Below are 42,839 nucleotides of genomic sequence, written 5' to 3'. Positions count from 1 at the left end.
GCCGCGGGGGCGGCAGCCGGGGCGGACGGGGTCTGCGCCGCAGGTGCGGCGGGGGCCGCCTCGGCAGCCGGCTTGGCAGCAGGGGCTGCCGGTGCCGGGGCCGCCTTGGCGGGCGAGGGCTTGGCGCCCGCGGAACGCTTCTCCGCGGGGAACGTCTCGGTCGCCTTGCGGACGACCGGTGCCTCGATGGTCGAGCTGGCGGTCTTGACGTACTCGCCGATGCTGTTGAGGTGGGCGATCAGCGTCTTGCTGTCGGTGCCGAGCTCTTTGGCGAGCGCGCTTACACGGACCTTGGCCACGTTTCTCCTGTTCCTGGTCCGTGCCAGGACAGGCGCGGACCGTCGTTACTGCTGGGGGGAGCTCATTGCTGAGTTCTCATCGGGTGCTCATCAGCGTCAAACCCGCTTTCGGTTCCCATAGCGATGGACGGTTGGTTCGCGGTGCTCATCCTGCGGTGGTGCCGGCCGGGCCGCCGTGCGGCGACTCGGTGTGGGCCTCGACGTAGGCCACGACGGCTGCCGGGTCAGGCCCGGAGCCGACACGCAGCGCCCGGCCGAACGCCCGGCGGCGCAGGGCCTGCTCGAGACACTCCCCCGTCGGGTGCAGCCATGCGCCACGCCCCGGCAGGAGGCGACGCGGGTCAGGCGCCAGCCGGGTCACCCCGGCATCGTCCGTCTCCGCGACCACTCGCAGGAGGGCCGACCAGCTATCCGTCCCGCGGCACCCCACACACGTCCGGGTGGGTACCCGGGTCGTGGAGCGGGGGGTGGTGGTGCGTGCTGCGGTCCGGAGTCCAGTCCGGTCGGTCCCCACCAGTCTATCCCCTACTGGCGCCCGGGTGCGTCACCCGTGCTGCTGCGACGCCCTGCGGACCCCTCGGAGGCCCCCGTACGCGGCGCACCGCGCCCCGCGCTCGAGGCGCCGGCGGGGTCGGCCTGGGTGTCCGGGCGGATGTCGATGCGCCAGCCGGTGAGCTTGGCGGCGAGGCGGGCGTTCTGGCCCTCCTTGCCGATGGCCAGGGACAGCTGGTAGTCGGGCACGACGACCCGGGCGGAGCGCAGCTGCGGGTCGACGATCTCGACCGACTCCACCCGCGAGGGCGACAGGGCCGCGGCCACGAACGTCCGCGGGTCCTCGGAGTAGTCGACGATGTCGATCTTCTCGCCGTGCAGCTCGGTCATCACCGCACGGACGCGGGCGCCCATCGGGCCGATGCAGGCGCCCTTGGCGTTGAGTCCAGCGACCTTGGAGTGCACGGCGATCTTCGTGCGGTGACCGGCCTCACGGGCCAGGGCCGCGATCTCGACGGAGCCGTCGGCGATCTCGGGCACCTCGAGGGCGAAGAGCTTGCGCACGAGGTTGGGGTGGGTGCGCGACAGGCCGATCTGCGGTCCCTTCGGCCCGCGGCGCACGGACACCACGAAGCAGCGCAGGCGCTCGCCGTGCACGTACTTCTCCCCCGGCACCTGCTCGGCGAGGGGCAGGATCCCCTCGACGGTGCCGAAGTCGACCGTGACGTGGCGTGGGTCGGGGCTCTGCTGGATGACGCCGGCGACGACGTCACCCTCACGGCCCTTGAAGTCGCCCATGATCGCCTCGTCCTCGAGGTCGCGCAGGCGCTGCACGATGACCTGCCGCGCGGTCGCGGCGGCGATGCGGCCGAAGCCGGTCGGGGTGTCGTCGAACTCGGGCCCGAACTCGCGGGGCGGACGCTCCTCGCCCTCGGCGGGCTCGGGCGTCTCGAGCTCTTCGCGCGCCCACACGATGACGTGCCCGGTCTTGCGGTCGAGCTCGACGCGTGCGTGGCGGTAGGAGTCGTCGGTGCGGTGGTAGGCGACGAGGAGGGCCTGCTCGATGGCAGGGATGAGGATGTCGAGGGAGATGTCCCGCTCGCGCTCCAGGGCCCGCAGGGCGGTCAGGTCGATGTCCATGTCAGCTCTCCTCGGTGTCGTCGTCGGTCTCGTCGACGTCGTCGTGCAGGTCGGTGTCGTCGTGCTCGTCACCGTCGTTGGCGGGGCCCGGCGCTGCGCCGGGGCGGGAGAACTCGACCTCCACGGCGGCCCGCGACAGGGCGGAGTACGGGTGCTGCTCGGTGCGTGCCGGCGTCTTCTTCGTGGCCGGCACCTCGACGGTGACGCCCTCGTCGTCGGCGCTCACCAGCCGCCCGGTGACCGGGGCCCCCTCGAGCGGGGTGAGGGTGACGAGGCGGGTGATGTTGCGACGGTAGTGACGCGGCTCGGTCAGCGGCCGGTCGACGCCGGGCGAGGTCACCTCGAGGGTGTAGGGCTGCTCCCCCATGGCGTCGGCCTCGTCGAGGGCGTCCCCGATCGTGCGGGTGGCGTCGGCCACCTCGTCGAGGCTGAGGGGGTCGGTGGCCGTCGTGGTGGGACCGTCGGTCGCCTCGAGGACGCGGTCGATCCAGATGCGGACGAGCCGGCGCTTGCCGGCGGGCGTCACGGCCACGTCCTCGACGAGCAGCCCGAGGGCCGCGAGGGGGCCTTCCACCGCGGGACGAATCTGGTCCTTGACGCTCAACTGACTCGTCCTCTCTGAAGTTCTGGTGGTGGTGCGCGCCCACTCTATCCACGGCGCAGGCGCGATGCATGCCAGCACATCCCTGCCACAGCCCTGCACGGACGGGCCGCACCCGCGTGCCATGATCGGCGCATGCCCGAGCACCGACCCGGTACGCCGTCGTGCCCGACGCGGCGGGACGTGCTCGCCGCGGGCGCCCGGTTCGGGACCGTGGCCCTGGTGTCGGCGCTGGTGTCGGCCCCGCTGGCTGCGTGCGGGATCCGGCTCGAGGGCGACGCACCTCGGGGTGGCGGGGCGCCGGAGCGGCGGCCGCTACGGGGCGAGCCCTTCCTGCTCGCGCTGAGGCGCCACAGCCTGGACCTCGCGGCGGAGGCGAAGGCCCTGGGCGGCCCGGCCAAGGCCCTGCCGGCGCGGCTCGCCGTCCTGCACACGCGCCAGGCGGAGGTGCTGCGCACCGAGCTGCTGCGCCTCGGCGTACCGGTCTCGGTGGTCGACGGCGCCGAGGAGCCGGACGGCACCGCCACCACGACCTCACCCTCGGCCGGCCCTTCGTCCGGCCCTTCGTCCACCCAGTCCTCTGGTGCCTCGTCCGGGGCGACCGCGGGGGCGGTCACCGGGCCCCAGGCCCTGGCCGCCTCTGAGGCCGGCGACCTCGGTCCCGCGGCGATCACCGACCTCGCCGGGGTTCCCGCCGAGGTCCTCCCCCTGGCGGGGGCCCTGCTCGCGCAGCGTGCGGCTGCCGCGGCCCTGCTCGGGACGCCGACGACCTGGCCGGAGCCGAAGTGGTCCGAGCCGTCGCTGGCGGCGTCGTACCTCCAGAGCACCCGCGCTGCCGTGTACGGCTTCCAGGTCGTCGCGGCACAGTCCCCCACCGGCGCGCAGCGGACTCTCGCCCGCACGACCCTCGCGGTCCTCGAGGCCCGCCAAGGACGCCAGGAGGCGCTGGCCGGGCCGGCCGCAGCGCCACCCCCCCTCGCCTACCCGCTGCCGTACCCCGTCGCGACGCCGGCTGCGGCCCGCAAGCTCGCGGCCCACCTGCTCACCGAGCTGCTGGCCACGGGGGCCCGCGACCTCGGCTCGACCGGCGGTGAGGCCGGGCCGCTCGGCGCCGTGGTGCAGTGGCTCGCCGACACCGAGGTCCTGGCCTCACGGTGGGGCGTCGCCCTGACCCCCTTCCCCGGGCTCGTGGCACCCGCGTGACCCGCGTGCAGGACGCGGCGGCGCTGCTGCCACCGGCCTTCCTGGCGTTCGTCCAGCGCTTCACCGCCGAGGAGGGCGCGGTCGGTGGACCGTCCGGGAGCGCGTGGGCGGCCGGGCTGCCGAAGCTGCTGGCCGACCTGCTCGACGACTGGGACCTCACCGTGACCGGCCCCGCACGCACCGGCCGGACCTCGGTCGTGCTCCCCGTCCTGCGCGAGGGGGCACCCCTTGCCCTCAAGGTCGGCTGGCCGCACGTCGAGGCGCGCGACGAGGCCCTGGCGCTGCGGCTGTGGGACGGCCACGGCGCCGTGCGGCTCGTGGCCGCGGACCCGCACCGCAGCGCGCTGCTGCTGGAGCCGCTCGACAGCAGCCACGACCTCCGGGACCTCGACGTCGACGCGGCCTGTGAGGTGACCGGCGAGCTGCTGGCCCGGCTGCACGTCCCGGCCCCACCCCAGGTCGGCAGGCTCTCGGCCCACGTCCGTCGGCACGCCGCCCCGCTGCTAGGGGAGGGCTCGGTCCTGCCCCGGCGCATGGCCGAACGCACGGCGGGACTGCTCGACGACCTGCTCTCCGACCCCGCCTGCGACGCGACGCTGCTGCACGGCGACCTTCACAACGAGAACGTCCTGCACAGCCTCCCCGGCTCCGACCGCCCGGCGTGGGTGGCGATCGACCCGAACGCCGTTGCCGGCCACCCGGGGTTCGAGGTCCAGCCGCTGCTGCGCAACCGCCGCGACGAGCTCGGGACCGGCTCGGCGTTCCGCTACCTGGTCCGGCGACGGGTCGAGGTCACCTGCGACGCGGCCGGCATCGACGAGGACGAGGCGCTCGAGTGGTCCTACGTCCACACCGCCATCAACGCCGGCTGGGCCGCCAAGGACGGCGACGCCGACGAGGTGACCTTCTGCATCGCACTGCTCAAGGCGCTCGACGGCTGAGGCCTCGCCGCGGCCACCGCGGCAGCTGCACGACGCCCGGTCCCCGACGCGCCGAGGGCGGGAAAGGGGCGCAGACTTCGACCATGCGCTTCGGATTCCACTTCCTCGACTTCACCATCCCGCAGGGCCCGGCGTCGTACGCCCCCGCCCTGCGCTCCACTGCGGCAGCGGCAGAGGCCGCCGGCGCCTCGTGGCTGACCGTGATGGACCACTACTTCCAGATGGAGTTCTTCCGCACCGCCCACGACCCCATGCTGGAGGCCTACACGACGCTCGGGTTCCTGGCCGGGGCGACCGAACGGGTCAAGCTCGGGACCGTCGTCACGGGCGTGACGTACCGGCACCCCGGGCTGCTCGCCAAGATCGCCACCACCCTCGACGTCGTGAGCGGCGGTCGGGCGTTCCTGGGCATCGGCGCCGCCTGGTACGAGCGCGAGCACCTCGCGCTGGGCGTGCCCTACCCGCCGGTCGCCGAGCGGTTCGAGCGCCTCGAGGAGACCCTGCAGATCGTCCAGCAGATGTGGAGCGACGACGAGGGGCCGTTCGAGGGGAAGCACTACCAGCTGGCCGAGACGATCAACGTGCCGCAGCCGCTCACCCGGCCGCACCCGCCGATCGTGGTCGGCGGCAGCGGGGAGAAGAAGACGCTGCGGCTGGTCGCGCAGTACGCCGACGCGACCAACCTGATCGTCTCCGGCGCGGACGAGCTCGCCCACAAGCTGGAGGTGCTGCGGCGCCACTGCGACGACGTGGGACGCGACTACGCGACGATCGAGAAGACCGTCATGGGGCCGCAGGGTGACCCGCTCGGCGACGTCGACGGCTTCCTGCGCACCGCACAGGCCTATGCGGACCTCGGGGTCGAGCACATCCACCTCCGGGCGATGGCTCCCGACCCTGCGGCCACGGTGACGGCGTTCGGCGAGCGGGTGGCGCCCCGCCTGGCCGAGATCGGCTAGGCCCCTGGCCCTGGCCCTGTCACCCGGCCCAGCGGTACTCGACCTCGGGGCGCCCCTGCCCCGCGTACCGGGAGCTGCGCACCACCACCCGCGCGTCGCACAGGTACTCCGCGTAGCGGCGGGCCGTCACCCGGCTGACCCCGACGGCCTCGCCCAGCTCGCTCGCGGACAGGCCGCTGTCCCTCGTGCCGTCACGCAGGGCCCGCGTCACCCGGCTGAGGAGGTCCTCGCTCATGCCCTTGGGCACCGACGCGCGCGGCGACGGGCGAGCCCCGGCGAGCACCTCGTCGACCTCGGCCTGGGTGTCGACCCGCGCCGAGGACGGCAGCTGGCGGCGGTAGGCGAGGTGGGCTTCGAGCCGGTCGCGGAGGGTGGCGAACACGAACGGCTTGAGCAGGTACTGGACGACGCCGAGCGACACCGCGCCGCGGACGACCTCGAGGTCGCGGGCCGAGGTGACGGCGATGACGTCGGCCCGGTGGCCGGCGGCGCGCATCCGGCGGATCACGTCGAGCCCGTGGCCGTCCGGCAGGTTCATGTCGAGCAGCACCACGTCGACCCGCGTCGCGGCCAGGGCCTGGAGGGCCGCAGCGGCCGTGCCGACCGTGCGCGCGACCGCGAACCCGTCGACCCGCGCCACGTAGGCGGCGTGCGCCTGGGCGGCGACCGGCTCGTCCTCGACGACCAGGACCTGCAGGGGCGTGTCAGCCACCGGTCACCACCCCGCGCCTGCGGGACCGGCCACCGGCAGGCGCACGGTGAACACCGCGCCGGGGCCTCCGTCCACCGACAGCGACCCGCCGAGGCGGCTGACGCTCTGGGACACCAGCGCCAGCCCGATGCCGCGCCGACCCTCCTGCCCCTCGTCCTTGGACGACACCCCGCGCTCGAACGCCTTCGCCACGGCGCCCGGGGGCAGGCCGGGGCCGGTGTCGGCGACGGTGAGCACGACGTCACCACCGTCACGGACCGCGTCGACCCGCACCTGCCGCTCCCCCGGCTCACCTGCGACGGCGTCGAAGGCGTTGTCGATGAGGTTGCCCACGATGGTGACGACGTCGCGCGCCGGTAGGGCGTCCACGGGCCAGACGGCGCCCTCGCCGATGCGCAGGTCGATGCCGCGCTCGCCCGCCTCGGCCGCCTTGCCGAGCAGGAGCGCGGACAGTGCCGGCTCCTCGATGCCGGCGACGACCCGGTCGGTGAGCAGCTGCGAGAGCTCGAGCTCCTCGGTCGCGAACTCCAGCGCCCGGTCGGGGTGACCGAGCTCGATGAGCGAGACGATGGTGTGCAGGCGGTTGGCCGACTCGTGGGCCTGCGAGCGCAGCGCCTCGGTCAGCCCGCGAGCCGAGTCGAGCTCGCCGGTGAGGTGCTCGAGGTCGGTGCGGTCGCGCAGCGTGGCGACGTGGCCCAGGGCGCGACCGTCCCAGCGGGCCGGCGCGGTGTTGAGCACGAGCACCCGGGCCGCGGTGACGTGCAGCTCGTCCTCGCGCGGCGTCTCGTCGGTGAGCGCGTCAGTGAGCGGGCCCGAGAGCCCGAGGTCCGCGACGGGCTGCCCCACCGCGCCCTCGCCGAGCCCGAGGAGCCGGACGGCCTCGTCGTTGGCGAGCCGGAGCCTGCCCTCGAGGTCGATGAGCAGCAGCCCCTCGGTCACGGCGTGCAGGACGGCGTCGTAGTACTCGACCATCTCGCGCAGCTGCCGCTCCCCGAGGCCGTGGGTCTGGCGCCGTACGCGGCGGGCGACCAGCGCCGTCGCGATCCCGGTGAGCACCGCTGCGGCGAGGCCCGCGCCGAGCAGCGCGACCAGCTGGCCCTCCAGCCGGCGGCTCACCGCCGCCTTGCGTATGCCCACCGCGACCAGGCCGACCACCGGGCCGTCGTCGCCGGCGCCCGCCCTGACCGGCACCACCGCGCGGCGGGACGGACCCAGGGTGCCGGTGTAGTCCTCGACGACCGTGCCGCCGCGCTGCGCCTGCTCGATGTGGCCGATGAACTGCTTGCCGATGAGCGAGGTGTCCGGGTGGGTGAACCGGGTGCCGGTGGGGCTCATGATGACCACGAAGTCGGTCCGGGTGTGGCGTCGCACGTCCTCGGCGAAGGCCTGCAACCGCCCGGCACGGTCGGCGGTCTGCACCGCGGCCACCACCTCGGGGGCGCTGGCCACAGTCCGCGCCACTGCGAGCGCCCGCGCCGTCGCCTCCTGGGTGCCCGCGCGCTGCGCCTGCGCGTACGCCGCGCCGGTGCCGATGCCGACCACGAGCAGGGCGACGAGGACCTGCAGGGCGAAGGTCTGGGCGGCGACGCTCCACCGCCCGGGTGAGGGGGCCCAGCGGCCCGGGCTCAGCGCCATACCGCCGCACCGGGGACCCCGGCGGGGCCGTGGGCCCACCGGAACTCAAAGAACACAAGGGTGACCCTAGCCACTGCGGCGCCCATACTCGTCCGGAGTTCACCCCTCCCGGCCTGCCCGGGACCGAGTCCACTGGAGAACACGTGAGCACCGCAGCCGACAACGCCGTCGACCGCCCGGCACCCCGCCGTGACCGGACGCACTACCTCTACCTCGCGGTCATCGTCGCGATGGTCCTGGGCATCATCGTCGGGTTCGCCTTCCCCGACTTCGGGATCAAGCTGAAGTGGCTTGGCACCGGCTTCGTCAACCTGATCAAGATGATGATCACGCCGATCATCTTCTGCACCATCGTCCTCGGCATCGGCTCGGTCCGCCGGGCCGCGCAGGTCGGCAAGGTCGGCGGCCTGGCCCTCGGCTACTTCCTGACCATGTCGACCTTCGCGCTCGCGATCGGCCTGGTGGTGGGCAACATCGTCAAGCCCGGCGCCGGGCTGCACCTCACCGACGCCCTCGCCAAGACCGGCCAGGCCCAGGTCGGCGAGAAGAGCGAGAGCACGGTCGACTTCGTCCTCGGCCTCATCCCCGACACGCTCGTCTCCGCCCTGACGGCCGGCTCGGTGCTCCAGGCGCTGCTGGTGGCCCTGCTGGTCGGCTTCGCGCTGCAGAAGATGGGCCGCGCCGGTGAGCCGATCCTCGTCGGCATCAAGCACTTCGAGCGGCTCGTCTTCCGCCTCATGGCGATGATCATGTACGCCGCGCCGATCGGTGCGTTCGGCGCGATGGCAGCCGTCGTCGGCGCCACCGGGCTCGACGCGCTCAAGAGCCTGGCCCAGGTGATGATCGCGTTCTACATCACGTGTGCGCTGTTCGTGTTCGTCGTCCTCGGCCTGGTGCTCAAGGCCTTCACCGGTGTCAACGTGTTCTCGCTGCTGAGGTACCTGGGTCGCGAGTTCCTGCTCATCCTGTCGACCTCGTCGTCGGAGTCGGCCCTGCCCCGCCTCATCGCGAAGATGGAGCACGCCGGGGTCTCCCGTCCCGTCGTCGGCATCACCGTCCCGACCGGCTACTCGTTCAACCTCGACGGCACCGCGATCTACCTGACGATGGCGTCGCTGTTCATCGCCGACGCCATGGACAAGCCGTTCAGCCTCAGCCAGCAGATCTCGTTGCTGCTGTTCATGATCATCGCCTCCAAGGGCGCCGCCGGCGTCACCGGCGCTGGCCTGGCGACCCTGGCCGGTGGCCTGCAGTCGCACCGCCCCGACCTCGTCGACGGTGTCGGGTTCATCGTCGGCATCGACCGCATGATGAGCGAGGCGCGGGCGCTGACCAACTTCGCCGGCAACTCGATCGCGACGGTGCTCATCGGCCACTGGGTGGGCGAGCTCGACCGGCCCCGGCTCGACGCGGTGCTCGCCGGCCACCTGCCCTTCGACGAGTCCACGATGGTCGACGACGACCACGGGTCCGCCCGGGTGGACGGGACCGACCAGGTCGACGAGTCACCGGAAGGCGACCGTGCGGAGAGGGTGCCTGCCGGGCGCTGACCCGCACCACCGTGACCACCCGGCCACGACAGCTGGCGACCTGCCGGCTGTCGTGGCCGGTTCGGTGTCCGGGCCACCCCTGCTGCCCGGGCGCCGGACGTGGTGGCCGGTACGGCGCGGTCAGAGGCGCTGGGGGAACCCGAAGGTGGTGCGCACCCCGGTCGAGAACAGCACGCTCGCGGGCGGGGTCGTCCGGGCGAACGTGCCCAGCCCTGCAGCGACGACCAGCTCGTCGTCGAGCTCCAGCACCTCGGCGGACCGCAGCGGCCAGGGCCCGTGGGTGTTGGGCACCCACAGGGACTGTCCCGCCACCTGCGTGTGCAGGCCGAACCGCGCGGTGAGGAAGAGCTCGAGCGGCGATGGCTCGCCCAGCCGCTCCCCCACGCGCACGGTGATGCGCGACCGTGGCGGGCGGCCACCGGCAGCGCGCGAGCGGGTGAACCGGCGGGTGGTGTAGGTCAGCACCCGGCCGTCGCCCTCGTCACCACCGGGAGCGGCGTGGTCGCGGACCTGCATCGACGCCCACTCGTAGGGGACGTTGAACCCGAGCCGGGCTCCCAGCACGACGAGCAGCCGCTGGGCCTCGAGCGACAGGAAGGTGACGCCGTGCCGGCCCCGGTCGTCGACGGAGTACACGCGCACGTTGGTCTCGGCGAACGTGCCGAGCCACGGCACCGGTGGTCCCGTGCCGATGCCGGCGTCGACCATCCGGAACGGGATCAGGCCGACCCAGGCCGACCCGTCGAAGATGTCCGGGCGGACGCCGCGGGGCAGCAGCGGGGCGAGCAGGGCGGGCTCGACCGGCCAGTGCAGGAACGAGATGTCGCGCCACCACTGGCTCATGATCTGGTGGGTGGGCAGCGGTGGCCCCTGGGGGTCGAGGGGCTTCACCGCGGGCCGCCTTCCACCACCACGCCGAGGTGGGCGCAGACCGCATGCGCCGCGCGTCGCCCGGACACCATGGCGCCCTGGATGGAGGAGGTGTCGCGGTGGTCGCCCGCGACGAACCGCCCCTCCCCCAGGGCCACCGGCCGGCGGACGACCAGCGGCGGCGGGACGAACGGCAGGGCGTGGGCGACGTCGTGGCGCACCAACAGGTCCCATCCCGCGGCCGAGGTCGACCAGACCCGGCCGACCTCGCGGCGCACCAGCTGCTCGTCGTCCGGGGCCGTGGCCAGCGTCGTCGCCTGCACGAGGCGCCGTCCCGGAGGGGCGTAGGAGGGCGCGGCGTCGGAGACGACGGCAGTGTTGACGACCGGCCCCCGGGCGCCGTCGACCCGCAGCCACCGGCTCGTCGGCACCGGGTCGCTCGTCGAGAACCACCAGGTGCGCAGACCCTGCGTGGGCACCGGGGCAGCGATCCCGAGCTCGGCCGCACCCGCCACGTCGGTGGCGACGACCACCGCCCGCGCAGGTACCTCCCCTCCGTCGGTGCGCACGGTCGTCCTGGACCCGAGCGTGGCCCGGGTGCCGAGCCGTACGGGGCGGCGCAGCCTGGCCGCGAGCTGGGCCGGCACGGCACGCATCCCGCCGCTTGGGAGACCGGGCGTCCCGAGCAGGAAGGACCGCAGCAGGAGGAGCACGAAGGCCGCCGACGTGCGGCCCCTGCCGTCGGCGAGGACCCCCGCCAGGAACGGCTCGAGCACCTCGCGCCTCAGCGGGCCGTCGACGCCCGCACGGTCGAGCGACTCGGCCAGCGAGCAGTCCGGGCCCGACTCCAGCCGCGCCACGGAGCCCAGGCTGGGTGCTGCCCAGCGGGCGAGCCGGGCGACCTCGCCGGGGGTGACCAGCCCGCTCGCCAGGGTGCGGAGCAGCGCGCCGGGCTCGCGCCGCGGGTCGGCGAGCAGGGCGGTGACGCCGTCTCGCCGCACCTCGACACCGGCCCCGAACTGTTGCAGCGCAAGGGCTTCCACGTCCAGGTGTCGGCGCACCGCAGGGTACGAGGGGTTGAGCAGCTGGAACCCGACGTCGCACAGGTGCCCGTCGACGACCTCGGTGCGCACGCGGCCGCCGACGACGTCGCCCGCCTCCACCACGAGCACGTCGAGGCCCTGCTCCTCCAGGACCACCGCACACACCAGCCCTGCCAGGCCCGCTCCGACCACCACGACGTCATGCATGGACTCACGGTGCCACGCGCGGTCGCAAGGTGCCCACGCGGGCGGTGCGTGCGCCGTACGGTGTCCCCGTGACCGAGCAGCTGACCACCGAGCCCACCGAGTATCCGGACGACGCCGAGCCCGCCGACACCGTCGTGACCGAGCTGCGCACGGAGCGGCTGCTCCTGCGCCAGTGGCGCCCCGAGGACCGTGAGCCGTTCGCAGCGCTGAACGACGACCCGCTGGTCATGGAGCACTTCCCGGGGCACCTCGACCGCGCGGCGAGCGACGCGATGGCCGACCGCATCGAGACCGCGATCGCCCGCAACGGCTGGGGGCTGTGGGCGGCCGAGGTCCTCGACACCGGGGAATTCATCGGGTTCGTCGGGCTGGCGGTGCCACGGTTCGAGGAGCACTTCACCCCCTGCGTCGAGATCGGGTGGCGGCTGGCGAGCTCGGCCTGGGGTCGCGGCTACGCGCCCGAGGGTGCGCGGGCCTCGCTGGCGCACGCGTTCGGCCCGCTGGGTCTCGACGAGGTGGTGGCCATGACGATCCCCGCCAACGACCGGTCGCAGTCGGTCATGCGCAAGATCGGGATGACGCGCGACGAGTCAGCCGACTTCGACCACCCGCTCATCGCCGAGGGCGACCCCACCCGGCGGCACGTGCTCTACCGGATCACCCGGCAGGAGTGGGCCGTGCTCCGTCCTTGCTGAGCAGAGCGGCGAGGGACCTCGCTTCCTCGTGGCAGGCTGCACAGCCCTGCAGGTGGCGGGACAAGGCCGGGTCGGGGGGGTCGTTGCGCAGCAGCGCCTCGACGTGGCCGTCCATGCGCTCGAAGCACTCCTCGCAGGACAGGTACGGCGTGGTGTCCAGCAGGAGCGCGTCGACGGCATCCGGCTGGAGGGGCCCGGGGCGGGCGGCTGGCTGGGGGTTCATGGCATGCCTGCTCGGGTCGTGGGAACGTGTCTCGGGCCGTGCGCTGGGTCCGGCGGCAGGTAGCCTCTGCCGGTGAGGTCGGCACGCAGCCGGGTGCGGACGTCGTGGACGGTCTTGTACAGCGCTCCGCGGGTCGTCCCGAGGCGGTCGGCCAGGACGTCGATGGGGACGCCGTCGACCAGCAGCGCGATGGCGACCCTGCGCTGGTGCGGCGTCAGGACGGTGCGCATCGACGTCGAGACGGCCGCGGCGAGGTCTGCTCCCTCGACGTGCCGCTCGGGCCCGTCGTGGTCGGGTGCCGGACGCCCGGCCAGGTCGAGGTCGTGCAGCTCGACCTCCCGGTGCTGCCACTGCACGCGGCGGACGTCCGTGGCCGCCTGGAGGATGGCGAACTTGTAGGCCCACGTGGTGAACCGGCTGCGGCCCTCGAACGTGTGGAGCTTGGCCAGCAGTGCGGTCATCGCCTCGTCCGCGGCCTGGTTGACGATGACGTCCACGGTCGCCCGCGAGTCGTCGGGTAGGGCGGAGCGCATGCGCGAGACCTGGTGGCCGGCAGCCCGCAGCATCAGGTCGTGCAGGCGTCGGGTGGCGGCGAGCTGCTGCGCCCCGCCACCCGAGAGGGCCGCGACCCAGTCCTCGGGGTCGGCGTCCGGGCCGTGCCCAGCCGTGGTGATCGGGCCCGGGCTGTGCGCGGTCACCGGGACCGCGGGGTGGTGTCGAGGGGCGACAGGATGCGCGCGGCGAGGCGGGGAGGGCAGCCGGCGTCGACCAGCTGAAGGAGCGCGTGCAGGTCGGTGCGCTGGGCGGCGACCTCGTCGGCGAGGTCCGGCGGGAACCCTGCCTCCCGCAACCGGCAGGCGCGCCAGGCGACGACGTCGACCGGCGGGCCGGGGGCCCGGCAGGCGCCGGTGGTGTGGTGTGGACGGGTGGTCATGCCCTGTTTGCTGCCGGGACGGGACGAGGTCTTACCGACGGCTCACAGCTTGGGTGCGGGTTGGTAAGACACCCGGGGTGCGGTGCGGCTAACACCGAGTCAGCCTCCCACCGCGCCGGACCCGGCGCCACACCTTCGGGCGCCCCGTCGGCCGTCGGGAGGACACCACACCAGAGGAGCCGCTCATGGCCACCACCGATGCCCGCGACCGCCACCACGACCAGGTCCGCACCCTGGCTCCGCACGCGCGGACCCGAAGGCTGCACCGCGACCCGTCCTACCAGGCCTACGCCGTGCTGAGGGGCGCGTTCGTGGTTGCGCCCGTCGTCTTCGGACTCGACAAGTTCACCAACCTGCTGGTCCGCTGGGACCAGTACCTGGCGCCCGTCCTCTCCCGCCCCCTGCCCGTGAGCCCGCACCAGGCGATGTACGCCGTCGGGGTGGTGGAGGTGCTCGCCGGCCTGCTCGTGCTGCTGCACCCGCGCCTCGGCTCGGTCGTCGTCGCCGCCTGGCTCGGTGGCATCGTCGTCAACCTGCTGCTCGTCCCAGGCTGGTACGACGTCGCCCTCCGCGACTTCGGCCTCCTGCTGGCCGCCGTTGCGCTGCAACGGCTCTCGACGAAGTTCGACGCCCGGCCAGCCCTGTGGCCGCTGCGCACCGGAGTTGAACGACGCCCGCCCCGCGACGAGACCGCGGGTCGAGACCGCACCGTCACCTCCACCACCGGGACGACTGCGTGAGCGCTCGCACGGCCTGGTCCGGGCCGTCCCCCGTGGCCGACCCGGACCTGGCAGGCGCCGCCGCTGGAGCCCGGGCCCTGCTCGACTCGCTCGGCGTGGACCTCGCGTCCGAGTCGTTGGCGCGGACACCGGCCCGCATGGCCGCTGCCCTGGCGGAGCTCCTCACCCCGCGGCCGTTCGAGATGACGACGTTCCCCAACGACGGCGGCTACGACGAGCTGATCGTCGCCCGCGGGGTCCCCGTCCGGTCGCTGTGCGAGCACCACATGCTGCCGTTCGTCGGCACCGCGCACGTCGGCTACCTCCCCGGTGACCGCATCGTCGGCCTGTCCAAGCTCGCACGGGTCGTGGAGCACTTCTCGAGGCGTCCGCAGGTGCAGGAGCGCCTGACCACCCAGGTGTCCACGTGGCTGCGCGACCGGCTGGGGGCTGCGGGGGTGGGGGTCGTCGTCGAGGCCGAGCACCTCTGCATGACGCTGCGGGGTGTCCAGGCACCGGGGACGACGACCGTGACGTCGAGCCTGCTCGGGGTGCTGCGGGACGACCCGCGCACGCGGGCCGAGTTCCTCGCCCTCACACGGCCCCAGCGCTGACGTCGCCGGCGCCTCCTCCGACCACTCCCGGCGACAAGCGTCCCGAGGACTGGCGTCCACCTGGGGTGGTGGCGACGACCGGTCGCGACGAGGATGCAGGGTCAGGACGAGGACGAGGAGAGAGCCATGGGCACCGAGACCACGGGCGGACACCCCGCCGACGACGCAGCGGTGGACCTCGCGGAGGAGGGTGCGTCGCTGCTGGCGCAGGCGCGTGAGGGCGGCAACGGGCACGCGTCCCGCCTGCTGCTGGGCGGGGAGCGCCAACGAGCGGTGCTGATGGCGCTGCGGAGCGGCGCGACGCTGTCCGAGCACGAGTCGCCGCCGGCAGCCACGCTCCACGTCCTGCAGGGCACCGCGCGCCTGTATGCAGTGGACGGCCCCGAGTGGGTCGTGCCGGCCGGCCGGCTCGTCGCCATACCGTCCGCCCGGCACGGGGTGGAGGCCCTCGAGGACACCGTCATCCTGCTCACGGTCGCCCTCGCCCCCTAGCCGGCACGGTACGTCTCCTCCCGTCCCCGCCCGCCGGCCCATACGGCCCGGCACCGAGCCCTTCTCCGTGGGCGGCGGGCGCGGCGCCTACGGTGGGGTATGCCCAACCGCCTCGCACGGTCGACCTCGCCGTACCTGCTGCAGCACCAGGACAACCCCGTCGACTGGCAGGAGTGGGGGCCGGAGGCCTTCGCCGAGGCGCGTCGCCGCGACGTGCCGGTCCTGCTGAGCGTCGGGTATGCCGCGTGCCACTGGTGCCACGTCATGGCCCACGAGTCGTTCGAGGACGAGGACGTGGCCAGGGCGGTCAACGCCGACTTCGTCGCCGTCAAGGTCGACCGCGAGGAGCGGCCCGACATCGACGCCGTCTACATGGCCGCCACCACCGCGCTGACCGGCCACGGCGGGTGGCCGATGACGTGCTTCCTCACGCCTGACGGCGACCCGTTCTTCGCCGGCACCTACTTCCCCCGACCGCAGTTCCTGCAGCTCCTGGAGGGGGTGACGAGCGCCTGGGCCGACCAGCGCGAGCAGGTGCTGGGTAGCGGCGCCCACATCGCCGAGCGGCTCCGCGAGCTGTCCGCCCCGGTCACCGGGCACGCGCTCGACGCCGAGGTGCTCGAGACCGCGGTCACGCGGCTGCGCGGCCAGTTCGACCACGCCGCAGCAGGTTTCGGCGGCGCACCGAAGTTCCCGCCGTCGATGGTGCTGGAGTTCCTGCTGCGCCACCACGCGCGCACCGGGTCCGCGGACGCGCTCTCGATGGCCGCGGCCACCTGCGCGGCGATGGCCCGTGGCGGGATGTACGACCAGCTCGCCGGCGGGTTCGCGCGCTACTCGGTCGACGCCCGGTGGGTGGTGCCCCACTTCGAGAAGATGCTCTACGACAACGCCCAGCTCCTGCGCGTGTACACCCACCTGTGGCGCATCACCGGCGACGCGCTCGCCCGGCGGGTGGCGGTGGAGACGGCGGAGTTCCTGCTGCGTGAACTGCGCACCGCCGAGGGCGGTTTCGCCTCTGCCCTCGACGCCGACACCGACGGCGTCGAGGGGCTCACGTATGCCTGGTCGCCGGCCCAGCTCGTGGAGGTGCTGGGCGAGGACGACGGGGGGCGGGCCGCGACGCTGCTGTCCGTGACGCCGGCAGGCACGTTCGAGCACGGCCTGTCCACCCTGCAGCTGCTCGAGGACCCCGACGACACCGGCTGGTGGGCGGCCACCCGGTCGGCGCTGCTGGCAGCGCGGCAGGACCGTCCGCAGCCGGCGCGCGACGACAAGGTGGTGACGTCGTGGAACGGCCTGGCCATCGCCGCGCTGGCGGAGGCCGGCACCATCCTCCACGAGCCGGCGCTGGTTGCCGCAGCCCAGGCGTGCGCGGCCTTCGTCGTGTCCACGCATCTGGTCGACGGACGACTGCGCAGGGCGTCGCGCGACGGAGCCGTCGGGTCGGCAGCCGGTGTCGCCGACGACTACGGCAACCTCGCGGAGGGGCTGCTCGCACTCCACCAGGCGACGGGTGAGGTCCGGTGGCTGGAGGTGGCGCGCGAGCTGCTCGCCACCGCGGTGGCGCGGTTCGCCGCACCGGACGGGGGTTTCCACGACACGAGCGACGACGCCGAGGAGCTGTTCACCCGCCCCCGCAGCGCCGCCGACAACGCCGAGCCGTCCGGCCAGAGCGCCCTGGCCGGTGCACTGCTCACGTGTGCGGCGCTCACGGGCGACACCGCGATGCGGGAGCGCGCCGAGGCGGCCCTGTCCGCCTCGGGGGCGGTCGCCGCCCGTGACCCGCGTTTCGGCGGGTGGGCCCTCGCCGCGGCCGAGGCCGCTGTCGCAGGGCCGCTGCAGGTGGCCGTGGTGGGCGCCGGGCCCGAGGCCGACGCGCTGCTCGAGGTGGTGCGCCGCTCACCCTCCCCCGGTCTCGTGCACGTCCACGGCGACCCCGACACCACCGGCATCCCCCTGCTCGAGCAGCGACCCCTGGTCGGCGGCCGTGCTGCTGCCTACGTGTGCCGCGGGTTCGTCTGCGACGCCCCCGTGACCGACGTTTCAGCCCTCAGGGCAGCGCTGCGGTGACCACCGGCCGGAGTGCCTCGACGTCCCAGCCGGGTCCCGCTCCGGGACGGTCGGCGAGGTAGGCAGCGATCTCCTCGGCACCGAGCTCGTGCGTCTCGTGCAGGCCGCGGGCGACCACCTCGAGGTAGGGCTGCGCAGGCGAGTTGCGTTGCAGCACTTCTGGATCCGGTGCGGTGAAGGTGAGCACCGGCTGGCCGTCCAGCTCACCCACGAGGTGCAGCGACTCGTACCGTCCCGGTCCCAGGTCGTGGCGTGAGCTGCTCAGCACGGTGCTGAGGTCGAGGTCCTCGCCGGGCGGACGGTGCATCTCCTGCGCGGCGACGTCCGCGAACTGCTGCTCGGTCACCAGGTAGGCCCGCGCCAGTGTGGCGCCCGCAGCGCCGGAGTCGTAGAAGGCGATGCCGCCGCCCCACGTCGGCGACTCCCAGGCGAAGAACATCTCCCCCGGCAGCGTCATCGCCCGGTCGGCCGTCGGGGGGCTGGTGTTGCGAGCGCCGGGGTACGTCCGCGTCGCCCCCGCAGGGCGGCCACCCTCGAGGTAGCAGAGGAAACGGTCGCGAGCGAGGTTGCTGCCGTAGCTCGCGTACCAGACCTGCACGCCTCCCACTCTGCCAGAGGTGTCGGCCGCGGGGGCGGGAGCGGGTACGGCTCAGAGGACGAACGAGCGGTAGGCGGGGTCGTGGGCGGCGAGCGCCTCGCGCCCGGCGACGGGGTCGACGAACAGCGCCGTCGCCCACACGTCGGCCCACAGCAGGCCCGGCCCCCACACCGTGACGGACCCGGCACGGTCGACCGCGCCCCCGGTGCGGGGGTCGCCGATGTGCAGGCCACGGGCGGCGGTCCCCGAGGTGGCCAGGCCGCCGATGGCGAGGTCGAGCGACGCGGCCACGGTGCCGGGACTGCGTGGGTCCTCGATGCCGACGCGCCACGAGGTCGGGCGTGCGCCTGGTCCCGCGCCGGCCACGATGTCGCCACCGGCGTTGACGCACCAGGAGATGCCGGGGACGTTGGCCAGGTGGGCGGCGGCCTTCTCGACGGCCCAGCCCTTGACCAGGCCGGTGGGGTCGTAGCCACCCGAGCCGGGGTAGGCCGCGGTGAACAGGCCGCCGGTGCGCTGCTGCGCCTGCGCGCACAGCTGCGCGACCTCCTCGTGCCACGGGTGGGCGTCCGCGCCGTCGAGCTCGCCCCTGCGCAGCCGCATGAGCTCGCTGTCGGGACGCCAGGTGCTGAAGAGTTCGTCGACCTTGTGCAGGAACGACCACACCTGCCCGACCGCCTCCTCGACCTCGGTTGCCTGCACGGCCGGCAGCTCGCCGCGGACGTGGACCGAGACCGGCAGGCCCATGACCTGCTCGACGAAGGCGCGGCGCGGGGTCGCGGGCGCCGACGACCCGTCGTGGGACGAGGCGGTGGCGGGACGCGGCGCGGTCACGGCACTCACAGGTGGGCCTGGTCGATCGCGGACTGCAGCGACTGGATGTAGCCGTCGGAGGTGTACGTGGCCCCCGAGACCATGTCGATGGTGGCGCTCTGGGCCTGCACGACCTCGCTGTTGAGGACGGGCACCGCGTAGGAGTTGATCTCCTGGTCGCGGTGGTCATTCCACGGGACCTGCAGGACCTGGGCCGCGGTGATCTTGCCGCCAGCGACCGTGATCTGTACCTGCACGTTGCCGAACCGGGTGCTCACCGCGTTGCCGTCGTACGTCCTGGCGGCCGATGCCGTCGAGGAGGAGGACGAGGAGGAGGACGAGGAGCTCGGCGTCGAGGAGGAGCTGCCTGAGCCTGAGCCGGAGCCGGTCGACCCTGAGCCGGAGGACCCGGACGACCCCGACGTCGTGGGGCTGCCGGACGGCGTGGTCGCCTCCGGCGTGGAGGATGCGCTGGGCGCTGCGGCCTGGGCGAGGACGGGGGGCGCCGTCGCGGCGGCGCTGCGGCTGGAGGTGGACGTGTGGTAGCTGAACAGCAGCACCAGGGTGGTCAGGGTGGACAGCGCCCACAGGGTGATTCGTCGCATGGTGGGCTCCTAGTACTCGAACCGCTCGAGGTGGATGTGGTTGGAGGGGACACCGCTGTCGAGGGCGGCCTGGCGGGCCGCGTCCATCCACTTCGGTGCGCCGCAGAGGAACACGTCGCGCTCGGCGACGTCGGGGACGAGCTGGGTGAGGGCGGCCGCGTCGCTGAGGTGGGCCGCCGTGGCGGGCAGCCACGTGTCGCGCCCCGGGACACGGGACCCCTCCACCGTGACGTAGCGGGCGCCCTTCCGTCGGGCGAGCTCGAAGATCTCGGCGGCGAAGACGAGCTGGTCGCGGCTGTGGGCGCGGTGGACGACGACGACGTCGCCGGGGTCCTGGTCGAGCTCCTCGAGCAGCGCGCGCATCGGGGTGATGCCGATGCCGGCGCCCATGAGCAGCACCTTGCGGCGGCTGCGCACCCCGGCGTGCATCCGGCCGTAGGGACCCTCGACGAGGACTCGGGTGCCGGGCGTGAGGGAGGCGAGCTGCTCGGTGCCGTCGCCGACGTGCGCGGCCGTGATGCGCAGGGTGCGCCCGTCGGGGGCGGCGGACACGGAGTACGGGTGCGCCCGGCTCCAGCCGGGTCCGTCGAGGAAGCGCCACTGCAGGAACTGGCCGGCGGCGACGTCGAGCTTCTCGACGCCGCGGCCGGCGACGACCACCGAGGTGACCCCCGGGCCCTCGGCCACGACGTCGGTGACGCGCAGCGGGGCTCGCAGCGAGCGCCACAGCGGCACGGCGACGCGGTAGCCGAGCACGGCGGCCGCGCACACGGCGTACAGGGTCCACCAGAAGACGGTCGAGGCGGTCGAGGCGAGGAACTCCTGGCCGGTCCACAGCTGGTGCGGGAGGGCCAGCCCCGCGCCGAGGTAGCCGTAGAGGTGGATCAGGTGCCAGGACTCGTAGCGCAGCCGGCGGCGTGCCCTGCGGACCGAGGTCACGACGACGAGGCACAGGGCCACGGTGCCGGCGGTCGCGAGCAGCATGCCCGGGTAGTGCAGGACGAGGTCGACCAGCGTGCCCCAGATGCCGGTGGGCGTGCCGGCGGCGTAGCCGAGCGTGATGAGCACGATGTGGGCCCACAGCAGGTTGAAGGACGTGAACCCCACCAGGCGGTGGGTGCGTGCCAGCTCGTCCTGGCCCCAGGCCTGCTCGAACCACGGCACCCGCGCCATGAGGAACACCTGCACGAGCAGCAGCGCCGAGGCCACCAGGCCCGTCAGGCGCCCGGTGCTGGTCAGCGCCCCGGCCACCGAGGCCAGGTCCTGCACCCCACCGCGCGCGACCCAGAGCGCGGTGACCCAGATGAGGACGACCCAGAAGGCGCTCACCGACGCGTCGCGCCACCAGCGGGGGACGGTGTGGACGCGGCGCGTCGGCTGGGGGGCCCGCCCGGACGGGGCGGTGTGGGCAGCCGCTCGCGGCGCCGTCGGGGGCAGGTCGATCGTGGTCACGTCGAGAACTCTGCAGCCCGTTCCTAGGAGTTTGCTGTGGACACCCCATGGTCCAGATCTGTGTCGGAAGATCCCGGTGGATCAGGCCCCGGCCGTCGCGATCCTGCCGTCGACGAGGACGAGGTCCGCCTCGTCGCGGTCCGTCACGACCAGGCGCGCGTTCGCCTCGTCGGAGCGGTCCACCCAGGCCTCGGCGTCGTCGGGCTCGCGCCCGGCTGCGACGTGGCGCTGGACCAGGCGCAGCCGTCGCTGCTCGTCACGGAGGTCGCAGAACCACACCTCGTCGAGCTGGGCGCGCACGTCCGGCCAGCCGCCGTCCGGCAGCAGCAGGTAGTTGCCCTCGGTGACCACGAGGTCCGCGCCCTCGCCGACCTCGATGCTGTCGGGCTCGGGCTCCCCCACGCCGTGGTCGAAGCTCGGGGCCAGCAGGCGCGCCCGCGGGAGGCTGCGTGCGGTCGCGAGGGTGGCGGCGTACGCGGCGACATCGAAGGTGTCGGGCGCGCCCTTGCGGTCCCGCCGACCGAGGCGGTCGAGCTCGGCGTTCGGCAGGTGGTAGCCGTCCATCGGCACGTGCGCGACCCGTCCCGCCAGCCGGGGGTCGGCGGCCACCGCCGCCAGCAGGGCCAGCACGAGGGTCGTCTTGCCGGCACCCGGGGCGCCGCTGATGCCCAGCACCCGCCGGCGCCCGTCGGCGGCGGCGTCCGCGAGGGCCGCGCACCGGTCGAGCAGCCGCGCGTCGAGCGGCGTACCGGGCCCGCTCACGACCACACCCCCAGCACCGAGCCGCCGATGCGCACGATGAAGGCCACGAGCACGACGACGAACACGACCCGGACGAAGCGGCTGCCCCGGGCCACGGCGGTGCGGGCGCCGGTGTAGCCGCCGAGGATGTTGGCGACGGCCATGATCAACCCGATCCCCCACATCACGTGGCCGCCCGGGACGAAGACCGTCAGCGCCCCGAGGTTGGTGGCGAAGTTGGCGATCTTGGCCTTGGCGCTCGCCTCCAGGAACGCGTAGCCCATCAGCCCGACGAGCGCGAAGACCAGGAACGACCCCGTGCCCGGGCCGAGCGCGCCGTCGTAGACGCCGATGACGAACCCGGTGAGCATGGCCACCACTGTGTGCCGGTGGCCGTCGAACCGCAACGCAGTCTCGTGCCCCATCGACGGCCGCGCCACGGTGTAGGCCCCGACGACGACGAGCATGACGAGGATGACCGGGTTGAAGGCCGACTTCGGGATGTGCAGCCCGATCAGCGCGCCGCCGACCGCGCCGAAGTACGCGACCGCCGCCATCGGCAGCGCCGTCCTCAGGTCGGGACGGACCCGGCGCCAGTAGGTCACCGAGCTCGTGGTGGTGCCGAAGATCGAGGCGACCTTGTTGGTGGCGAGCAGCTGCGCCGGGCTCGCGCCGGGGAACCCCAGCAGCAGCGCCGGCAGCTGCACGAGGCCGCCGCCGCCGACCACCGCGTCGACCCAGCCCGCGCCGAACCCGGCGAGGGCCATGAGCAGGACCGTGGTCAGGTCGACGTCAGGCACCTACCGCCCCAGCCAGCGGTCGACGACGCGCAGGACGTCGAGCAGCTCGTGGGCGTGGGCGTCCGGCGTGACGTCGACCGCGACCTGCTGGCTGGCCGGGATGTCGCTGTGGGGCACCCAGATCGCGCGCATCCCGACCTGCTGCGGGCCGTGGACGTCCTCGAAGAGCCGGTCGCCGACGTAGACCGCGGCCTCGGGCTCCACGTCCACTGCCGCGCAGGCCGCGAGGAACGCCTCGCGGTGCGGCTTCACGACGTGGATCTCCGAGGAGTAGACGTCGCCGTCGAGCAGGTCGAGGACGCCGTCGCGCTGGAAGACCTCACGGTGGTAGGCGCGGGTCCAGATGGTGTTGGAGAGCACCCCGACCTTGAGCCCGCGGTCGTGCAGCCCCTCCCAGAGCGGGCGCACCTGCGGGTCGGTGTGGGTGTGCGGCTCCCAGAACCGGCGGTATGCCGCGAGCGCCAGGTGGTGCCGGTCGTGCTCGGGGTCGACGCCGGCCTCGGCGAGGATCGCCTCGATCGAGGCGCTCTCGTGCGTCTCGCGCCCACGCGCCCAGGCCTTCTCCTCGGCCTGGTGGATGCGCATCGCGAGCGAGTCGGCCTCGGCGATGTCCTCGGCGGGCATGGCGGGGTCCTCGACCGGCAGGCCGTGCACCTCTCGCGCGAACACCCGCCACTGGCGCGGCAGGTCGACGTCGTGCCACGGGGTGAGGGTGCCGCCCCAGTCGAAGATGACCGCCTGCGGCGGGGTCTCCACCGCCATCAGCCGTCGACGCCGGCCGGCGCAACCGCGCCGGTCGCCGCGTTCGCGCCGGTCGCGCCCGTCACGAGGCGGCGCACGGTCTCGACCACGTCACCGACCGCCACCTCGGTGCGCTCGCCCGTGGCGCGGTCCTTGACCTCGACGACGCCGTTCTCCAGGGACTTGCCCACCACGACGATGGTCGGGATGCCGATGAGCTCGGAGTCCTTGAACTTCACCCCCGGGCTCACCTTGTGGCGGTCGTCGAAGAGCACCGAGACGCCGGCCGCCTCGAGCTCGCGGGTGAGCTCCTCGGCCTTGATGAAGACCTCGGGGTCACGGTTCATGTCCTTGCCGGCGGCGACGAGGTGCACGTCGACCGGGCTGATCTCCCGGGGCCAGCGCAGCCCGAGCTCGTCGTGGTTGCCCTCGGCGACGCAGGCCACGGCGCGCGAGACCCCGACGCCGTAGGAGCCCATGATGACCGTCTGGAGCTTGCCGTTCTGGTCGAGCACCTTGAGGTCGAGCGCCTCGGCGTACTTGGTGCCGAGCTGGAAGATGTGGCCCATCTCGATGCCCCGGGCCGACTCCAGCGCGTGCCCGCAGCTCGGGCAGAGGTCGCCGGGGCGGACGTCGGCGGCCTCGATCGTGCCGTCGGCCGTGAAGTCACGGCCGGCCACGAGGTCGATGACGTGCTTGCCGCTCACGTCGGCGCCGGTCACCCAGCGGGTGCCCTCGACCACGCGCGGGTCGAGGAGGTAGCGGATGCCCGAGGCCGACTCCGAGCCCAGCGCACCGGGGCCGATGTAGCCCTTGGCCAGCGCCGGGTTGGCGGCGAAGTCCTTCTCCTCGAAGGCCGCCACCTCGGCGGGCTCGACCTGGGCGCCGAGGCGCTTCTCGTCGATCTCGCGGTCACCGGGCACGCCGATGGCCAGCGGCTCACGCGTGCCGTCGGGGTGCACGAGCACGACGATCACGTTCTTCAAGGTGTCGCTGGCAGCCCAGGCGCGGTCCTCGCGGGGGTACGCCGCGTTGAGGTGGTCCACCAGGGTCTCGATGGTCGGGGTGTCGGGGGTGTCCTCGGCGTGTGCCGCGGGGGCGTCGTCCCAGGGCAGCGCGTCGGGGACGGGCACGCGCACGGCCTCGACGTTCGCGGCATACCCGCAGCTGGGGCAGTGGACGTAGGTGTCCTCGCCGTTCTCGGCGGTGGCGAGGAACTCCTCGCTCTTCGACCCACCCATGGCGCCGGCCATGGCCTGGACGATGACGTAGTGGAAGCCGAGGCGGTCGAAGATGCGGATGTAGGCGTCGCGGTGCAGCTGGTAGCTCTTGTCGAGCCCGGCCCCGTCGATGTCGAAGGAGTAGGAGTCCTTCATGACGAACTCGCGCCCGCGAAGGATGCCCGCGCGCGGACGCGCCTCGTCGCGGTACTTCGTCTGGATCTGGTAGATCGACAGCGGCAGGTCCTTGTAGGACGAGAAGAGGTCCTTCACCGCGAGGGTGAACATCTCCTCGTGGGTGGGGCCGAGCAGGTAGTCGGCGTCCTTGCGGTCCTTGAGCCGGAAGATGTTGTCGCCGTACTCGGTCCAGCGCCCGGAGGCCTCGAAGGGCTCCTTGGGCAGCAGCGCGGGGAACAGCAGCTCCTGCGCGCCGATCTGGTCCATCTCCTCGCGGACGATGTTCTCGACCTTGCGCAGCACCTTGAGCCCGAGCGGCAGCCAGGTGTAGATGCCGGGGCTGACGCGGCGGATGTAGCCGGCGCGGACGAGGAGCCTGTGGCTCGGCACCTCGGCATCGGCCGGGTCCTCGCGAAGGGTTCGCAGGAACAGGGTCGACATGCGCAGTGCCACTGGGGACTCCTCGGGTGGTGGGCGAACCCACAGAGGATATCGGGGCGTACGGCGCGGGCTCACCCCAGTTGCGCCGTGCGCACCGCCCGCGCGTGGTCGGGCCGCTGGCACACTGGCGCCATGACCGACGAGGGCCACCGCATCGAGTCCGTCGAGCAGCTGCGCGCGCTGGTCGGCGAGCCGCTCCCCCGGGTGCGCGACAAGGTGCGGACGTCCCTGCACGAGCTCGACCGCCAGTGGATCGCGGCCTCGCCGTTCTGCGTGGTGTCGACGGCCGGTGCCGACGGCCGCTGCGACAGCTCACCCAAGGGCGACCCCGCCGGCTTCGTGAAGGTCCTCGACGACACGACGCTGGCGCTGCCCGAGCGCAAGGGCAACAAGCGCGTCGACGGCTACCTCAACGTCCTGGAGAACCCTCACGTCGGGCTGCTGTTCGTCGTCCCCGGCCGTGGCGACACCCTGCGGGTCAACGGCAGGGCGCACCTGGTCTCGGACGCGCCGTGGTTCGACGAGATGGAGGTCGAGGGCCACCGGCCGGTCCTGGCCCTGGTCGTGGAGGTCGAGGAGGTCTTCTTCCACTGCGCCAAGGCGTTCATGCGCAGCAGGCTCTGGCACCCGGCCTCCTGGGACCCCATGGCCGTGGGCTCGCGACCGCAGATCGCCAAGGCGCTCGAGCGGCCCGAGGACTCCGTCGAGGAGCTCGAGCGCTACTACGGCAAGCAGTACTCCACCGGCCTCTACTGACTGCGCGGACGGGCGCGGGCCTCAGCGGGAGCGGAGGTGGCGCAGCCGCGCCCGCACGGCCAGGGCGGAGGTCCCCCCGCCGAGGACGACGAGGACCACCCCGACCCACAGCCAGGTGCGCCCGGCCGGCTGGCTCCCCGGCACGACGACGAGGAACAGCCCGAACACGAGCAACGATCCCGTGAACCACACCAGGACGTTGCCGACGGGCTCGCCGGGCGTGGGGCCGGCGTCCTCGGGCGAGCGGTCGGGGTCCTCGGGCATCAGAGCAGGACGGTCGAGAACGTGCCGACGTCCTCGAAACCCACGTGCCGGTAGGTCGCCCGGGCGCTGGCGTTGAAGTCGTTGACGTACAACGTCACCCACCGCGCCCGCGTGGCCATGACCTGCTCGACCACCGACGCCATGAGCGGCGCGGCGAGGCCTTGCCCTCGCAGGTGCGGCGCGAGCCACACGCCCTGGATCTGGGCGCAGCCGAGGGCCACCGAGCCGACGTCGGCCTTGAAGACCACGGCGCCCTCCTCGACGGCCACGAACGTGTGCCCCCGCTCGATGAGGGCCAGCAGGGCGGTGCGGTAGGCAGCACCGGAACCGGTGTAGGGCGGGTAGCCGATCTCGCCCTCGAACATGTGCGCCGCCGCGGGCATGACGAGGTCCACCTCGCCGACCGTGGCCGGCCGGACACGGGGGTCGAGCTCGACGCCGAGGCTGGAGGGGAGCTCCATCGCGCTCATGAGCGGCTGGTTGGACCGCACGGCCCGCGCCGGCCCCCACGACGGCGCCAGGTGGCGCCACAGCTCGGCCACCTGGTCGGCCGGGCCGAGGATGGAGGCGCAGTGGCGGCGCCAGCGACGCACCCGGTCGGCGAAGAAGGCGAGCTCGGTCTCGTCGGCCTCGACCGGCACGAGGTTGGCGCTCGACCAGCACAGCGCCTCGAGGCGGCCGTCGACCTTGTGCCCGAGCACCGTCCCCGGCTGGGTGGTCAGCACGCCCTCGAGCAGGCGTGCGGCGACGAAGACGTTGGCCGGCAGGTTGCGCGCACACAGCTCGAGGGCAGCATCACGCTCCGACGCAGTCAGGGCGTGGACCGGGTTGCGGGTGCGCAGCACGGAGCCAGCCTAGGGCGTGCGTGCCCTTGGTGCGGCGCCAACGACCAATGGGGTGCGGGGACGCTTCACCGCTGCCTGAGGCACCCCTCCCGGACTCAGCCGACGGTGACGCTGGGGGCGCCGGCGCTCTCCTCGTCGACGGGCTCGCCCATCTCCTCGGCGATCCGCATGGCCTCCTCGATGAGGGTCTCGACGATCTGCGCCTCGGGGACGGTCTTGATGACCTCGCCCTTGACGAAGATCTGGCCCTTGCCGTTGCCGGAGGCGACACCGAGGTCGGCCTCGCGGGCCTCCCCCGGACCGTTGACGACGCAGCCCATGACGGCCACGCGCAGCGGGACGGTCATGCCCTCGAGGCCCGCGGTCACCTGGTCGGCGAGCGTGTAGACGTCGACCTGTGCACGGCCGCACGACGGGCAGGAGACGATCTCGAGCTTGCGCGGCTTGAGGTTCAGCGACTGGAGGATCTGGTTGCCGACCTTGACCTCCTCGACCGGCGGGGCCGAGAGGGAGACGCGGATGGTGTCGCCGATGCCCTTGGACAGCAGTGCCCCGAACGCGGTGGCCGACTTGATGGTGCCCTGGAAGGCGGGGCCCGCCTCGGTCACGCCGAGGTGCAGGGGCCAGTCGCCCCGCTCCGAGAGCAGCTCGTAGGCCTTGACCATGACGACGGGGTCGTTGTGCTTCACCGAGATCTTGAAGTCGTGGAAGTCGTGTTCCTCGAAGAGGCTCGCCTCCCAGACGGCTGACTCGACCAGCGCCTCGGCGGTCGGCTTGCCGTACTTCTCGAGGAGCCGCTTGTCGAGCGACCCGGCGTTGACGCCGATGCGGATCGAGACGCCCGCGTCCTTGGCGGCCTGGGCGATCTGCTTGACCTGGTCGTCGAACTGGCGGATGTTGCCGGGGTTGACCCGGACGGCCGCGCAGCCGGCGTCGATCGCGGCGTACACGTACTTGGGCTGGAAGTGGATGTCTGCGATGACCGGGATCTGGCTCTTGCGCGCGATGGCGGGCAGCGCGTCGGCGTCGTCCTGGCTCGGGCACGCCACCCGGACGATGTCGCACCCCGACGCAGTCAGCTCGGCGATCTGCTGCAACGTCGCGTTGATGTCGGTCGTGGGCGTCGTGCACATCGACTGCACCGAGATGGGGGCGTCGCCGCCGACCTCGACCTTGCCGACCTTGATCTTGCGCGTCTTGCGACGGGGCGCGAGGACGGGCGGGGGCAGGGCCGGCATACCGAGACCAACAGTCATGGATGCAGTATCTCCCAGCGGGTGGCGGGGGGTGTGTCCGGCCCCGCGACCTCAGCCGCCCAGGCTGATCGGCTTGACGACGTCGGCGTAGATCAGCAGCACCGACATGACGATGAGGACGCTGGACACGGCGTAGGCGACGGGCAGCGCCTTGGCGACGTCGACGTGACCCGGGTCGGGCCGGCCGCGCAGCTGCGCGAGGCGACGCTTGGCGCCCTCCCACAGCGCCCCGGCGACGTGGCCGCCGTCGAGCGGCAGCAGCGGCACGAGGTTGAAGACGAACAGCGCCAGGTTGAGCGAGGCCATGAGGCTGAGCAGGAAGACGAACGGGCTCATGCCCGTCTCGCCGCCGATCCACGGGATCTTGCCGGCCGTCGCGTCACCCGCCATGCGCCCGACGCCGACGACGGAGACCGGGCCGTTGGGGTCACGCTGGCCCGAGCCGAACGCGGCCTGCACGACGCCGACCATCTTCTGCGGGATCTTGAGGATGACACCGGCCGTGTTGACCAGCTGCTCCCCCACGAACCCGGGGACCGCCGTGATCGACTGCCGTTCGTAGCCCACGACCGGGCCGGACGAGACGCCCAGGAAGCCTGCGTCGATGACGACCGGCTGACCGCTGGCGTCGACGAGCGGCTCGCCGTCGGGACCGACCTGTTGGACGGTGTTCTTGATCGGGGTGGCGGTCAGGGTCTTCTCGACGCCGTGGCGCAGGACGACGAGCTGCACGGTCTGGCCGACCCGGGGCCGGATGAGGCGGCCGACGTCGGCGGTGCGCCTGATCTTCTCGCCGGCCACCGAGACGATCTGGTCGCCCGGCTGGACGCCGGCGGTGTATGCGGGTGTCTTGGGGTCCGAGGCGGCGCAGGTGGTCTTGGTGGCGGCGTCCTTGGCGCTGACGACGCACTCGGACACGGTCGCCACGCGCGCGCCGTCCTCGACGGTGGCGACGCCGTACATCGTGAGGATCCCTGTCAGGAGCACCACGGCGATGACGAGGTTCATCATCGGCCCGCCCAGCATGACGACGACCTTCTTCGGCACCGACAGCTGGTAGAAGACGCGGTTTTCGTCGCCGGGCTTGATCTCCTCGAGGCTGAGCTGGCGCGCCTCGTCGGCGAGCTGCGAGAACCGGCCGGTGCTCGAGACCCGCAGCGTGCCCGGCTTGTCGCCCGGCCGCGGCGGGAACATGCCGATCATCCGGATGTAGCCGCCGAGCGGGATGGCCTTGATGCCGTACTCGGTCTCGCCCCTGCGCCGCGACCACACCGTCGGCCCGAAGCCGACCATGTACTGGGTGACCTTGACCCCGAACTTCTTGGCGGGGACGAGGTGGCCGATCTCGTGCAGGCCGATGGACAGCCCCACGCCGAGCGCGACGAAGAGCACCCCCAGGACGAACAGCAGCACGGTCATCAGCGAAGCGCCCCCTCGGCGTCGGTCAGTCGTCCGGTCTCCAGGCCCAGCACCTGTCGCGCCCGGGCGCGGGCCCAGGAGTCGGCCCGCATCACGTCCTCAACGGTCAGGGACCCCGGATTGATCCCCGATGTGCTGGAGCCGGTCGACGAGCCGCCCTCGTCGGCGTGGTCGTGCACCACCCGCTCGACCGTGTCGACGATGTCGACGAACGAGATCCGGCCCTCGTGGAACGCGTCGACCGCGACCTCGTTGGCCGCGTTGTAGACGGCCGGGTGGGTGCCGCCGGCCGTGCCGACCTCACGGGCGAGCCGGACGGCGGGGAACGCCTCGTCGTCCAGCGGCTCGAACTCCCACGTCTGCGCCCGGGTCCAGTCGACCGGGACGTCGACGTCGGCGAGCCGCTCCGGCCACGACAGGCCCAGGGCGATCGGCACCAGCATCCGCGGCGGCCCCGCCTGTGCGATGGTCGAACCGTCGACGAACTCGACCATCGAGTGGATGATCTGCTGTGGGTGCACGACCACGTCGATCCGGTCGAACGAGATGTCGAACAGCAGGTGTGCCTCGATGACCTCCAGGCCCTTGTTGACGAGGGTGGCGGAGTTGGTGGTGATGACCCGGCCCATCGAGAAGTTCGGGTGGGCCAGCGCCTCCAGCGGCGTCACGTCGCGCAGCGACTCCCGCGAGCGCCCACGGAACGGCCCGCCGCTGGCGGTCACCACCAGGCGGCGTACCTCCTCGGGCCGCCCGCCGCGCAGGCTCTGCGCGATCGCCGAGTGCTCGGAGTCGACCGGCACGACCTGTCCGGGGGCGGCCGCCGCCTTGACCAGGGGGCCGCCGACGATGAGCGACTCCTTGTTGGCCAGGGCCAGCACCGAGCCCTCGGCGAGGGCGGCCAGCGTGGGCCGGAGCCCGATCGAGCCGGTGATGCCGTTGAGCACCACGTCCGCGCCGTGCCGCGCTGCGGCGACCGCAGCGTCGTCCCCCACCACCACCTGGGGGCGGTACCCGGCGCGGCCGGCGCGGGCGGCGTACGCAGCGACCGCCTCGGCCACGCGCTCGTGGGTCCCGTGCGCCACGGAGACCAGCTCGACGTCGAACCGCACCGCCTGCTCCGCCACGAGGTCGAGGTTGGACCCCGCGGACAGGGCCACCACCCGGAAGCGGTCCGGGTTGCGGGAGATGACGTCGAGGGCCTGGGTGCCGATGGAGCCGGTCGAGCCCAGGACGGCGACGGAGCGCGGAGTGGTCACCGACCCATTGTCGCAGCAGGACTACTCGCGGAAGACGCGCTCCTCGATGAGCTGCTCCTCGACGATGCGTCCCTCGGGCTCGAACCGCCCCTGCTCGAAGCGCTTGCGGAACTCCATGGCGATCTGGTCGACGCCACTGCGGTTCTTCTCGATCGACATCACCACCCACTGCCGGAAGCGCTCTGCGTTCTCGAGGTGGTAGACGAGGTGGTGCTTGGCCACGACGTCGTACTTGTCGTTGAGGATGAGGATGACGTCGGACTCGTAGGCCAGGGCGGAGGAGCCGCGCAGGTCGTTGACCCGCATCCGCTTGCCGGAGCCGAGGCTGCCCTTCTCGGCGGCGACGATGGCCAGCACCGGCACCTCGAACTCGAGCGCGAGGTCCTTGAGCCGCTCGACCACGACGGAGACCCGCTCCTCCTCGGTGCCGGTGAACCCGGCGACCGGCACCTTCTGGAGGTAGTCGACGAGGACGAGCGGCGGCTGCACCTCGCTGCGCACGACGGCCTCGATGGTGGACCGGATCTCGTCGAGGGTGGTGTGCAGGCCGCTGGAGGTGTGGACGTGCAGGTGGTCGCCGTAGCCCTCCATCGCGGCGACGGCTTCCGGACCACCGGTCGCCGTCTCGAACCGCTCCCGCATCGAGTGGGCATTGCTGTGCCGGGCCTCGAACCGCTGCCTGATCTTGGTCAGGCTGATTCCTTCGGAGCCTGCGACCGCGCCGGCCTCGATGGCGAGCAGGCGCTCGAGGATGCTGTGCGCGTCGTGCTCGTAGGAGAAGTAGACGGCCGACCGGTGGGCGGTGAGGGCGTTGCGCAGCATCTGCAGCGCCATCGCCGTCTTCCCCAGGCCCTGGGGGCCACCGAGCAGGATGAGCTCGCCCGACCGGAAGCCGCCGGTGAGGGCGACGTCGAGGGTCTCGAAGCCCGTGGGCCACACCCGCGCACCGGCCGCACGGCCCGTCCGCATCTTCTCGTCGGTCTCGTTGAGGACGTCCGTGAGCGACCGCAGGCGGGGGGCGGTACGGCTATGCGGAGCGAGCTCGGCAGGGCCTGCCGGGGCCTCCACGGGGTCGAGGCTGGTCATGGCACCGATTGAACCGCGATCGCCCGGCTGACGGGGGCAGTTCTGCCACATTCAGCCGGGCGATCTCGACAGGCGGGGACCGAGCCGGGGCCGAGTCCCCGCAGGTCAGGTCCGGGTCACCTCAGGTCAGGTCAGGGTCAGCTCACGTCAGCTCACGGGGCGATGCCGACGTAGGTGGTCTCGAGGTACTCCTCGATGCCCTCGAACCCGCCCTCGCGGCCGAAGCCGGACGCCTTGACGCCGCCGAACGGGGCGGCGGGGTTGGAGATGATGCCCTGGTTGATGCCGATCATCCCGTACTCCAGCGCCTCGCTGACCCGGATGACCCGGCTGAGGTCGTTGGTGAACACGTAGGAGGCCAGGCCGTACTCCGTGCCGTTGGCGAGGTCGATGGCCTCGCGCTCGGTGCGGAACGAGGCGATCGGCGCGACGGGGCCGAAGATCTCCTCGGTCATCATCCGCGCGTCCTTGCGGACCCCGGTGATGACGGTGGGCTCGTAGAAGTAGCCACGCCCGGGAGCCGCCTTGCCGCCGGTGACGATGGTCGCGCCCTGGGCGCGGGCGTGCTCGACCAGCTCGGCCACGCCGTCGCGGGCCTTGCCGTCGATGAGCGGACCGACGTCGACGCCCTTCTTGGTGCCCTTGCCCAGGGTCAGGGCGCCCATCCGCTTGGCCAGCCGCTCGGCGAAGTCGTCGAGCACGCTCTCGTGCACGTAGAACCGGTTGGCCGCGGTGCAGGCCTCGCCGATGTTGCGCATCTTGGCGAGCATGGCGCCCTCGACGGCCCGGTCGAGGTCGGCGTCCTCGAACACGATGAACGGGGCGTTGCCGCCGAGCTCCATGGAGACGCGCAGCAGCTGCTCGGCCGACTGCTCGACCAGGCGGCGGCCGACCGCGGTGGAGCCGGTGAAGGTGAGCTTGCGCAGCCGCGGGTCACGGATGACCGGCTCGATGACGTCGCCGGTGCGGGTCGTGGTGATGACGTTGAGGACGCCGTCGGGCAGGCCGCACTCACGCAGCAGCTCGGCCAGGGCCAGCATCGTCAGCGGCGTCTGGCTGGCGGGCTTGACCACCATGGTGCAGCCGGCCGCGATCGCCGGGCCGATCTTGCGGGTGCCCATGGCGAGCGGGAAGTTCCACGGCGTGATCATCAGCGTGGGCCCGACGGGCTTCTTCATCGTGAGCAGGCGGGTGGCGCCGTTGGGGGCGGTCGACCAGCGGCCGCTGATGCGCACGGCCTCCTCGGAGAACCACCGGAAGAACTCGGCGCCGTAGGTCACCTCGCCCCGGGACTCGAGCAGGGTCTTGCCCATCTCCAGGGTCATGAGGGTGGCAAAGTCCTCGGCGCGCTCGGTGATCTTCTCGAACGCCGCGCGCAGGATCTCCCCACGGTCCCGGGGCGGCGTCGCGGCCCAGTCCCCTTGCGCTGCAACGGCTGCGTCGAGCGCGGCCTTGCCGTCGGCGACCGTGGCGTCGGCGACGTGCGCGAGGACGGACCCGCTGGAGGGGTCCTCCACCGCGAGGGTCGTGCCGTCACTGCTGTCGCGCCAGCGACCGCCGATGAGCAGGCCCTTGGGGACGGACTCGACGAGCGACTTCTGGGTGGTGGCCATCAGGACTGCTCCTCCGTGGGTGCGTGGTCGTGAGCGTGGTCGTGCGGTTGGTCGTGCGTCTCGTGGGTGTGGTGGTGGCCCGGGATGTGGCCCTCGGGTATGGCGCCCGCGCGGCCCGCGAGCAGGGGCTGGGCCGGGTCCCACCGCGTCCCGTCGCGGGCGTCGCGCCGACGGCGGGCGATCGCCGAGAGCGCCTCGAGGACGACGCGGTTGGCGAGCGCGGCGGTGATGTCGGCGTGGTCGTAGGGAGGGCTGACCTCCACGACGTCGACGCCGACCACCGGCAGCTCGAGGCAGATCCTGCGCACCGAGTCGAGCAGCTCTCGCGCCGACAGCCCGCCCGGTTCCGGCGTGCCCGTCCCCGGCGCGTGCCCGGGGTCGCAGACGTCGATGTCGACGGAGAGGAAGACGCCCTCGCACTCGTCGGTGGCGATGGTGAACGCCTCGGTGAGGCACTCCTGCAGGCCGCGGTGGACGATCTCCGTCATCTCGAACGAGCGCATCTGCTGCCCGGCCATCCAGTCGAGCGTCTCCGGTGGCGGCCAGTAGCCGCGCAGCCCGACCTGGAGGAACCGGTCGCCGCGCAGGGCGCCGGACTCGATCAGCCGTCGCATGGGCTGCCCGTGACCCCACAGTGAACCGAACTCGATGTCGCCGGTGTCGGCGTGGGCGTCGAAGTGGATCATCGAGACGCGTCCGTGGCCCAGCACGTTGGCGACGCCCTTGGCGTCGGGGAAGGCGATGGAGTGGTCGCCCCCGAGCACGACCGGTATGGCGCCCGCCCGCGCCACCTTCCCGACCGCCGCCTCGAGCTTGGGCAGGGAGCGCTCGATGTCGCCGGAGTACATCTCGACGTCGCCCGCGTCGAGGACCTTGAGGTCGACGAGGCCGTCGGTGCGCAGCGCCAGGGAGGGACGCGAGCCGTCGTGGGGCAGGTAGTCGGTCATCCGGATCGCCTGCGGCCCGAACCGCGTGCCGGGGCGGTGCGAGGTGCCGCCGTCGAAGGGTGCGCCCACGATGACGACGTCGGCGCCGGCATACGTGGACTCGTCGTCGAGGTCGCACCGGTCGACCCCGAGGAAGGTGAAGTCGGGACCGTACTGCTGCCCGTATCGCGTCATGGTCCGACCCTAGTCCGGTTGCGCCTCAACGGCTTCAGCGGTCCTCCATGCCCCAGGGCGACCCGTAGCCCTCGGGCTTCGGCGCCCCGAGCAGCTCCAGGAACGGCACCGCGTCGAAGGACTCCGGGCCCCTCACGCCTGCGCCCTTCCAGACCCCGGTGGCGATGAGCTCGAGGGCGACCACGGGGTTGACCGCGGTCTGCCACACCACGCACTGCGCGCCGTACTCGCGCATCGTGTCCTCGTTGTCGGACACGTGGTAGAGGTAGGTGCGCCGCGGGCTGCCGTCCTTGCCGGTGCCCGTGACCCAGAGCCCGGCACAGGTCTTGCCCTTCATGCGGGGGCCGATGGTCGCCGGGTCGGGCAGGACCGCCGCGACGACGTCGCGCGGGGAGACCCGGACCCCCTTGACGCTGACGGGGTCGGTGCGGTCGAGCCCGAGCGTGTGCAGGGTGCGCAGGATGGTGATGAGCTCCTCACCGAGGCCGTACTTGAAGGTGACGCGGTCGGCGTCGACCCACCGCGGCATGAGCAGGACCTCTTCGTGCTCGACGTGCACGCACTCGACCGGCCCGATGCCCTCGGGGAAGTCGAAGACCTCGGGCTCGCTGAACGCCGGCAGGGTGAAGAACCCGGCCTCGACGTCACCGCCGGCCGCGGCCGCCCGGGCCTTCTCCCAGACCACGGGAGGGTTGAGGCACTCCTCGATGATCGTCCACATGGAGAAGCCCGGGGCGAAGGTCTCGTTGCCGTCCTCGTCGAGGACGGCAAGGTTGGCGCCGTCGCGGGTGCCGAGCTCCTCGATGTGGGAGAACAGGTGGTCCGCGGCATAGCGGGCGAAGACGTCGGAGAGGCCGGGCTCGACGCCCATGCCGAGCAGCGCCAGCTGGCCGGCCGACTCCCACTCCCCCGCCATCGCGAACTGCTCGTCGCCGAGCTTGACCCCCGCCTGGGAGCAGGGCTCCTGCGGGTGGCGCTGCGACAGGCTCATGGCCATGTCGAGGTAGCCGGCCCCGGCTGCCAGCGCGCCCCGGAAGATCGGCATCACGAACCGCGGGTCGACGGCGTTGAACACGTGCGTCGCCTCGTGCTTGAGTGCGAGGGCCGCGACCGCAGCCCCGTCCGAGGCGTCGACCTGGTCTGCGACCAGCCGCGACTCGCCGTCCCGCCGGGAGGAGGCCGCAGCCACCGTCGCCTTGGCCCGGGCGAGGTCGTAGTCGGCCACCACGAGGAGCTCGAAGAAGTCACGCTCGACGGCGATGCGCGCGGCGGCGTCACCGACGCCGCCGGCGCCGATCATGAGGATGCGCATGGGTGTCCTTGCAGGCCTAGGCCACGCGCTGGGCGCGGCGGGCGGAGACGGTCTGCGCCCCCAGGACGATCAGCACCGACGCGAGGAACATCACCGTCCCGATGACGTTGATCTGCACCGGCGTGCCGCGCTGGGCGGCACCCCACACGTACATGGGGAAGGTCACCGAGCTCGGGCTGGCGTTGAAGTTGGTGATGATGAAGTCGTCGAACGACAGGGAGAAGGCGAGCAGCGCCCCGGCAGCGATCCCGGGCGCGGCCAGCGGCAGCGTCACCCGCATGAAGGTGGACACCGGCGGCGAGCCGAGATCTGACGCCGCCTCCTCGAGCCGCGGGTCCAGGGTGGCGACGCGGGCCTTGACGGCGACGACGACGAAGGAGACGCAGAACATGATGTGGGCGATGAGGATCGCGAGTGCGCCGGTCTGCAGCCCGATGTTGAGGAACAGCGCGAGCAGGCTCGACCCCAGGACCACCTCGGGCGTCGCCATCGGCATGAAGATGAGCAGGTTGGTGCTCGCGCGTCCCCGGAAGCGGTGCCGCCCCAGGGCGAACGCGACCATCGACCCGAGCACCGTCGCGACGACCGAGGCGGTGATCCCGATCTTCAGGCTGAGCCCCAGCGAGTCGCAGATTCCTGCCGCACCGCACGGGTTGGTCCAGGCGTTCGTGGAGAACCGCACCCAGTCGATGTTGTAACGGCCGTTGGGCTTGTTGAACGAGAAGATGATGACGATCACGTTGGGGATCAAGAGGATCGCCAACGTCACCATCGCGACGAAGGCCAGCAGGTGCCTGCGTACCCAGCTCATCTCACACCAGCTCCTCGGTGCCGGCCCGGCGGACGTAGAACGTCACCAGCGCCAGGATCATGACGAGCAGGACGAAGGACAGCGCCGCCGCCATCGGGTAGTCGAGCACCCGCAGGAACTGGCTGTCGATGACCTGCCCGATCATCACGGTCTGGGTGTTGCCCAGCAGCCGCGAGTTGATGTAGTCGCCCGCCGCCGGGATGAAGGTCAGCAGCGTGCCCGAGACGACGCCGGGTAGCGAGAGCGGCCAGGTGATGCGCCGGAACGTCTCCCGCGGGGTGGCGTAGAGGTCGCGGGCCGCCTCCAGCAGCCGGCCGTCGAGCCGGTCGAGCGAGGTGTAGAGCGGCAGGATCATGAACGGCAGGAAGTTGTAGGTCAGGCCCCAGATGACCGAGAACTTGCTGTAGAGCAGCGAGTCGTTGTTGGCCAGGCCCACGACCTGGAGCAGGTCGGTGAAGTGGATCGCGCGCGCGAACTTCGCCACCACGAAGTTGTCGGACAGCAGGGTCTGCCACGCCATCGTGCGGATCAGGAAGCTCGTGAAGAACGGTGCGATCACGAGCACGAGCAAGACGTACTTGCTGCGACCGCGGCGGCTGGCGATGAAGTAGGCCAGTGGGTATCCGAGCAGCAGGGCCAGCACCGTGGCGCTCGCGGAGTAGCCGAGGGAGCGCAGCAGCTGCGGCCAGTAGCGGGACAGAGCGTCGACGAAGATGCCGACGTTGCCCGTGAAGACGTAGCCGTCGTCGACGTTGCCCTCCTGCATGGACTGCGAGCCCAGCGTGACCATGGGGGCGACGTAGAAGACCAGGAGCCAGAGCAGCCCGGGGGCGAGGAGCAGGTAGGGCACCCAGTTGCGGCGTCCCCGGCGGCGAGGTGGCTTCGCCCGCTCGGGCGCCTCTTCCATGGCCGCGGCCGGCCCGAGGGTCGCCGGGGCGCTACTCATCGCCGATCCCGATGCCCGCGTCCTCGTCCTGCTGCTGGTCCAGCAGGAACTCGTGACCCGGGTCCCAGGAGACCGAGACGTTCTCGCCGACCGCGTACCGGGGCGACCCGTCGTTCTGCTGGACGAGCGTGATCTCGTGGCCCCACGGCATGCGCACGAGGTAGTGGGTGGCGACGCCGGTGAAGGACGCGTCGGTCACCGCTCCCCGGAGCACGTTGCGCCCCTGCTCACCGAGCCGCAGCTTCTCGGGCCGTACGCCCAGCCATACCTCCGTGATGCCCTCCGGCACCCGCCCGGCGTCGACGGCCACCTCGTGGCCGTGGACCTTGGCAGTGACGATGCCGTCGGTGCGTTCCCCCGTCAGGGTCGCCTCGAGCAGGTTGGACTGGCCCAGGAAGTTGGCCACGAAGGTCGTCGCGGGGCGCTCGTAGAGCGTGGCGGGGTCGCCGAGCTGCTCGATGCGCCCAGCGTTCATCACCGCGATGGTGTCGGCCATCGTCATGGCCTCCTCCTGGTCGTGCGTGACGTGGATGAAGGTGAGGCCGACATCGGACTGGATCCGCTTGAGCTCGATCTGCATCTGGCGCCGCAGCTTGAGGTCGAGCGCCCCGAGCGGCTCGTCGAGCAGGAGCACGTCGGGCCGGTTGACGATCGCCCTGGCGAGGGCCACGCGCTGCTGCATGCCACCGGACAGCTGGGCCGGCTTCTTGCGCGCGACCTCGGCGAGCTCGACGAGCTCGAGCGCCTCCTGCGCCTTCCGCTTGGCGTCCTTGTCGCCTCGGCGCTTGAGCCCGAACGTCACGTTGTCCAGCACGCTCATGTGCGGGAAGAGCGCGTAGGACTGGAACACGGTGTTGACGTTGCGCTGGTAGGCCTTCGCCGCCGTGATGTCCTTGTCACCGATGAAGATCTTCCCCGTGGTGGGCTCCTCGAGACCCGCGACCATGCGCAAGGTCGTCGTCTTGCCGCAGCCGGAGGGCCCGAGCAGTGCGAAGAACGTGCCACCCGGCACCGTGAGGTTGAGCGGGTGCACTGCGGTGAAGGTCTCGAACTCCTTGCCCAGGTCGACCAGGCGGAGGTCCTCGGTCACGCCGGAGCGCTCGCGGGTCGGGACGGTGCGCTCACGCTCGGCAGGGGTCGTGGTCATGGTCAGCTCGCCGTCAGTTCGGAGAAGGCCGCGTTGAACTTGGTCTCCTCGGCGGACGTCAGCCCACGGAAGACGTGGGCTCGGGACAGGGTCTTCTCGTCGGGGAAGATGAGGGGGTTCTTCGCGATGTCGGGGTCAGCCTTCTCGAGGATCTGCTTGGTGTCGCGGACCGGCGAGATGTAGTTGACGTAGTCCACGACCTGCGCCATGACCGCCGGCTCGTAGTAGTAGTTGATGAGCACCTCGGCGTTCTTCTTGTGCTTGGCCATGGCCGGGATGACGAAGTTGTCCGACCACAACGTGCACCCGGTCTCGGGCAGCACGTAGCCGAGCGAGGGGTTGTCGGCCTGCAGCTGCACGACGTCACCGGTCCACGCCACGCAGGCGGCGGTGTCGCCCGACGCCAGTGGCTTGGTGTACTCGTTGCCGGTCCAGCCCTTGATCTGGCCGGCGTCCTTGGCCTTCTTCAGCTCGTCGATCGCGGCCATGTAGTCGGCCTCGGTGAAGGTCTCGAGCTTCTTGCCCATCGCGAGCATGACCAGCCCCACCGTGTCGCGCATCTCGGTGAGCAGCGTGACCCTTCCCTTGAGGGCCGGGTCGGTCAGCAGCTGGTCGACGCTCTCGACCTTCTTGCCACCGGTTGCCTTGGGGTTGTAAGCGATTCCCGCGAACCCGCTCTGCCACGGCATGGAGTAGAGCCGACCCGGGTCGAACTCGACCGTGACCAGGCTGTCCTCGATGTTCTTGTGGTTCGGGATGTTGGCCAGCTCGAGCCGCTGCGCGAACCCCTGTCGGATCAGGCGGGCCACCATCCAGTCCGTGCTGCACCAGACGTCACGACCCGTGTCGTTGCCGGCGGCCAGCAGCGGCCGCACCTTGGCGTAGAACTCGTCGTTGTCGTTGTAGTCCTCGGTGTAGTTGACCTTGATCCCGAACTTCTTCGTGAACTCGTCGAGCGACGGCCGCCGCTGCGTCTTGTCGTCCACGTCGATGTACTCGGGCCAGTTCGACCAGTTGATGACCTTCTCCGAGGCGGAGAGGTCCTGGGCCGCCTTCGCCACCGGTGTGGTGGCCGCCGCTCCCCGCGCCCCGGGGTTGCGGCCCTTGACGCCACAGCTGGAGAGGGCGCCGGCGACGCCGAGGCCACCGATCCCTGCCATGAAACCGCGACGGCTGACGAGTCCACGTGCGAGCGCCGCCTTGAAGGCCAGGTGCTCGGTCGGCTGTGCCATGTGATCTTCTCTCTGCTGCCGGTCTAGCTGTCGATGTTGGCCATGACGTGCTTGATGCGGGTGTAGTCCTCGAAGCCGTACATCGACAGGTCCTTGCCGTAGCCCGACTTCTTGAACCCGCCGTGCGGCATCTCGGCCACGATCGGGATGTGGGTGTTGATCCAGACGCAGCCGAAGTCGAGCGCCTTGGACACCCGCATGGCCCGGCCGAAGTCCTTGGTCCAGACGCTGGAGGCGAGGCCGTAGTCGACGCCGTTGGCCCAGCGGATGGCCTCCTGCTCGTCGGTGAACCGCTGGACCGTGATGACCGGGCCGAAGATCTCGTCCTGGATGACCTCGTCGTCCTGGTTGAGCCCCGACAGCACGGTCGGCTCGAGGAAGAACCCGTCGCCGAGGGCGGACAGCCGCTGGCCACCGGCTGCGACCGAGGCGTGGTCGGGCAGGCGGGACAGGAAGCCCTCGACCCGCTCGAGCTGGTTGCGGTTGTTGACCGGGCCGAGGAGCGCGTCCTCGTCGTCGGGCAGGCCCACCTTGGCCGAGGTCTTGGCGTACTCCCCCAGGGCCGCGACGAAGTCGTCGTGGATGTGCGGGGCCGCGAGGACGCGGGTGGCCGCGGTGCAGTCCTGGCCGGCGTTGAAGTACCCGGCCACGGCGATGCCCTCGACGGCGGCCTCGATGTCGGCGTCGTCGAAGACGATGACGGGAGCCTTGCCGCCGAGCTCGAGGTGCACGCGCTTGAGGCCGTGGCTCGCGCTCTCGGCCACCTGCATACCCGCCCGCACTGAGCCGGTGATGGCCACCAGCGACGGCGTACGGTGCTCGACCACCGCCCGGCCGGTGTCCCGGTCGCCGGTCACGACGTTGAAGGTGCCCGCCGGCAGGAACTCCGAGGCGATCTCGGCCATGAGCAGGGTCGTCTCGGGGGTGGTGTCCGACGGCTTCAGGACGATGGTGTTGCCGGCGGCCAGCGCCGGGCCGATCTTCCAGACCGCCATCATCATCGGGTAGTTCCACGGCGTCACCTGGCCGACGACGCCGATGGGCTCACGGCGTACCCAGCTCGTGTGGCCCCTCATGTACTCCCCCGCCGCGCGGCCCTCGAGCACGCGGGCGGCCCCGGCGAAGAACCGCAGCTGGTCCACCATCGGCGGCAGCTCCTCGCTCGCGGTGAGGGCATGCGGCTTGCCGGTGTTCTCCGACTCCAGCCGGACGAACTCGTCGGCCCGCTTCTCGATCGCGTCGGCGAACTTCAGGAGCGCCTGCTGCCGCTCGCTGGGGGTCGTCCGGCCCCACTCCTCGAACGCCCTGCTGGCCGACGCGTATGCCGCGTCGACGTCCTCGGCGGTGGACACCGGGGCCTTGGCCACCACCTGGGCGGTGACGGGGCTGACGATGTCGGACGTGGCGTCCGTCTGCGCGTCGACGTACTGGCCGTCGATGAAGTTGCGCAGCCTGCGCGGGCCCGCGGGGCTCGCGGTCGCGGCTTCTGACGTGGCGGTCACTGTCACTCCCATGCGTTTCGGGTACGGATTCCGGTGGCTGCACTGTAACCGCACCCCCGCTGATTCCACTAGGTTCTCGCGCAGAGAATGCTGAAAACGAAACCATCGAGCCGAATCGGCAACCGATTCCGTAGCGCGGGGACTTGCGCCAAACGGCGGCGACCGACACCATGGCGGCGTGACCCGCACCCCCGGCAACGGCTCCGACGTGCGCCTCGACGACGTGTCGAAGGCGATCATCGAGCAGCTGCAGGAGGACGGGCGGCAGTCCTACGCCACGATCGCCAAGCGCGTCGGACTGTCGGAGGCGGCGGTGCGCCAGCGCGTGCAGCGCCTCCTCGACCAGGAGGTCATGCAGATCGTCGCGGTGACCGACCCTCTCCAGGTGGGGTTCCGCCGCCAGGCCATGATCGGCATCCGCGTCGACGGGGACCTGACCCCGGTCGGCGACGCCTTGTCGGCCATGGACGAGGTCGACTACGTGGTCACCACGGCCGGGTCTTTCGACATCCTCGCCGAGGTCGTCTGCGAGGACGACAACGACTTGCTGGAGCTCCTGACCACCCGCATCCGCACGCTTCCCGGCGTGCAGACGACCGAGACCTTCGTCTACCTGAAACTCAACAAGCAGCACTACAACTGGGGTACCCGATGACCACTGAGCCCACCGCCGCCTACGAACCGTCCTCCGACCTGCGCACCCCCACCGGGGCGCTCTACTCCGAGGCGGCCCGTGACCACCTCTGGATGCACTTCACGCGGCACTCGGTCTTCGAGGACCGCAGCGAGGGCGGCCTGGCCCACAGCGTCCCCATCATCGTGCGCGGTGAGGGCCACAAGATCTGGGACGACCGCGGCAACGAGTACATCGACGGCCTGGCCGGGCTCTTCGTCGTGCAGGTCGGCCACGGGCGCGTCGAGCTCGCCGAGGCCGCCGCCAAGCAGGCCAAGGACCTCGCGTTCTTCCCCCTGTGGTCCTACGCCCACCCGCGTGCCATCGAGCTCGCCGAGCGCCTGGCAGCGGGCGCTCCCGGCGACCTCAACCGCGTCTTCTTCACCACCGGCGGCGGTGAGGCCGTCGAGACCGCGTGGAAGCTCGCCAAGCAGTACTTCAAGCTCACCGGCAAGCCGACCAAGCACAAGGTCATCAGCCGGGCCGTCGCCTACCACGGCACCCCTCAGGGCGCGCTGTCCATCACCGGCATCCCGGCGGCCAAGGAGATGTTCGAGCCGCTCGTGCCCGGCGCCTTCAAGGTCCCGAACACCAACCTCTACCGCGCCCC

Annotated in this window: 46 protein-coding genes (1 of these 46 running past the window's edge); 13 read left to right on the top strand and 33 right to left on the bottom strand. The window is 72.1% G+C overall.

What is annotated here, in order from left to right; genetic code table 11:
- The 4 genes from AB4Z02_RS09530 to rimP form a co-directional block, all read right to left on the bottom strand.
- Nucleotides 1–299, bottom strand: a 299-nt coding sequence (locus AB4Z02_RS09530) for a translation initiation factor IF-2 N-terminal domain-containing protein (RefSeq protein ID WP_441970575.1), incomplete at its 3' end; no start/stop codon positions are given.
- A 145-nt stretch (nt 300–444) separates the two neighbouring features.
- Nucleotides 445–687: a YlxR family protein gene (locus AB4Z02_RS09525; RefSeq protein ID WP_235531440.1), complete on the bottom strand. Its 243-nt coding sequence runs from the start codon at nt 685–687 to the stop codon at nt 445–447.
- 137 nt (nt 688–824) lie between these two features.
- Nucleotides 825–1,931 (bottom strand): transcription termination factor NusA, encoded by a 1,107-nt coding sequence (gene nusA, locus AB4Z02_RS09520; RefSeq protein WP_056883701.1) that lies wholly within the window; start codon nt 1,929–1,931, stop codon nt 825–827.
- Nucleotide 1,932: 1 nt separating this feature from the next.
- A complete protein-coding gene (gene rimP, locus AB4Z02_RS09515) occupies nt 1,933–2,535 on the bottom strand; it encodes a ribosome maturation factor RimP (protein ID WP_200949240.1) in 603 nt (200 codons plus the stop codon).
- A 132-nt stretch (nt 2,536–2,667) separates the two neighbouring features.
- On the opposite strand from rimP, the gene AB4Z02_RS09510 reads away from it, so the two are divergent.
- From AB4Z02_RS09510 to AB4Z02_RS09500, 3 genes are all read left to right on the top strand, one after another.
- Entirely contained in the window at nt 2,668–3,735 is a 1,068-nt protein-coding gene (locus AB4Z02_RS09510; RefSeq protein WP_441970573.1) for a DUF4439 domain-containing protein, read from the top strand.
- Nucleotides 3,732–4,676 (top strand): aminoglycoside phosphotransferase family protein, encoded by a 945-nt coding sequence (locus tag AB4Z02_RS09505; RefSeq protein ID WP_441970571.1) that lies wholly within the window; start codon nt 3,732–3,734, stop codon nt 4,674–4,676. Before AB4Z02_RS09510 ends, AB4Z02_RS09505 begins: the two co-directional genes overlap by 4 nt.
- A gap of 83 nt (nt 4,677–4,759) precedes the next feature.
- The gene (locus AB4Z02_RS09500; RefSeq protein WP_441970569.1) at nt 4,760–5,635 is read left to right on the top strand and encodes an LLM class F420-dependent oxidoreductase; all 876 of its coding nucleotides are present in this window, start codon (nt 4,760–4,762) and stop codon (nt 5,633–5,635) included.
- Between the two features lie 19 nt (nt 5,636–5,654).
- Here AB4Z02_RS09500 and AB4Z02_RS09495 read toward each other — a convergent pair whose 3' ends face one another.
- Both AB4Z02_RS09495 and AB4Z02_RS09490 read right to left on the bottom strand, forming a co-directional pair.
- On the bottom strand, nt 5,655–6,347 hold the full coding sequence (locus AB4Z02_RS09495; protein WP_441970567.1) for a response regulator: 693 nt from the start codon (nt 6,345–6,347) through the stop codon (nt 5,655–5,657).
- A 3-nt stretch (nt 6,348–6,350) separates the two neighbouring features.
- Nucleotides 6,351–7,982, bottom strand: coding sequence for a sensor histidine kinase (locus AB4Z02_RS09490; RefSeq protein ID WP_441970565.1), 1,632 nt, complete (start codon nt 7,980–7,982; stop codon nt 6,351–6,353).
- A 143-nt stretch (nt 7,983–8,125) separates the two neighbouring features.
- On the opposite strand from AB4Z02_RS09490, the gene AB4Z02_RS09485 reads away from it, so the two are divergent.
- Nucleotides 8,126–9,532, top strand: a complete 1,407-nt coding sequence (locus AB4Z02_RS09485) for a cation:dicarboxylate symporter family transporter (RefSeq protein WP_441970563.1) — start codon at nt 8,126–8,128, stop codon at nt 9,530–9,532.
- A 120-nt stretch (nt 9,533–9,652) separates the two neighbouring features.
- Here the strand turns inward: AB4Z02_RS09485 and AB4Z02_RS09480 are convergent, their stop codons facing one another.
- Together AB4Z02_RS09480 and AB4Z02_RS09475 are read right to left on the bottom strand one after the other, a co-directional pair.
- Nucleotides 9,653–10,423, bottom strand: a complete 771-nt coding sequence (locus tag AB4Z02_RS09480) for a YqjF family protein (protein ID WP_441970561.1) — start codon at nt 10,421–10,423, stop codon at nt 9,653–9,655.
- Nucleotides 10,420–11,652, bottom strand: a complete 1,233-nt coding sequence (locus AB4Z02_RS09475) for an NAD(P)/FAD-dependent oxidoreductase (protein ID WP_441970559.1) — start codon at nt 11,650–11,652, stop codon at nt 10,420–10,422. The genes AB4Z02_RS09480 and AB4Z02_RS09475 overlap by 4 nt, the downstream gene beginning before the upstream one ends.
- 68 nt (nt 11,653–11,720) lie before the next feature.
- On the opposite strand from AB4Z02_RS09475, the gene AB4Z02_RS09470 reads away from it, so the two are divergent.
- On the top strand, nt 11,721–12,347 hold the full coding sequence (locus tag AB4Z02_RS09470) for a GNAT family N-acetyltransferase (RefSeq protein WP_441970557.1): 627 nt from the start codon (nt 11,721–11,723) through the stop codon (nt 12,345–12,347).
- Here AB4Z02_RS09470 and AB4Z02_RS09465 read toward each other — a convergent pair.
- The 3 genes from AB4Z02_RS09465 to AB4Z02_RS09455 are packed head-to-tail and all read right to left on the bottom strand — an operon-like array spanning nt 12,310 to nt 13,504.
- On the bottom strand, nt 12,310–12,570 hold the full coding sequence (locus tag AB4Z02_RS09465; RefSeq protein WP_441970555.1) for a hypothetical protein: 261 nt from the start codon (nt 12,568–12,570) through the stop codon (nt 12,310–12,312). The genes AB4Z02_RS09470 and AB4Z02_RS09465 overlap by 38 nt on opposite strands.
- Nucleotides 12,567–13,268 carry an RNA polymerase sigma factor gene (locus tag AB4Z02_RS09460; RefSeq protein WP_441970554.1) on the bottom strand — a complete coding sequence of 234 codons (702 nt, stop codon included), beginning with the start codon at nt 13,266–13,268 and terminating at the stop codon, nt 12,567–12,569. The genes AB4Z02_RS09465 and AB4Z02_RS09460 overlap by 4 nt, the downstream gene beginning before the upstream one ends.
- The gene (locus AB4Z02_RS09455; RefSeq protein ID WP_056883691.1) at nt 13,265–13,504 is read right to left on the bottom strand and encodes a hypothetical protein; all 240 of its coding nucleotides are present in this window, start codon (nt 13,502–13,504) and stop codon (nt 13,265–13,267) included. Before AB4Z02_RS09455 ends, AB4Z02_RS09460 begins: the two co-directional genes overlap by 4 nt.
- A 185-nt stretch (nt 13,505–13,689) precedes the next feature.
- Between AB4Z02_RS09455 and AB4Z02_RS09450 the strand changes: the two genes are divergently transcribed.
- From AB4Z02_RS09450 to AB4Z02_RS09435, 4 genes are all read left to right on the top strand, one after another.
- Nucleotides 13,690–14,244: a hypothetical protein gene (locus AB4Z02_RS09450; RefSeq protein ID WP_235531438.1), complete on the top strand. Its 555-nt coding sequence runs from the start codon at nt 13,690–13,692 to the stop codon at nt 14,242–14,244.
- Nucleotides 14,241–14,837, top strand: coding sequence for a GTP cyclohydrolase I FolE (gene folE / locus AB4Z02_RS09445; protein ID WP_441970551.1), 597 nt, complete (start codon nt 14,241–14,243; stop codon nt 14,835–14,837). Before AB4Z02_RS09450 ends, folE begins: the two co-directional genes overlap by 4 nt.
- Before the next feature lie 126 nt (nt 14,838–14,963).
- Entirely contained in the window at nt 14,964–15,329 is a 366-nt protein-coding gene (locus tag AB4Z02_RS09440) for a cupin domain-containing protein (RefSeq protein ID WP_441970549.1), read from the top strand.
- A gap of 99 nt (nt 15,330–15,428) precedes the next feature.
- Nucleotides 15,429–17,402, top strand: coding sequence for a thioredoxin domain-containing protein (locus AB4Z02_RS09435; RefSeq protein ID WP_441970547.1), 1,974 nt, complete (start codon nt 15,429–15,431; stop codon nt 17,400–17,402).
- Here the strand turns inward: AB4Z02_RS09435 and AB4Z02_RS09430 are convergent.
- The 3 genes from AB4Z02_RS09430 to AB4Z02_RS09420 are packed head-to-tail and all read right to left on the bottom strand — an operon-like array spanning nt 17,383 to nt 19,091.
- On the bottom strand, nt 17,383–18,000 hold the full coding sequence (locus tag AB4Z02_RS09430; RefSeq protein ID WP_441970545.1) for a histone deacetylase: 618 nt from the start codon (nt 17,998–18,000) through the stop codon (nt 17,383–17,385). The genes AB4Z02_RS09435 and AB4Z02_RS09430 overlap by 20 nt on opposite strands.
- A 51-nt stretch (nt 18,001–18,051) precedes the next feature.
- Nucleotides 18,052–18,843: an FAD:protein FMN transferase gene (locus tag AB4Z02_RS09425; protein ID WP_441970543.1), complete on the bottom strand. Its 792-nt coding sequence runs from the start codon at nt 18,841–18,843 to the stop codon at nt 18,052–18,054.
- Entirely contained in the window at nt 18,840–19,091 is a 252-nt protein-coding gene (locus tag AB4Z02_RS09420) for an FMN-binding protein (RefSeq protein WP_441970541.1), read from the bottom strand. The genes AB4Z02_RS09425 and AB4Z02_RS09420 overlap by 4 nt, the downstream gene beginning before the upstream one ends.
- Between AB4Z02_RS09420 and AB4Z02_RS09415 the strand changes: the two genes are divergently transcribed.
- Nucleotides 19,084–19,359 carry a hypothetical protein gene (locus AB4Z02_RS09415; protein ID WP_441970540.1) on the top strand — a complete coding sequence of 92 codons (276 nt, stop codon included), beginning with the start codon at nt 19,084–19,086 and terminating at the stop codon, nt 19,357–19,359. The genes AB4Z02_RS09420 and AB4Z02_RS09415 overlap by 8 nt on opposite strands.
- A 68-nt stretch (nt 19,360–19,427) precedes the next feature.
- Here the strand turns inward: AB4Z02_RS09415 and AB4Z02_RS09410 are convergent, their stop codons facing one another.
- The 5 genes from AB4Z02_RS09410 to AB4Z02_RS09390 all read right to left on the bottom strand — a co-directional run bounded on the left by AB4Z02_RS09410 (nt 19,428) and on the right by AB4Z02_RS09390 (nt 25,002).
- On the bottom strand, nt 19,428–20,870 hold the full coding sequence (locus AB4Z02_RS09410) for a ferredoxin reductase family protein (RefSeq protein WP_235531436.1): 1,443 nt from the start codon (nt 20,868–20,870) through the stop codon (nt 19,428–19,430).
- A gap of 81 nt (nt 20,871–20,951) precedes the next feature.
- Nucleotides 20,952–21,632, bottom strand: coding sequence for a nucleoside/nucleotide kinase family protein (locus tag AB4Z02_RS09405; protein WP_441970539.1), 681 nt, complete (start codon nt 21,630–21,632; stop codon nt 20,952–20,954).
- A complete protein-coding gene (locus AB4Z02_RS09400) occupies nt 21,629–22,378 on the bottom strand; it encodes a TSUP family transporter (protein ID WP_200949265.1) in 750 nt (249 codons plus the stop codon). The genes AB4Z02_RS09405 and AB4Z02_RS09400 overlap by 4 nt, the downstream gene beginning before the upstream one ends.
- Nucleotides 22,379–22,411: 33 nt before the next feature.
- Complete coding sequence (locus tag AB4Z02_RS09395; protein WP_056883684.1) at nt 22,412–23,173, bottom strand: HAD family hydrolase; 762 nt, start codon at nt 23,171–23,173, stop codon at nt 22,412–22,414.
- Nucleotides 23,173–25,002 (bottom strand): proline--tRNA ligase, encoded by a 1,830-nt coding sequence (locus AB4Z02_RS09390; RefSeq protein ID WP_056883683.1) that lies wholly within the window; start codon nt 25,000–25,002, stop codon nt 23,173–23,175. The genes AB4Z02_RS09395 and AB4Z02_RS09390 overlap by 1 nt, the downstream gene beginning before the upstream one ends.
- Before the next feature lie 120 nt (nt 25,003–25,122).
- On the opposite strand from AB4Z02_RS09390, the gene AB4Z02_RS09385 reads away from it, so the two are divergent.
- Complete coding sequence (locus tag AB4Z02_RS09385; protein ID WP_441970536.1) at nt 25,123–25,746, top strand: pyridoxamine 5'-phosphate oxidase family protein; 624 nt, start codon at nt 25,123–25,125, stop codon at nt 25,744–25,746.
- Between the two features lie 21 nt (nt 25,747–25,767).
- Here AB4Z02_RS09385 and AB4Z02_RS09380 read toward each other — a convergent pair whose 3' ends face one another.
- The 14 genes from AB4Z02_RS09380 to AB4Z02_RS09315 form a co-directional block, all read right to left on the bottom strand.
- The gene (locus tag AB4Z02_RS09380; protein WP_441970534.1) at nt 25,768–26,010 is read right to left on the bottom strand and encodes a hypothetical protein; all 243 of its coding nucleotides are present in this window, start codon (nt 26,008–26,010) and stop codon (nt 25,768–25,770) included.
- Nucleotides 26,010–26,855: a GNAT family N-acetyltransferase gene (locus AB4Z02_RS09375; protein WP_441970532.1), complete on the bottom strand. Its 846-nt coding sequence runs from the start codon at nt 26,853–26,855 to the stop codon at nt 26,010–26,012. The genes AB4Z02_RS09380 and AB4Z02_RS09375 overlap by 1 nt, the downstream gene beginning before the upstream one ends.
- Before the next feature lie 95 nt (nt 26,856–26,950).
- Complete coding sequence (gene ispG, locus AB4Z02_RS09370) at nt 26,951–28,111, bottom strand: flavodoxin-dependent (E)-4-hydroxy-3-methylbut-2-enyl-diphosphate synthase (protein WP_056883679.1); 1,161 nt, start codon at nt 28,109–28,111, stop codon at nt 26,951–26,953.
- Between the two features lie 51 nt (nt 28,112–28,162).
- Complete coding sequence (locus tag AB4Z02_RS09365; RefSeq protein ID WP_441970531.1) at nt 28,163–29,530, bottom strand: M50 family metallopeptidase; 1,368 nt, start codon at nt 29,528–29,530, stop codon at nt 28,163–28,165.
- On the bottom strand, nt 29,530–30,786 hold the full coding sequence (gene dxr, locus AB4Z02_RS09360; RefSeq protein WP_441970529.1) for a 1-deoxy-D-xylulose-5-phosphate reductoisomerase: 1,257 nt from the start codon (nt 30,784–30,786) through the stop codon (nt 29,530–29,532). Before dxr ends, AB4Z02_RS09365 begins: the two co-directional genes overlap by 1 nt.
- A 21-nt stretch (nt 30,787–30,807) precedes the next feature.
- Entirely contained in the window at nt 30,808–31,872 is a 1,065-nt protein-coding gene (locus tag AB4Z02_RS09355) for a DnaB-like helicase C-terminal domain-containing protein (protein ID WP_441970528.1), read from the bottom strand.
- Nucleotides 31,873–32,024: 152 nt separating this feature from the next.
- Nucleotides 32,025–33,485: an NAD-dependent succinate-semialdehyde dehydrogenase gene (locus tag AB4Z02_RS09350; RefSeq protein WP_441970526.1), complete on the bottom strand. Its 1,461-nt coding sequence runs from the start codon at nt 33,483–33,485 to the stop codon at nt 32,025–32,027.
- The gene (gene speB / locus AB4Z02_RS09345) at nt 33,485–34,606 is read right to left on the bottom strand and encodes an agmatinase (RefSeq protein WP_441970524.1); all 1,122 of its coding nucleotides are present in this window, start codon (nt 34,604–34,606) and stop codon (nt 33,485–33,487) included. The genes AB4Z02_RS09350 and speB overlap by 1 nt, the downstream gene beginning before the upstream one ends.
- 34 nt (nt 34,607–34,640) lie before the next feature.
- Nucleotides 34,641–35,918 (bottom strand): saccharopine dehydrogenase family protein, encoded by a 1,278-nt coding sequence (locus AB4Z02_RS09340; RefSeq protein WP_441970522.1) that lies wholly within the window; start codon nt 35,916–35,918, stop codon nt 34,641–34,643.
- A 16-nt stretch (nt 35,919–35,934) separates the two neighbouring features.
- Entirely contained in the window at nt 35,935–36,729 is a 795-nt protein-coding gene (locus AB4Z02_RS09335) for an ABC transporter permease (protein WP_441970520.1), read from the bottom strand.
- Between the two features lies 1 nt (nt 36,730).
- Nucleotides 36,731–37,675, bottom strand: a complete 945-nt coding sequence (locus AB4Z02_RS09330; RefSeq protein ID WP_441970518.1) for an ABC transporter permease — start codon at nt 37,673–37,675, stop codon at nt 36,731–36,733.
- Entirely contained in the window at nt 37,668–38,822 is a 1,155-nt protein-coding gene (locus AB4Z02_RS09325; RefSeq protein WP_441970517.1) for an ABC transporter ATP-binding protein, read from the bottom strand. The genes AB4Z02_RS09330 and AB4Z02_RS09325 overlap by 8 nt, the downstream gene beginning before the upstream one ends.
- Nucleotides 38,823–38,824: 2 nt before the next feature.
- Entirely contained in the window at nt 38,825–40,054 is a 1,230-nt protein-coding gene (locus tag AB4Z02_RS09320) for an ABC transporter substrate-binding protein (protein WP_441970515.1), read from the bottom strand.
- Between the two features lie 23 nt (nt 40,055–40,077).
- On the bottom strand, nt 40,078–41,568 hold the full coding sequence (locus AB4Z02_RS09315) for a gamma-aminobutyraldehyde dehydrogenase (protein WP_441970513.1): 1,491 nt from the start codon (nt 41,566–41,568) through the stop codon (nt 40,078–40,080).
- A gap of 166 nt (nt 41,569–41,734) precedes the next feature.
- Between AB4Z02_RS09315 and AB4Z02_RS09310 the strand changes: the two genes are divergently transcribed.
- Together AB4Z02_RS09310 and AB4Z02_RS09305 are read left to right on the top strand one after the other, a co-directional pair.
- On the top strand, nt 41,735–42,211 hold the full coding sequence (locus AB4Z02_RS09310) for an Lrp/AsnC family transcriptional regulator (protein ID WP_056883671.1): 477 nt from the start codon (nt 41,735–41,737) through the stop codon (nt 42,209–42,211).
- On the top strand, nt 42,208–42,839 hold the 5' portion of the coding sequence (locus tag AB4Z02_RS09305; RefSeq protein WP_056883670.1) for an aspartate aminotransferase family protein. The gene runs 808 nt beyond the window's last position; the window shows 632 of its 1,440 coding nt (coding positions 1–632); it begins with the start codon at nt 42,208–42,210; its stop codon lies off the right edge, out of view. Before AB4Z02_RS09310 ends, AB4Z02_RS09305 begins: the two co-directional genes overlap by 4 nt.

The sequence above is a fragment of the Pedococcus sp. 2YAF34 genome, assembly GCF_052114585.1.
In the GTDB taxonomy this organism is placed as follows: Bacteria; Actinomycetota; Actinomycetes; order Actinomycetales; family Dermatophilaceae; genus Pedococcus.
Note: the sequence above shows the minus strand (reverse complement) of the source record. Positions and strands in the feature narration are given on the sequence as shown.

Excerpts from the sequence above, each read along its gene's own strand:
- nusA (WP_056883701.1), bottom strand. The coding sequence starts at position 1,931 with ATGGACATCGACCTGACCGCCCTGCGGGCCCTGGAGCGCGAGCGGGAC.
- AB4Z02_RS09455 (WP_056883691.1), bottom strand. The coding sequence starts at position 13,504 with ATGACCACCCGTCCACACCACACCACCGGCGCCTGCCGGGCCCCCGGC.
- AB4Z02_RS09335 (WP_441970520.1), bottom strand. The coding sequence starts at position 36,729 with ATGAGCTGGGTACGCAGGCACCTGCTGGCCTTCGTCGCGATGGTGACG.
- AB4Z02_RS09490 (WP_441970565.1), bottom strand. The coding sequence starts at position 7,982 with ATGGCGCTGAGCCCGGGCCGCTGGGCCCCCTCACCCGGGCGGTGGAGC.
- AB4Z02_RS09465 (WP_441970555.1), bottom strand. The coding sequence starts at position 12,570 with ATGAACCCCCAGCCAGCCGCCCGCCCCGGGCCCCTCCAGCCGGATGCC.
- AB4Z02_RS09450 (WP_235531438.1), top strand. The coding sequence starts at position 13,690 with ATGGCCACCACCGATGCCCGCGACCGCCACCACGACCAGGTCCGCACC.
- ispG (WP_056883679.1), bottom strand. The coding sequence starts at position 28,111 with ATGACTGTTGGTCTCGGTATGCCGGCCCTGCCCCCGCCCGTCCTCGCG.
- AB4Z02_RS09315 (WP_441970513.1), bottom strand. The coding sequence starts at position 41,568 with ATGGGAGTGACAGTGACCGCCACGTCAGAAGCCGCGACCGCGAGCCCC.
- AB4Z02_RS09440 (WP_441970549.1), top strand. The coding sequence starts at position 14,964 with ATGGGCACCGAGACCACGGGCGGACACCCCGCCGACGACGCAGCGGTG.
- AB4Z02_RS09330 (WP_441970518.1), bottom strand. The coding sequence starts at position 37,675 with ATGAGTAGCGCCCCGGCGACCCTCGGGCCGGCCGCGGCCATGGAAGAG.
- speB (WP_441970524.1), bottom strand. The coding sequence starts at position 34,606 with ATGACGCGATACGGGCAGCAGTACGGTCCCGACTTCACCTTCCTCGGG.
- AB4Z02_RS09435 (WP_441970547.1), top strand. The coding sequence starts at position 15,429 with ATGCCCAACCGCCTCGCACGGTCGACCTCGCCGTACCTGCTGCAGCAC.
- AB4Z02_RS09355 (WP_441970528.1), bottom strand. The coding sequence starts at position 31,872 with ATGACCAGCCTCGACCCCGTGGAGGCCCCGGCAGGCCCTGCCGAGCTC.
- AB4Z02_RS09510 (WP_441970573.1), top strand. The coding sequence starts at position 2,668 with ATGCCCGAGCACCGACCCGGTACGCCGTCGTGCCCGACGCGGCGGGAC.
- AB4Z02_RS09320 (WP_441970515.1), bottom strand. The coding sequence starts at position 40,054 with ATGGCACAGCCGACCGAGCACCTGGCCTTCAAGGCGGCGCTCGCACGT.
- AB4Z02_RS09400 (WP_200949265.1), bottom strand. The coding sequence starts at position 22,378 with ATGGCCCTCGCCGGGTTCGGCGCGGGCTGGGTCGACGCGGTGGTCGGC.
- AB4Z02_RS09475 (WP_441970559.1), bottom strand. The coding sequence starts at position 11,652 with ATGCATGACGTCGTGGTGGTCGGAGCGGGCCTGGCAGGGCTGGTGTGT.
- AB4Z02_RS09340 (WP_441970522.1), bottom strand. The coding sequence starts at position 35,918 with ATGCGCATCCTCATGATCGGCGCCGGCGGCGTCGGTGACGCCGCCGCG.
- AB4Z02_RS09325 (WP_441970517.1), bottom strand. The coding sequence starts at position 38,822 with ATGACCACGACCCCTGCCGAGCGTGAGCGCACCGTCCCGACCCGCGAG.
- AB4Z02_RS09380 (WP_441970534.1), bottom strand. The coding sequence starts at position 26,010 with ATGCCCGAGGACCCCGACCGCTCGCCCGAGGACGCCGGCCCCACGCCC.
- AB4Z02_RS09395 (WP_056883684.1), bottom strand. The coding sequence starts at position 23,173 with ATGGCGGTGGAGACCCCGCCGCAGGCGGTCATCTTCGACTGGGGCGGC.
- AB4Z02_RS09365 (WP_441970531.1), bottom strand. The coding sequence starts at position 29,530 with ATGACCGTGCTGCTGTTCGTCCTGGGGGTGCTCTTCGTCGCGCTCGGC.
- AB4Z02_RS09385 (WP_441970536.1), top strand. The coding sequence starts at position 25,123 with ATGACCGACGAGGGCCACCGCATCGAGTCCGTCGAGCAGCTGCGCGCG.
- AB4Z02_RS09500 (WP_441970569.1), top strand. The coding sequence starts at position 4,760 with ATGCGCTTCGGATTCCACTTCCTCGACTTCACCATCCCGCAGGGCCCG.
- AB4Z02_RS09350 (WP_441970526.1), bottom strand. The coding sequence starts at position 33,485 with ATGGCCACCACCCAGAAGTCGCTCGTCGAGTCCGTCCCCAAGGGCCTG.